Origin of the sequence: Amycolatopsis mediterranei, from assembly GCF_026017845.1 — a bacterium.
GTDB lineage: Bacteria > Actinomycetota > Actinomycetes > Mycobacteriales > Pseudonocardiaceae > Amycolatopsis > Amycolatopsis mediterranei.
This window is the reverse complement of the sequence record NZ_CP100416.1, coordinates 6102385-6159525: the sequence shown is the minus strand read 5'-3', so window position 1 is coordinate 6159525 and position 57141 is coordinate 6102385. Positions and strand designations below refer to the sequence as shown.

At 72.3% G+C, this 57141-nt stretch carries 51 protein-coding genes (2 of these 51 cut by a window edge); 27 read left to right on the top strand and 24 right to left on the bottom strand.

The features are described from left to right. On the top strand, positions 1-1973 hold the 3' portion of the coding sequence (locus ISP_RS27545; RefSeq protein WP_013227116.1) for a RelA/SpoT family protein. Its footprint begins 382 nt before the window's first position; the window shows 1973 of its 2355 coding nt (coding positions 383-2355); its start codon lies off the left edge, out of view; its stop codon occupies positions 1971-1973. Here the strand turns inward: ISP_RS27545 and ISP_RS27540 are convergent. Beyond that, the gene (locus ISP_RS27540) at positions 1949-3238 is read right to left on the bottom strand and encodes an amidohydrolase family protein (protein WP_013227115.1); all 1290 of its coding nucleotides are present in this window, start codon (positions 3236-3238) and stop codon (positions 1949-1951) included. The two genes, ISP_RS27545 and ISP_RS27540, sit on opposite strands and share 25 nt — an antisense overlap. 52 nt (positions 3239-3290) lie before the next feature. Between ISP_RS27540 and ISP_RS27535 the strand changes: the two genes are divergently transcribed. Beyond that, the gene (locus ISP_RS27535) at positions 3291-3728 is read left to right on the top strand and encodes a MarR family winged helix-turn-helix transcriptional regulator (RefSeq protein ID WP_014467233.1); all 438 of its coding nucleotides are present in this window, start codon (positions 3291-3293) and stop codon (positions 3726-3728) included. On the opposite strand, the gene ISP_RS27530 is transcribed toward ISP_RS27535, so the two are convergent. Next, a complete protein-coding gene (locus ISP_RS27530; protein ID WP_013227113.1) occupies positions 3725-4126 on the bottom strand; it encodes a DUF1304 domain-containing protein in 402 nt (133 codons plus the stop codon). The genes ISP_RS27535 and ISP_RS27530 overlap by 4 nt on opposite strands. Next, a complete protein-coding gene (locus tag ISP_RS27525; protein WP_014467232.1) occupies positions 4123-4536 on the bottom strand; it encodes a cupin domain-containing protein in 414 nt (137 codons plus the stop codon). Before ISP_RS27525 ends, ISP_RS27530 begins: the two co-directional genes overlap by 4 nt. A gap of 87 nt (positions 4537-4623) precedes the next feature. Between ISP_RS27525 and ISP_RS27520 the strand changes: the two genes are divergently transcribed. Next, the gene (locus ISP_RS27520) at positions 4624-5646 is read left to right on the top strand and encodes a response regulator transcription factor (RefSeq protein WP_013227111.1); all 1023 of its coding nucleotides are present in this window, start codon (positions 4624-4626) and stop codon (positions 5644-5646) included. A 10-nt stretch (positions 5647-5656) separates the two neighbouring features. Here the strand turns inward: ISP_RS27520 and ISP_RS27515 are convergent, their stop codons facing one another. After that, positions 5657-6490 (bottom strand): alpha/beta fold hydrolase, encoded by an 834-nt coding sequence (locus ISP_RS27515; RefSeq protein WP_013227110.1) that lies wholly within the window; start codon positions 6488-6490, stop codon positions 5657-5659. Between the two features lie 71 nt (positions 6491-6561). On the opposite strand from ISP_RS27515, the gene ISP_RS27510 reads away from it, so the two are divergent. Then, entirely contained in the window at positions 6562-7341 is a 780-nt protein-coding gene (locus tag ISP_RS27510) for an enoyl-CoA hydratase/isomerase family protein (protein ID WP_034284474.1), read from the top strand. Here the strand turns inward: ISP_RS27510 and ISP_RS27505 are convergent. From ISP_RS27505 to ISP_RS27495, 3 genes are all read right to left on the bottom strand, one after another. Next, positions 7328-7906: a DEAD/DEAH box helicase family protein gene (locus tag ISP_RS27505; protein WP_013227108.1), complete on the bottom strand. Its 579-nt coding sequence runs from the start codon at positions 7904-7906 to the stop codon at positions 7328-7330. The two genes, ISP_RS27510 and ISP_RS27505, sit on opposite strands and share 14 nt — an antisense overlap. Positions 7907-8001: 95 nt before the next feature. Next, entirely contained in the window at positions 8002-8829 is an 828-nt protein-coding gene (locus ISP_RS27500) for a LysM peptidoglycan-binding domain-containing protein (protein ID WP_013227107.1), read from the bottom strand. A 362-nt stretch (positions 8830-9191) separates the two neighbouring features. After that, entirely contained in the window at positions 9192-10067 is an 876-nt protein-coding gene (locus ISP_RS27495) for a peptidylprolyl isomerase (protein WP_013227106.1), read from the bottom strand. 148 nt (positions 10068-10215) lie between these two features. On the opposite strand from ISP_RS27495, the gene ISP_RS27490 reads away from it, so the two are divergent. Both ISP_RS27490 and ISP_RS27485 read left to right on the top strand, forming a co-directional pair. Further along, positions 10216-10788 (top strand): MBL fold metallo-hydrolase, encoded by a 573-nt coding sequence (locus tag ISP_RS27490; protein ID WP_013227105.1) that lies wholly within the window; start codon positions 10216-10218, stop codon positions 10786-10788. Continuing rightward, positions 10785-11414, top strand: a complete 630-nt coding sequence (locus ISP_RS27485; protein ID WP_013227104.1) for a hypothetical protein — start codon at positions 10785-10787, stop codon at positions 11412-11414. Before ISP_RS27490 ends, ISP_RS27485 begins: the two co-directional genes overlap by 4 nt. A 1-nt stretch (position 11415) precedes the next feature. Here ISP_RS27485 and ISP_RS27480 read toward each other — a convergent pair whose 3' ends face one another. Both ISP_RS27480 and ISP_RS27475 read right to left on the bottom strand, forming a co-directional pair. Then, positions 11416-13101 (bottom strand): YibE/F family protein, encoded by a 1686-nt coding sequence (locus ISP_RS27480; protein WP_013227103.1) that lies wholly within the window; start codon positions 13099-13101, stop codon positions 11416-11418. 171 nt (positions 13102-13272) lie between these two features. Beyond that, positions 13273-14250 (bottom strand): GlxA family transcriptional regulator, encoded by a 978-nt coding sequence (locus tag ISP_RS27475; RefSeq protein ID WP_013227102.1) that lies wholly within the window; start codon positions 14248-14250, stop codon positions 13273-13275. Between the two features lie 99 nt (positions 14251-14349). Between ISP_RS27475 and ISP_RS27470 the strand changes: the two genes are divergently transcribed. From ISP_RS27470 to ISP_RS27455, 4 genes are all read left to right on the top strand, one after another. Next, the gene (locus ISP_RS27470) at positions 14350-15069 is read left to right on the top strand and encodes a DJ-1/PfpI family protein (protein ID WP_176742079.1); all 720 of its coding nucleotides are present in this window, start codon (positions 14350-14352) and stop codon (positions 15067-15069) included. Positions 15070-15174: 105 nt separating this feature from the next. Beyond that, complete coding sequence (locus ISP_RS27465; RefSeq protein ID WP_013227100.1) at positions 15175-18129, top strand: AfsR/SARP family transcriptional regulator; 2955 nt, start codon at positions 15175-15177, stop codon at positions 18127-18129. 101 nt (positions 18130-18230) lie between these two features. Then, positions 18231-18740, top strand: a complete 510-nt coding sequence (locus tag ISP_RS27460) for a hypothetical protein (RefSeq protein WP_013227099.1) — start codon at positions 18231-18233, stop codon at positions 18738-18740. Positions 18741-18830: 90 nt separating this feature from the next. Beyond that, positions 18831-19211, top strand: coding sequence for an SPW repeat protein (locus tag ISP_RS27455; protein ID WP_013227098.1), 381 nt, complete (start codon positions 18831-18833; stop codon positions 19209-19211). On the opposite strand, the gene ISP_RS27450 is transcribed toward ISP_RS27455, so the two are convergent. The 4 genes from ISP_RS27450 to ISP_RS27435 form a co-directional block, all read right to left on the bottom strand. Continuing rightward, positions 19201-20268 (bottom strand): DNA polymerase ligase N-terminal domain-containing protein, encoded by a 1068-nt coding sequence (locus ISP_RS27450; RefSeq protein ID WP_013227097.1) that lies wholly within the window; start codon positions 20266-20268, stop codon positions 19201-19203. The genes ISP_RS27455 and ISP_RS27450 overlap by 11 nt on opposite strands. A 55-nt stretch (positions 20269-20323) precedes the next feature. Next, positions 20324-22336, bottom strand: a complete 2013-nt coding sequence (locus ISP_RS27445; RefSeq protein WP_013227096.1) for an ABC transporter ATP-binding protein — start codon at positions 22334-22336, stop codon at positions 20324-20326. Positions 22337-22409: 73 nt separating this feature from the next. Further along, the gene (locus ISP_RS27440; protein WP_013227095.1) at positions 22410-24143 is read right to left on the bottom strand and encodes an ABC transporter ATP-binding protein; all 1734 of its coding nucleotides are present in this window, start codon (positions 24141-24143) and stop codon (positions 22410-22412) included. After that, positions 24137-24799: a TetR/AcrR family transcriptional regulator gene (locus ISP_RS27435; protein ID WP_013227094.1), complete on the bottom strand. Its 663-nt coding sequence runs from the start codon at positions 24797-24799 to the stop codon at positions 24137-24139. The genes ISP_RS27440 and ISP_RS27435 overlap by 7 nt, the downstream gene beginning before the upstream one ends. Before the next feature lie 343 nt (positions 24800-25142). Here ISP_RS27435 and ISP_RS27430 point away from each other — a divergent pair, with 343 nt between their 5' ends. The 7 genes from ISP_RS27430 (at position 25143) to ISP_RS27400 (ending at position 30513) form a co-directional block, all read left to right on the top strand. Further along, positions 25143-26459 (top strand): ATP-binding protein, encoded by a 1317-nt coding sequence (locus ISP_RS27430; protein ID WP_013227093.1) that lies wholly within the window; start codon positions 25143-25145, stop codon positions 26457-26459. Next, positions 26456-26893 carry a roadblock/LC7 domain-containing protein gene (locus tag ISP_RS27425; RefSeq protein ID WP_013227092.1) on the top strand — a complete coding sequence of 146 codons (438 nt, stop codon included), beginning with the start codon at positions 26456-26458 and terminating at the stop codon, positions 26891-26893. Before ISP_RS27430 ends, ISP_RS27425 begins: the two co-directional genes overlap by 4 nt. A 206-nt stretch (positions 26894-27099) precedes the next feature. Beyond that, on the top strand, positions 27100-27483 hold the full coding sequence (locus ISP_RS27420; protein ID WP_176742078.1) for a DUF742 domain-containing protein: 384 nt from the start codon (positions 27100-27102) through the stop codon (positions 27481-27483). Further along, the gene (locus ISP_RS27415) at positions 27458-28084 is read left to right on the top strand and encodes a GTP-binding protein (RefSeq protein ID WP_013227090.1); all 627 of its coding nucleotides are present in this window, start codon (positions 27458-27460) and stop codon (positions 28082-28084) included. The genes ISP_RS27420 and ISP_RS27415 overlap by 26 nt, the downstream gene beginning before the upstream one ends. Positions 28085-28122: 38 nt before the next feature. Beyond that, positions 28123-29349 carry a styrene monooxygenase/indole monooxygenase family protein gene (locus ISP_RS27410; protein WP_013227089.1) on the top strand — a complete coding sequence of 409 codons (1227 nt, stop codon included), beginning with the start codon at positions 28123-28125 and terminating at the stop codon, positions 29347-29349. Positions 29350-29424: 75 nt separating this feature from the next. Then, on the top strand, positions 29425-30291 hold the full coding sequence (gene ku / locus ISP_RS27405; protein ID WP_013227088.1) for a non-homologous end joining protein Ku: 867 nt from the start codon (positions 29425-29427) through the stop codon (positions 30289-30291). 12 nt (positions 30292-30303) lie between these two features. Continuing rightward, positions 30304-30513: a hypothetical protein gene (locus ISP_RS27400; RefSeq protein WP_013227087.1), complete on the top strand. Its 210-nt coding sequence runs from the start codon at positions 30304-30306 to the stop codon at positions 30511-30513. Positions 30514-30964: 451 nt separating this feature from the next. Here the strand turns inward: ISP_RS27400 and ISP_RS27395 are convergent, their stop codons facing one another. The 4 genes from ISP_RS27395 to ISP_RS27380 all read right to left on the bottom strand — a co-directional run bounded on the left by ISP_RS27395 (position 30965) and on the right by ISP_RS27380 (position 34312). Beyond that, on the bottom strand, positions 30965-31105 hold the full coding sequence (locus ISP_RS27395) for a hypothetical protein (protein ID WP_162472556.1): 141 nt from the start codon (positions 31103-31105) through the stop codon (positions 30965-30967). A 136-nt stretch (positions 31106-31241) separates the two neighbouring features. Next, positions 31242-32702 (bottom strand): adenosylhomocysteinase, encoded by a 1461-nt coding sequence (gene ahcY, locus ISP_RS27390; RefSeq protein WP_013227086.1) that lies wholly within the window; start codon positions 32700-32702, stop codon positions 31242-31244. Between the two features lie 194 nt (positions 32703-32896). Further along, on the bottom strand, positions 32897-33379 hold the full coding sequence (locus tag ISP_RS27385; RefSeq protein WP_013227085.1) for a GNAT family N-acetyltransferase: 483 nt from the start codon (positions 33377-33379) through the stop codon (positions 32897-32899). A 42-nt stretch (positions 33380-33421) separates the two neighbouring features. Then, positions 33422-34312, bottom strand: a complete 891-nt coding sequence (locus tag ISP_RS27380) for an AurF N-oxygenase family protein (RefSeq protein ID WP_013227084.1) — start codon at positions 34310-34312, stop codon at positions 33422-33424. Between the two features lie 88 nt (positions 34313-34400). Here ISP_RS27380 and ISP_RS27375 point away from each other — a divergent pair, with 88 nt between their 5' ends. Beyond that, positions 34401-35060, top strand: a complete 660-nt coding sequence (locus ISP_RS27375; protein ID WP_013227083.1) for a TetR/AcrR family transcriptional regulator — start codon at positions 34401-34403, stop codon at positions 35058-35060. On the opposite strand, the gene ISP_RS27370 is transcribed toward ISP_RS27375, so the two are convergent. Then, the gene (locus tag ISP_RS27370; RefSeq protein WP_013227082.1) at positions 35057-36082 is read right to left on the bottom strand and encodes a DNA polymerase IV; all 1026 of its coding nucleotides are present in this window, start codon (positions 36080-36082) and stop codon (positions 35057-35059) included. The two genes, ISP_RS27375 and ISP_RS27370, sit on opposite strands and share 4 nt — an antisense overlap. A gap of 106 nt (positions 36083-36188) precedes the next feature. After that, a complete protein-coding gene (locus ISP_RS27365) occupies positions 36189-36452 on the bottom strand; it encodes a DUF3040 domain-containing protein (protein WP_013227081.1) in 264 nt (87 codons plus the stop codon). A 263-nt stretch (positions 36453-36715) separates the two neighbouring features. On the opposite strand from ISP_RS27365, the gene ISP_RS27360 reads away from it, so the two are divergent. Both ISP_RS27360 and ISP_RS27355 read left to right on the top strand, forming a co-directional pair. Next, on the top strand, positions 36716-37777 hold the full coding sequence (locus ISP_RS27360) for a cobalamin-independent methionine synthase II family protein (RefSeq protein WP_013227080.1): 1062 nt from the start codon (positions 36716-36718) through the stop codon (positions 37775-37777). A 195-nt stretch (positions 37778-37972) separates the two neighbouring features. Further along, positions 37973-38584, top strand: coding sequence for a GTP cyclohydrolase II (locus tag ISP_RS27355; protein ID WP_013227079.1), 612 nt, complete (start codon positions 37973-37975; stop codon positions 38582-38584). Positions 38585-38635: 51 nt separating this feature from the next. On the opposite strand, the gene ISP_RS27350 is transcribed toward ISP_RS27355, so the two are convergent. Continuing rightward, positions 38636-39166, bottom strand: a complete 531-nt coding sequence (locus tag ISP_RS27350) for a MarR family winged helix-turn-helix transcriptional regulator (RefSeq protein ID WP_013227078.1) — start codon at positions 39164-39166, stop codon at positions 38636-38638. Between the two features lie 95 nt (positions 39167-39261). Here ISP_RS27350 and ISP_RS27345 point away from each other — a divergent pair, with 95 nt between their 5' ends. After that, positions 39262-40224: an MBL fold metallo-hydrolase gene (locus ISP_RS27345; protein ID WP_013227077.1), complete on the top strand. Its 963-nt coding sequence runs from the start codon at positions 39262-39264 to the stop codon at positions 40222-40224. Beyond that, positions 40221-41756, top strand: coding sequence for an FAD-dependent monooxygenase (locus tag ISP_RS27340; protein WP_014467229.1), 1536 nt, complete (start codon positions 40221-40223; stop codon positions 41754-41756). Before ISP_RS27345 ends, ISP_RS27340 begins: the two co-directional genes overlap by 4 nt. Here the strand turns inward: ISP_RS27340 and ISP_RS27335 are convergent. After that, on the bottom strand, positions 41658-43871 hold the full coding sequence (locus ISP_RS27335; RefSeq protein WP_013227076.1) for a discoidin domain-containing protein: 2214 nt from the start codon (positions 43869-43871) through the stop codon (positions 41658-41660). The genes ISP_RS27340 and ISP_RS27335 overlap by 99 nt on opposite strands. A 478-nt stretch (positions 43872-44349) precedes the next feature. Here ISP_RS27335 and ISP_RS27330 point away from each other — a divergent pair, with 478 nt between their 5' ends. Together ISP_RS27330 and ISP_RS27325 are read left to right on the top strand one after the other, a co-directional pair. Next, positions 44350-46056: a discoidin domain-containing protein gene (locus ISP_RS27330; RefSeq protein ID WP_013227075.1), complete on the top strand. Its 1707-nt coding sequence runs from the start codon at positions 44350-44352 to the stop codon at positions 46054-46056. After that, the gene (locus ISP_RS27325; protein WP_013227074.1) at positions 46053-48986 is read left to right on the top strand and encodes a glycoside hydrolase family 3 C-terminal domain-containing protein; all 2934 of its coding nucleotides are present in this window, start codon (positions 46053-46055) and stop codon (positions 48984-48986) included. Before ISP_RS27330 ends, ISP_RS27325 begins: the two co-directional genes overlap by 4 nt. On the opposite strand, the gene ISP_RS27320 is transcribed toward ISP_RS27325, so the two are convergent. The 3 genes from ISP_RS27320 to ISP_RS27310 all read right to left on the bottom strand — a co-directional run bounded on the left by ISP_RS27320 (position 48929) and on the right by ISP_RS27310 (position 53793). Then, positions 48929-49975, bottom strand: coding sequence for a LacI family DNA-binding transcriptional regulator (locus ISP_RS27320; protein WP_013227073.1), 1047 nt, complete (start codon positions 49973-49975; stop codon positions 48929-48931). The two genes, ISP_RS27325 and ISP_RS27320, sit on opposite strands and share 58 nt — an antisense overlap. 82 nt (positions 49976-50057) lie before the next feature. Next, on the bottom strand, positions 50058-53087 hold the full coding sequence (locus tag ISP_RS27315; RefSeq protein ID WP_013227072.1) for a discoidin domain-containing protein: 3030 nt from the start codon (positions 53085-53087) through the stop codon (positions 50058-50060). A 121-nt stretch (positions 53088-53208) separates the two neighbouring features. After that, complete coding sequence (locus ISP_RS27310) at positions 53209-53793, bottom strand: dihydrofolate reductase family protein (RefSeq protein WP_013227071.1); 585 nt, start codon at positions 53791-53793, stop codon at positions 53209-53211. Between the two features lie 90 nt (positions 53794-53883). Between ISP_RS27310 and ISP_RS27305 the strand changes: the two genes are divergently transcribed. The 3 genes in view from ISP_RS27305 to ISP_RS27295 are tightly spaced (at most 29 nt apart) and all read left to right on the top strand, a layout consistent with a single transcriptional unit that may run on beyond the window. Next, complete coding sequence (locus ISP_RS27305; RefSeq protein ID WP_013227070.1) at positions 53884-54639, top strand: sulfite exporter TauE/SafE family protein; 756 nt, start codon at positions 53884-53886, stop codon at positions 54637-54639. A 29-nt stretch (positions 54640-54668) separates the two neighbouring features. Continuing rightward, entirely contained in the window at positions 54669-56933 is a 2265-nt protein-coding gene (locus ISP_RS27300; protein ID WP_013227069.1) for a xanthine dehydrogenase family protein molybdopterin-binding subunit, read from the top strand. Next, positions 56930-57141, top strand: the 5' portion of a protein-coding gene (locus ISP_RS27295; RefSeq protein ID WP_013227068.1) for a (2Fe-2S)-binding protein. Its footprint extends 259 nt past the window's final position; the window shows 212 of its 471 coding nt (coding positions 1-212); its start codon is at positions 56930-56932; its stop codon lies off the right edge, out of view. Before ISP_RS27300 ends, ISP_RS27295 begins: the two co-directional genes overlap by 4 nt.

Here is a 57141-nt window from a genome sequence, read left to right as displayed (position 1 = left end):
CCCTGCTGCACGACACGGTCGAGGACACCGGTTATGCCGTCGAGAGCCTGAAGGCCGACTTCGGCGACAAGGTCGCCGAGCTGGTCGACGGCGTCACGAAGCTGGACAAGGTGCAGCTCGGCTCGTCCGCCGAAGCCGAGACCATCCGCAAGATGGTCATCGCGATGGCCAAGGACCCCCGGGTGCTGGTCATCAAGCTCGCCGACCGGCTGCACAACATGCGCACCATGCGCTTCCTGCCGCCCGAGAAGCAGGCCCGCAAGGCCCGCGAGACCCTCGAGGTGCTCGCGCCGCTGGCCCACCGGCTGGGCATGGCCACGGTCAAGTGGGAGCTGGAGGACCTCGCGTTCGCGATCCTGCAGCCCAAGAAGTACGACGAGATCGTCCGCCTGGTCGCCGACCGCGCGCCCTCGCGCGACATCTACCTGCGGTCGGTCATCACGGACCTGACCAGCAACCTCGTCTCGTCGCGGATCACCGCGAAGGTCGAGGGCCGGCCGAAGCACTACTACTCGATCCACCAGAAGATGATCGTCCGCGGCCGCGACCTGGACGACATCCACGACCTGGTCGGCGTGCGGATCCTGGTCGAGGACGTCCGGGACTGCTACGCGGCGATGGGTGTCGTGCACGCGCTGTGGCAGCCGGTGCCCGGCCGGTTCAAGGACTACATCGCGCAGCCGCGCTTCGGTGTCTACCAGTCGCTGCACACGACGGTGATCGGCCCGGACGGCAAGCCCCTCGAGGTGCAGATCCGCACCTACGAGATGCACCGCACCGCCGAGTACGGCATCGCCGCGCACTGGCGGTACAAGGAGACCAAGGGCACCCACACCGGCAACGCGGTGGACGTCGACGAGATGGCGTGGATGCGCCAGCTCCTCGACTGGCAGCGGGAGGCGGCGGACCCGGGCGACTTCCTCGAGTCGCTGCGCTACGAGCTGGCCTCGCGCGAGATCTTCGTGTTCACGCCGAAGGGCGACGTGATCACGCTGCCGGTCGAGTCCACGCCGGTCGACTTCGCCTACGCCGTGCACACCGAGGTCGGCCACCGCTGCATCGGCGCCCGCGTCAACGGGCGCCTGGTCGCGCTCGAACGCAAGCTGGAAAACGGCGAAGTCGTCGAGATCTTCACGTCGAAGGCGGAGAACGCCGGGCCGTCGCGGGACTGGCTGCAGTTCGCCGGCTCGCCGAAGGCGCGCGCCAAGATCCGGCAGTGGTTCGCCAAGGAACGCCGCGACGAGGCGATCGAAGGCGGCAAGGAAGCCATCACCAAGGAGATCCGCAAGGTCGGCCTGCCGATCCAGCGGCTGGTCTCCGCGGAGTCCATGGGCGCGGTGGCCACCGAGCTGCGCCACGCCGACATCTCGTCGCTGTACGCGGCGGTCGGCGAGGGCCACACGAGCGCGAAGCACGTCGTCCAGCGGCTGGTGGCCCTCATCGGCGGTGTGGACGCGGCCGAGGAGGAGCTCGCCGAGCGCGCGACGCCGTCCACGGTGACCCGGCGCCGCGGCTCCAACGACGTCGGCGTGGTGGTCAAGGGCGCCAGCGACGTCTGGGCGAAGCTCGCCCGCTGCTGCACCCCGGTGCCGGGCGACGAGATCCTCGGCTTCGTGACCCGCGGCGGCGGCGTCTCGGTGCACCGCACCGACTGCACGAACGCCGGCGACCTGCAGTCGCAGCCCGAGCGGCTGGTCGAGGTCGAGTGGGCGCCCTCGGCGTCTTCGGTGTTCCTGGTGGCCATCCAGGTCGAGGCGCTCGACCGGCACCGCCTGCTCTCGGACGTCACCAAGGTGCTGGCCGACGAGAAGGTCAACATCCTGTCCGCGTCGGTGACCACGTCCCGCGACCGGGTCGCGGTCAGCCGCTTCTCGTTCGAGATGGGCGACCCGAAGCACCTCGGCCACGTCCTCAAGGTGGTCCGCGGCGTGGAAGGCGTCTACGACGTCTACCGCGTGACGTCGGCTTCCTGAGGCTGCCACGACCCGTCGACCGGGATGCCCGCGGCCGCGGCGATCCGGTCGCGCGACTCGAGCAGCCGCGCGCGCAGGGCCGGGAGGTCCGGGCCGAGCAGCTTGCCGTGGCGCTTGACCGCCTCCCCGGCGACGAAGACGCTGTCGACCAGGCCGGGGTGACCGGCGCTGACGATCGTGCCGATGGCGTCGCCCACCGGGAAGACCGCCGGGTCCTCGGCGTCGAGCAGGACCAGGTCGGCGTCCTTGCCGACGGTGATGCTGCCGGTCCGGGCGCCGAGCCCGCAGGTCGCGGCACCGTCCACGGTGGCGAACGCGAGGACGTCCCGGGTCGTGAGGGCGCCGCGCTCGGCGGCCAGCGCGGTGCGCATGGCGGAGAACAGGTCGCCGCCGGCGGACGGGCAGTCGTCGGCCGACAGCGACGGGCGGATCCCGGCCGCCAGCGCGCGGCCGGCGATGAGCGGTTCGAAGCCCATCTTCAGCTCGACGTCCGGGCTGACCGACACCGAGCCGCCCGCGTCGGCCAGCATGGCGAGCTGGTCGTCGGAGAGGCCGTTGCCGTGGACGACGGTCGTGCGGTCGTCGAGCAGGCCGCGCTCGTGCATTTCCGCGATCGGCCGGTCACCGTGCGGCCAGCCGCCGGTGCCGTGGACGTGCATGCTCACCCGCAGGCCGAGTTCCCGCGCCAGCGCGACATCCGCGGCGGTCTCGTCCATTGTGGACATCACCGGGCCGCGCAGGCCGAGTGCCATGTCTTCGCCCGGGAGCAGGGCCCGCACCCGCCGGATCTCCGGCGCGATGTCCGGACCCGCGGCGCCGTAGCAGAAGATCGAGCGGCCCGGCGCGTCACGCAGCGCCTGGATCGCGGCGTCGGCGTTTTCGGGCCGGTCGGCACGGTGGAACCAGTCGAGCAGGGTGGTGACACCCGAGTTCAGCGCCTCGATCCGGCCGAGCAGGTTGCCCAGGTACACGTCTTCCGGGCGGTAGTGCGGCCCGAGCGTGCCGTGCACGGCGACGCGGTACTGGCCGAACGTCCAGTCGGCACCGAGGCCGCGGAACGCGGTCTGCCAGGTGTGCCGGTGGGTGTCGACGAAGCCCGGAATGACGAGCTTGCCCCGCGCGTCGACGACTTCGGCCCCGGCCGCGTCCAGGTCCGGGCCGATCGCGGCGATCCGGCCGTCCTCGATCAGCACGTCCCCGCGGGCGAGCGTCCCGACCGCCGGATCCATGCTGACCACCACACCACCGCGTACGAGCTTGTCCATGGAATGTCCTTCCCCAAGAGTTGATACGTCAACTCTAGCCTAGACTGGGGTGATGGCGGACATGAGCCCCGAGGACTGGGCGTTCTGGGACACCTGGATGCGCGCGCAGCGGCTGCTCGTCCGCGAGCTCGACCGCGGCCTGCAGCGCGACTGCGGCATCTCGAAGGCCGAGTTCAGCGTGCTGGTGACGCTGCGGCGCCCGATGCGCGTCGGCGAGCTCGCCGACGCACTCGACTGGGAGAAGAGCCGGGTCGCGCACCTGTTGACGCGCATGGAGAAGCGCGGCCTGGTCGCGCGGACCGAGGACGGCGCCGGCGGCAGGCGCACCGGGATCGAGCTCACCGGGGAAGGCCGCCGCCTGGCCGGTAGCGCCACCCGGGTGCACGGCGCCAACATCCGCCACCACGTCCTCGACCGGCTCACCCCCGGCCAGGCGGCGGCCATCCGGTCCTGGAGCGAGCAGCTGATCGAGCGCATCGAGCCGGCCTAGAAGAGAGCGGCGATCAGCGCGCCCAGCGGGGGAAGCGCCTGGGCCAGCGCGCCACCGCGGCCCGCGCCGCGGGGACGGCTGAGCGCGAGCACGTCCGACACGCCGAGGGCGATCCCGGCCAGCAGCATGAACCCGCAGCAGTAGAGCACCAGCCACCGGCCGGCCTCGGCGTGCCCGGTGTGCAGCAGGAGCAGCCCGAGCACCGGGCCGGCGGCGAGGAACAGGTTGTAGCAGCCGACGTTGAACGACCACAGCCGGGTGGCGGGCAAGTTCGCCGACGGGATTTTGAAGATGCCCTCATGCACGCCCGGCCGCTCGAACAGCAGCACCTCCCAGGTGAACGCCAGCAGGTGGACCAGCACCGCCACCCCGGCGCAGACCTGCGCGACGGCGTTCACGGCACGAGCCCGATGCCGTGGTGCCCGGCGATCTCCGGGATCCGGTCCGGCGTCGCCCGGTCGACGGCGCGGAAGAACCGGCCCAGGCCGTCGGTCAGGCACAGCGCGAGGAACTGCGCCGACGGCGTGTGCACCGTGAAGGTGTTGACCGCGCCCGCAGGGATGCTGATCGACGCGCCGGGGCCGAGGTCGTGGAGTTCACCGTCGACGTAGACCGTGATGCGCCCGTGCAGCACGTAGAAGCTCTTCGCCCAGGGCTCGGTGTGCGGCGGGACGGACGGCCCGCGCGGCGCGTCGACCTCGAACACCTCGTACGCGCCGCCGGTGTGCTCCGCGCCGACCTTGACGGTGATCCGCGCGTCGGGGGAGCCGAGTTCCGGGCCTTCGCCCGGGGCACTGAAGTGGGTCATGACGTCGACGTTAGGAACGCCGGCCACGGGGGACCATCCCGGAAAGGTGGGATACCCGCGCCCGCGCGGGCGGCGCATACTGCGTCCATGTGGGACGGCCGGGCGCAGCGGGTGCGGCGCGACGTCGCCGCGCTCGCGACGGCGGGCCTCGGCGTCACCGAACTGCACGCCGCCGCCATCGAGCTGGTCGACCGCGTGGTGCCTGCCGAGCTGACGTGCTGGGCGTCGCTCGATCCGGACACCGCGGTGATCAGCTCGATGACCAGCGGCCGGGCCCGCATCCCCGGCGAGTACGAGCCGCTGCTGGCGACCTACGAGTACGACGGCGCCCAGCCCCACACCTTCGCCGAGCTGGCGCGGCGGCCGGTGCCGGTGGCGCGCCTGTCCGACCTGCCCCGGCGGGCCGCCGAGCGCAGCGGCCGGCTCACCGAGGTCTGGCGGCCGCTGGGACTCGGCCACGAACTGCGCGTCGTGTTCCGGGTCGGCGGCACGTCGTGGGGCGCGGCCGGGCTGGTGCGGCGCGGCGAGTTCGGCGACCGCGAGGTCGAGTTCCTGACGTCGGTCGCGCCGGCGCTGGCGGCGGCGACGCGGGTGGCCGCGCGCACCCGCGTGGCGGGGGAGCGGGCGGAGCAGGCGATCGTGGTGGTCGGCCCGGACGGCAGGCAGCGGGCAGCCACCGCGGCGGCCGCGGCGTGGCGCGCCGAGCTCGACGAGCTCGCCCCGGGCCGGTTCGCCGTCCTGCTGCGCGCGGTGGTGACCGGGGCCCGCGCGGCGACGGCGGGGACGTTCCGCGCCCGCGTCCGCGACGCCCGCGGCGGCTGGATCGTGGTGCGCGCCGGCCGGTTGCTGGCGGACGAGGACGACGGCGAGACGGTCGTGACGTTCGACCGTGCTTCGGGTGCCGAACTGCTGGATGTGCTGCTCGCCGCCTACGGCCTGACCACGCGGGAGCGCGACGTCTGCCGCGAGGTGCTGGCCGGACTGTCCACAACGGACATCGCGGCCCGGCTGGCGATCTCGGCGCACACGGTGCAGGACCACCTGAAGTCGGTGTTCGGCAAGGTCGGTGTCCGCAGCCGCGGGGAACTGACCGCGAAGCTGATGTCCTGACGATCCTCGGCTAAAGGAATTTCCGCAGCAGGGCGTTGACCTCGTCCGGCCGTTCCATCGACGGCAGGTGCCCGGTGTCGGCCAGTTCGACGAATTCCGCGTGGGGCAACGATTCCGCGAGGTGCGCCGACAGCTCCACCAGCCCCGGCGCGTCCGACGTCCCGATCACCACGAGCGCGGGCTGGGTGATCTCGGCGAGCCGGTGCCGGGTGTCCGGGATCCGCTCCGTCCACTGTGGAGCGGTCCAGTCGTGCCGGTAGACCTGTTCGCACATTTCCCGGACCAGCGCGACCATTTCGCCCGGCAGCACGGAGACCCTACGCGCCGGTCCGGCGACCAGGTACCGGATGTTGGCCTCCGCCACCGCTCGGACGTCCGCCGGGTCGACCTCCCCTTCGCCGGCCTGGTAGCGGGCGAACCGGTCTGCGGGGACGGCCTCGGCGGTCAGCCGCGCGATGTCGGCCAGCATGTGGTCCGGCCAGGTGTGCCCGGTGAGCCCCGAGCCGAGCAGCACCAGCCGGGTGATCCGCTCCGGCGCGGCGAGGGCGGCGTCCAGCGCGCACGCCCCGCCCATCGACGCCCCGACCAGCGCGGCCTGCTCGATCCCCCGGGCATCGAGCAGGGCCAGCAGGTCCTCGTAGTGGGCGTGTTCACCGGTTTCGCCGCGGGTCTCCCCGAACCCGCGGCGGTCGTAGCGGATCACCCGGTGGGTGGCGGCGAGCTCGGTGAACTGCGCGTCCCACATCCGGCGATCGCCGATCGCGGTGTGCAGCAGCACGACAGCGGGCCCCTCTCCTGCTTCGTCGTAGCCGAACGCCGTCCCGCCCACCTCGATCGCCGCCATGGCCCCAAACTAGCCACCGACCGCGTCACACACCGCCGGTTTCGCTGAGGGCGAGAGTTAAAGTGCGGCTCATGACCGACGGATTCGACCTGGCGCGCGACGGCGAAGTCGCCCGCCTGACGCTGACCCGGCCGGAGAAGATGAACGCCATCACCTACGGCATGTGGTCGGCGATCCCGGACGTCGTGGCCGAGGTGGAGGCCGATCCGGCGCTGAAGGTGCTGGTGATCGCCGGTGCGGGCGAGCACTTCTCCGCGGGCGCCGACATCAGCGAGTTCCGGGAGCTGCGCACCACGGCGGACGGCGCGGCGAGCTACGACAAGGCCGTCGAAGGCGCGGTGGCCGCCCTCACCGCGATGCGCAAGCCGTCGGTCGCGATGGTCCGGGGCAACTGCATCGGCGGCGGCTGCCAGGTCTCGGTCGCCTGCGACTTCCGGTTCGCCGCCGAGGGCGCGCGGTTCGGCATCACCCCGGCGAAGCTCGGCATCGTCTACCACTTCGAGTCGACGCGTCAGCTCGTCTCGCTCGTCGGCCCGGCCCACGCCAAGTACTTCCTCCTGTCCGGCGAGCTGATCACCGCCGTCCGCGCCCGCGAGATCGGCCTGCTCAACGACGTGTTCCCGGCCGACGACCTGGAAAGCTCGACGCTGGCGTTCGCGGAGACGTTGTGCGCGCGGTCCCAGGCGTCGATCCGCGGGATGAACCGGATCATCGAAAAGATCGTCGCCGGACAGGAAACCCCGGACGCCGAGGTCGAGGAGATCCGCTCGGAAGCCCTGCACGGCGAGGACTACGCCGAGGGCGTCGCCGCGTTCCTCGAGCGGCGGCCGCCGCGGTTCACCTTTCGCTGACCTCGAAGTCCAGGTAGGCGTGGAAGTGCTCGGCGACGACGTCGGTAACGCCGGCGGGGTCGAGCTTGCCGTCGATCTCGATGACGCGGATGCCGAGGTCCCGCGCCGCCCGCACGGCGTGGGCGGCGAGCATCCGGTCGCGCGTCAGCCGGGTGCGCTGCTCCGGGATCGCGGGTCCGTCCGGGCGGTGCCGGAGCTGGTGCTGGCGGAACAGCTCGGTCGGCACCAGCACCACCATGCGGCCGGGCGAGTCCACGAGCGGGGCGACGAGCTCCGGCCGCAGCCCCCGCCCTTCGGCGAGGATAGGCCGGGGCGAGGTCAGCGCGCGCAGGTCGTCGACGGCGCAGCGGAAGCGGTTCCCGAACTCGGCCATCATCACGGTCAGCTGGTCGCCGACCGGCAGGTCGTCCGGCAGCGGGTTGCCGGGCCGGGCCCGGTCGTCGTGGTGGTAGGTCGTCAGGCCGTGCCGCTCGGCCAGCAGCCGCGCGACGGTGGACTTCCCGGTCCACGGAGCGCCGCCGATCCACAGCGCCTGGTGCAGGGTGCCGAACGGATCCCAGGTCATGAGACGACTATCGCGGGCCCGGCGGTTCGATGGCCAGTGTTCCGGCACCGGTTGATCCGTTCAGCGCAGAGTGATTCGGCAGGCACCCCCCGGCGTCAGGGCCGGTCGCTTTCGCCGTCGACCACGAGCACGGTGGCGGAGTCCGCGAAGTCCGGCTGCGGGCCGATCCGGAAGTGGAACCGCGAGCCGGGCCGGACCGCGGCGATCACCTGCGTTTCGGCCGTGTCGAGCACGATGATCGCGAGCTCGGTGGTCTTCGGCTCCGGGCGCAGCACGACGTCCGGGCGCGGCTCGGGGACGACGATCGGGAGCGGCAGGGTGCCGCTGACGGAGCCGCTGCCGAAGTCGTCCTCTTCGCGCGCGGGCGGTTCGAACGGGGCCGGCGGGAGCAGCTGCGGGCGGCGCCGCCACCAGAGCCCGGCGAGCAGGCCGGTCAGCAGGCCGCCGGTGCCGCTGACGGCCGAAGCCAGGCCGACGCCGAGACCGGACGTCTCCTCGACCGGCGCGGGCTGGGCCACGGGAGCGGGCTTGGCCACCGGAGCGACGGGTGCCGGGGCCGGCAGCGGACCGAACTGCACGCCCGGCTTCTGGACGGCGTCGTCGGGCAGCTGGAGCACCTGACCGGGCTCGATCGCCGCGGGATCGGTGAACGGCGTGCCGTCCGGCCGCAGCCGGCCCTGGTTGAGCTGGAAGATCTCGGGGAAGCGGCGCCCGTCGCCGAGCGCGCGTTCGGCGATCTTGAACAGCGTGATGTCCGCGGGGTTGTCGGCGTGCGGCACGACGAAGTACTTGACCGGCGCCGGCGGGTCGGCTTGCGCGAGCGCGGGACCGCCGGCGAGCACGGCGAAGAGGACACCGGCGCAGCCGGCCTGACCGGCCCGCCCGAGGACGCGGCGAACCGCGGGAACCCGGTTTTCGACCATCGTCTCGGCACCTCTCCCCGGCGACCCGGCGGGCCTCCGGTGTTGCCTCCTTACACGGGGCGGGTGCGGACGCGGTTCAGATCTTGTCCCACGGCACGGTCTCGTAGGCTTCGGCGAGCAGGGGCCACGGCGGGGTCGGCGGGCGGCAGCACGAGGTTGTCGACGGACGCGACCACGCGCCCGGGCGTCTTCGGAGTTCGTCACGAACACGGCGTCGAAATCGCCGAGGTCGGCGGGAACGCGAGCCCGCGGACCCGCCCGTTCCGGACCTGCATCGCGGTGAAGTGGCCGTAGGAGACCATTCCCGCGAGTGCGGCGTCCGGGACGGGCGGATCCCCGTTCGGCTCGAACCGGGGCTGGAACTACTGGACGGTGACGCCCGTGAACTTGACCTGCTTGGTCGGCGCTCCGGTGCCGTCCTGCGGGTTCGGGTTCGCGATGCCGGCCTTCGCCACCGCGTCGAGCACCTTCAGGCCCTCGTCGCTGATGCTGCCGAACACCGAGTAGTCCGCCGGGAGGCCGTCGGCGCTGCCGTAGACCATGAAGAACTGGCTGCCGCCGGAGTTCGGGGCCTGCGTCTTCGCCATGGCGAGGATGCCGCGGCCGTACTTGATCTCCGGGAACGCCTCGTCCGGCATCGTGTAGCCCGGGCCGCCCTGGCCGTCCTGGGTCGGGTCGCCGGTGGCCGACGGGTCACCGCACTGCAGCATCTGCAGGCCTTCGGTGCCGAGCCGGTGGCACATGGTGTCGTTGTAGAAGTTCTGCTTGGCGAGGCTGATGAAGCTCTGCACCGCGCAGGGGGCGAGCGCCCGGTCGAGCGTCAGCGGGATGTCGCCCGCGGTGCTCTTCAGCGTCACGTTCACCGTGCCGGTCGACGGGACGTTCTTGCCGTCCGGCGCGTTCACCTTCTTCGGCGCCTTGCCCGTCGCGTCGGCCTTGAAGTCGCACGTCGTCGGGTTCGGCAACGGCGTCGCCCGCTTCGGCAGCGCGGTGCGCTGCGTCGGGATCTGGAGGTCGGTCGGCGGCGGAGCGGCCGAGGACGACGGCGCCGCGGCGTTGGTGCCGGTGCCGCTGTTCGCGCTCACGATCCACACCACGACACCGGCGACGACGAGGACGGCCACGCCGACTACACCAGCCCCGATCATCCGGCGTCGCTTCTGCTGCTCCAATCGGCGCTCGAGCTGCCGCTCGAGTTTGCGCTTCGCAGCTTCGCGGCGCTGCTGGTTGGTCGCCACCCCGTACCCTCCAGGTTTCCGCTCGTCTCACACGTTTGAGGTAGCGGCAGTGTATGGGCACAGCCTGTGAGGACCATGTACAGGGCCCGCTAGTCTCAACCCGATCGTGATCGGCGCCATCCGGCGCGGAAGTCCGGGGAGGCGTTCGGTGCTCGTCGTCGGGTTCGGCAGCGGCCCGCTGCAGGCCAACTGCTACCTGCTGGCGGCGGCCGCCGGCGGGCCGTGCGTGGTCGTGGATCCGGGCCAGGAGGTGGCCGCGCCGCTGGCCGCCGCGCTCGACGAGCACGGGCTGGTCCCGGCGGCCCTGCTGGCCACCCACGGGCACCCCGACCACGTCGCCTCGGCCGCCGCGCTGTCGGCCGAGCACGGCGTCCCGCTGCACCTGCACCCCGCCGACGCGCCGCTGTACGACGGCGACAGCGTGCCCCTTGCACCGGGCGCGTACGCGGGGCTGGAGGTCGACGTCCGGCCGGTGCCCGGCCACACCCCGGGATCGGTGGTGCTGGGCCTGGAGACGCCCGAGGGCGGCCGGCTCGCGCTGACCGGCGACACGCTGTTCGCCGGGTCGATCGGCCGCGGGGACGTGGCGGCGGCGCTGCGGGACCTGCTGGCGGCGTTCCCGGACGACACGGTGGTGCTGCCGGGCCACGGCCCGGCGACGACGATCGGCCGGGAACGCGCGGGCAACCCGTTCCTCGCCGGGACGGGGGCGCACGGATGACCGAGCGGATCGCGCTGTTCGAGGAGGACCCGCGCGGCCGCCGTCGCCGCGGCCTGTCGGGCCTGATCGGCGTGGTGATCGTCGCGGCGGCGTTCGGCGGGATCGCCGGCCTGATCGGCGGCACGCCGACCGGCCTGCTCGTCGCGCTGGTGATCGCCCTGCCGCTGCTGTACGTGATGGCGGTCAGCATCCGCCGCCGCGTCTGGCTGGAGGGTTCGACGCTGCTGGTGCGCACGTGGGGGCTGCGCCGTGTCGACTTGACGACCGCGACCCGCCTCGACCTCGTCGTCGGCGACGTCCGGGGCAGCCGCACGGTGAGCCTGCTCGTCAACGCCGGCCAGCGGGGCAAGGTGGCGAAGGTGGACCTCGCGGTGTTCTCCGGGACCGGCGGGCGCGAGCTGGGCATCCTGCAGCTGCGGAAGCTGGCGAACGCGCTGATGAACAACACCGAGGCGAACGGCCTCGTCTTCGGCGAGCTGCTGGTCGCCGAGCTGAAAGCGGAGGCCCGCGGCTCCGGCGTGGCGGAGCGCCCGCTCTACCGGCTGGCGTCGGTGGCGCCGTCGGGCAAGTACGTGCAGCGCTTCACGATGGAAGCCGTCAGCCGGTTCGTGGCGACGCTGGACTGAATCAGGCCACGGCCGCTTTCGCCGTGCTGAGGTGTCCGGCGGGCTCACGGGAGGCGATCAGCGCGGCCAGGACGGTGGTCACCGGGACGGCCGCGACGATGCCGACGCTGCCGGCGAGCGTCCGGATGATCTCCTGGGCGATTTCCTCGCTGCCGAGCAAGGCGCCGAGCCCGACGCCGGAAATCGACGAGTACAGCAGCACCGGCAGCGCGGCCCCGGCGTAGGCCATCACGAGGGTGTTGACCGCCGAGCCGACGTGGTCGCGGCCGATCCGCAGGCCGGAGCTGTAGAGCTCGCGCCAGGTCAGGTCCGGGTTGGCGCGGCGGAGCTCCCAGACCGCGCTGGTCTGGGTGACGGTGACGTCGTCGAGCACGCCGAGGGCGCCGATCACGACGCCGGCGAGCAGCAGCCCGCGCGCGTCGATGCCGTGGCCGAGCGAGCCGATGAGCGTCGACGTGCTGTCGTCGAGCCCGGTGAGCGAGGCCGCGGCGGAGAAGATCGCGGACAGGACGCCGATGAGCGCGAGGCTGACGAGGGTGCCGAGCACCGCGGCGGAGGTTCGCGCGGAGAGGCCGTGGGTCAGGTAGAGCGCGATGAACATGATCGCGCCGGCCCCGGCGATGGCCACGACCAGGGGGTTTTCCCCGGCGAGGATGGCCGGGAGGATGAACAGCGCGATGACGACGAAGGACAGCCCGAGCGCGACGAGCGCGGCGATGCCCTGCCACCGGCCGAGCACGAGCACGGCGACGGCGAAGAGGGCGGCCAGCACGAGCAGCGGGGTGCCGCGCTGGAAGTCGACCAGCTGGAAACTGGCGGGATCACCGGCGTTCCCGCCGTTGTAGGCGAGCACCACGGCGTCCCCGGTGGCGAAGCGCGGGGTGCTGGGCTCGATGGGCACGGTCAGCCGCAGCGGTTTCCCGGAGGCGGGGCCGTCGGTCATGGTGAGCTCGACGGTCAGGCAGGGTTTCGCGTTCGGGTCCGTCTGGTCACCGACCTGGACCTGGCCCTGGGCGAGGCAGGGGCCGGTGGCGGTGGTGCGGATGTCGGCGTGCACGGGCGTGCCCTGCGGGACGACGCTGGTGGGGGCGGCCTTGCTCCAGGGGTAGAGGACGATCATGCCGACGACGGTGGCGAGGGCGAGCGGGGCGAGCAGCCAGATCAGGAGCAGCCGCACGCGCCGGGAGGCCGGGGCGGCGGGTCCGTGGCCGTGTCCATGGCCGTGCCCGTGTCCGGTTTCGGGGGTGGCGACGACGGCTTTGCGCCGGGGCCGGGCGGCGGTCTCGGTGACCGGCTGCGGCCCGGTGTCCCCGCGGCGGGCGGCGGGGCGGTCGCTGTCGGCGGGGATCGGCTGCGGGCCGGTGTCCCCGCGACGCGTGCGCGGTGCGGCTGGGTCGGCCGGAACCGGCTGTGGCCCGGTGTCCCCGCGCCGGCGCGGGGTGGCGGCGCGGCCGGGCTCGGCCGGGATCCGCAGCGATCCGGAGTGGGCGGCGCGCTGGGGGCCGGTGTCGGCCCGGCGGCGGTCGGGCTCGCCCGTGCGGCGGGTGCCCTCGGCCGGGGCGCGGCGGGCGGGTTTCCGGGACGTACCCGGCGTTCCGGACGCTCCGTGGCCCGGCGAAAGGGACACCTCGTCCGTGATCCGGCGGATCGGGCCGGTTTCGTCGTCGTCGAGGTCGGGGCGGTCCACCCGCACATCCTGACAGCGGGATTTCGCCGCGCCCGCAACGGGTCGCCGCGCCGCCCGGTTCCTCCCGCCTTCGCCGTGTCGTCCATTCATGTACGCGTGTCGTCCGGTACGGCAACGGACGACACGCGTACTCAGGTGGACGACACGCGTACCCCGATGGACGACACGGGGTCAGCCGTAGGCCTGGCGGACGTGGACGCGGCGGTACGCCGACGGTGGTGTGTCGAAGTGGTCGAGGAAGGCCTGGCGCAGGGTCTCCGTCGAGCCGAAGCCGCAGCGGCGGGCGATCGTCGCCAGCGGGAGGTCCGTGCCCGAGAGCAGGCGGGCAGCGTGCTCCGTGCGGATCGTGCGGACGTAGCGGCCCGGGGTCGTGCCGAGGTGGGCGTCGAACAGGCGGGTGAGCTGGCGGGTGCTGATGCCCGCGCGGGCCGCCAGCGCCGGGGTGCCCAGGTCGGCGTCGAGGTGTTCGGCGATGTAGGCGGTGAGGTCGCGGACCTCGCGGTGCTCCGGCGGCGGCCCGGTCAGGAACAGGCTGACCTGGGCCTGGTTGCCCGGCCGCTGCAGGTACGTGACCAGCGCGCGGGCCGCCTCGCGGGCCAGCGACGGGCCGTGGTCGGCCTCCACCAGCGACAGGGTCAGGTCGAGCCCGCTCGTCACGCCCGCCGCCGTGTAGACGTTGCCGTGGCGGATGTACAGCGGCACCGGGTCCACCGTCACCGACGGGTAGTCCCGCGCCAGGCGCGCGGCGTAGCGCCAGTGCGTCGTCGCGCGGCGGCCGTTGAGCAGCCCGGCCGCCGCGAGCACCTCCGCGCCCGTGCACACCGACGCCACCCGGCGGCTGGTGCGGGCGAGCCGACGGACGTGGGCCAGGACGCGCTCGTCGGCCGCCGCGGCCGTGCTGCCCCAGCCGCCCGCGACGACCAGCGTGTCGAGGTCGCCGGCGACCTGGTCGAGCCGCAGGTGCGGCTGCAGCGTCAGGCCGGAGGCGGTGCGGATGCCGTGGCCGTCGACCGAGGCCAGCTGCAGCTCGTACGGCGGCCGCGCGCCGAGCCGGTTGGCGGCGTCGAACACGTCGGCGGGGCAGGCGATGTCCAGCAGCTCGGCGTCGGCGTAACCGACGATCGCGACCCGTCTGGGTGAGCCTGGCATGATCGGACGCTAGCAGCCGGGACCGGCGCTCGGACGTGGTTCGCAGGAATCCGGACATCCGTGCCGCCGCCCGCGCGCGGTTTCCCCAAGCTCGACGGTATGACCGATGAGCAGAAGACCGATGAGCGGAAGACCATCGCCTTCGTCGTGTACCCCGGCCTGACGCCACTGGACCTCGTGGGCCCGCTGCAGGTCCTGACTGCGTTGGGGCAGCTGGACCCGCGCTACCGGACCGTCGTCGTCGGCGCCACGAAGGACACCGTCGGCACCGACACCCCGCTGCGGATCGCCCCCAGCCACACGTTCGACGAGGTGCCGTCCCCCTTCGCCGTGCTGGTGCCCGGCGGCACCGTCCCGACGCTGCACGCGATGGCCGACGAGCGCCTCCTCGCCTGGCTGCGCACCGCGGCCGAAGGCGCCGAGCTCGTGACGTCGGTCTGCGCCGGCTCCCTCGTCCTCGGCGCGGCCGGGCTGCTGGACGGCAGGCAGGCGACGACGCACTGGATGTTCCGCGACCTGCTGACCGGGCTGGGCGCGACCCCGGTCGCCCGGCGGTGGGTCGAGGACGGCCCGGTGATCACCGCGGCGGGCGTGTCGGCCGGCATCGACCTGGCGCTGCACCTGGCGGAACGGCTGGCCGGGCGGCCGGTCGCGACGGCCATCCAGTTCGTCATCGAGTACGACCCCGAACCGCCGCAGGGTGCCCTGGACTGGGCGAACCAGCCCTACGGCGACCTGAAGCCGCTGCGGGAGCACACGTTGCGCGAAGGACTGGCGGCGAACCCGGCGCTGCTGGCGAAGCTGCTCGCCCACGCCTGAGGCGAACGTCTTCGGCCATCCGGGTGAGCGGGGTTCCGCCGGGGCTCCGGAAGGTTAGATTCAGCTCGCTCGATCAGGTGATCTCGCGGGTGGGGTGTTGTAGCCGTGCGGTTCCAGGTCCTCGGCCCGTTGACGGCCTCCGTCCCGCTGCCCTCGGCAGCCCAGCCGCGACGGCTGCTCGCCGTCCTCCTCGCCCGCGCCGGCCGGTTCGTCGGCCGGGACACCCTGGTCGACGAGCTGTGGCCGGACGGCGCGCCGTCGAGCGCCGCGGCGATCGTGCAGGTCACCGTGTCGAAACTGCGCAAGACGCTCTCACCCGGCCTCGGTGCCGCCGAGGCCGGGCAGCGGCTGCGGTCCGGCCCCCGGGGCTACGCGCTGGCCGTCGAGCCGGGGGAGCTGGACGCGGACGAGTTCCTGGCGCTGCTCGTCTCGGGTGCCGACGACCGGGCCCAGCGCCGCCGCGCGCTCGAACGGGCCCTGGCGTGCTGGCGGGGTGACGCGTTCGCCGACATCGCGGGCGGGCCGCTGCTGGAAGCGCACAAGCTGTGGCTGCAGGACCGGCGTTCGGCCGCGCTGCTGCAGCTGGTGGAGCTGGAGCTCGCCGACGGCGACGGCCGGTCCGTCGTCGAGCGGCTCGATCCGGTGGTCGCGGCCCGGCCCGCGGACGAGGTGCTCGCCGCCCGCCTCGCCGCCGCGCTCGGGGCCGTCGGCCGCCGCGAATCGGCGCTGGAGGTGCTTCGCCGGACCCGGCGGGCACTGTGGGACGAAGCGGGCGTGTGGCCGGGCGCCGACCTCGTCGCCGTGTACCGCCGGATCGCCGGTACCGAATGGACGACGCCGGGGCCGCCCGCCCAGCTCCCGCCCGCGGTGCCCGACTTCACCGGCCGCGTGGCCGAACTCGCCGACGTCGCCCGGGCGCTGCGGGGCCCGGCCCCGGTCGTGCTGCACGGCGCCGCCGGGGCGGGCAAGTCCGCGCTGGCGGTCCAGGCCGCCTGGCGAGCCCGCCGCCGGTTCCCCGACGGCCAGCTGACCGCCTCGCTGCGTGCCCCGGACGGGACACCGGCCGAACCGGCGGCCGTGCTGGCGGGCTTCCTGCGCCGGCTCGGCGCGACCCCGGCGGAACTGGCCGACCGCGCCGGGCTGGCCGGGCTCTGGCGCGGCTACACCGCCGACCGGCGGCTGCTGGTGCTGTTCGAGGACGCCGCGTCGGAGGCCCAGGTGCGTGCCCTGCTGCCGAGCGGGCCCGGCTGCGCCACCTTGGTCACCACGCGCCGCCGGCTGCCGGGCCTGTGCGGGGCGCGGGCGATCCCGGTGCCGTCACTGTCCACAGAGGACGCCTGGGCACTGCTGGCGGCGATCGCGGGCGAGGCGCGGCTGCGGGCGGAACCCGAAGCGGCGCAACGGCTTCTCGAGCACTGCGCCGGGCTCGCGCTCGCCGTCCGGATCGCCGGCGTCAAACTCGCGACGCGGCCGGACCGGCGCGTCGGCGACCTCGCGGCGCGGCTCGCCGACGACCGCCGCCGGCTCGACGAGCTGACCGCCGGCGACCTCGGCGTCCGCGCCGCGGTGACGTCGGCGCTGCGGGAGCGGTCCGCCGCCGACGTGGCGCTGCTGCGGCAGCTCGCCGCCTTCGGCGCCGCCGTCCCGGATTGGTGTGCCGCGGCCCTGCTCGACCGGTCCGTCGACGAAGCCCGTGACCGCCTCGACGACCTGGCCGCCGCGCACCTGGCCTGCCCGGCCGGGCCGCGGTGGGCGGTGGCCCCGTTCGTGCGCCTGGTGCTGGCCGAACGGCAGGCGGACACCGATCAGGCCGCGGTGCGCCGGGCGTGCGAGGTCGCGCTGGCCTACGCCGAGCACGCCCGTGGCCGTCCGGCACCCGGCCTGCCGAAGCCGGATCCGGCGATCGCCCGCCGGATCGCCGCCGACCCGGCGGCCTGGGCGGCCGAGGAGACCGGCCACCTCGCCGCCGCCGTCCGGCTGGCGGGCGCCCACGGCTGGCACGAGCTGACCGAACGGCTCGCCGACGCCTGCACCGCGCTGGCGGGCACCCCGTGGCTCGGCCACGCCGCCCACGCGGTGTCCGTGCTCGGGCTGGCCGCGGCCCGCCGCCGCCGCGACCCGCGCGCGGAGGCGGAGAAGCTCCACAACCTCGGCACGGTCCACTGGCAGCACGGTCACTGGCACCGGGCCCGGACCTACTTCGTCATGGCCGAGCAGCGCTACCGGGCCCTGGCCGACCCGCAGGGCACCGGCGCGGTGCTGGCCGCGCTCGCCGACGTCCACCTCGACGGCGGTGACCCGCGCGCCGCCGAGGCCGAGCTGCGGGAAGCACTGGGGCTGCTGCGCGAGTGCGGGGACCGCCGCGGGCAGGCGGCCGCGGCGGCGCAGCTGGGCTCGCTGGCCGAGGACGTCGGCGACGTGCGGCGCGCGGTCGAAAGCTTCGAGGTGAGCATGCTGCTGGCGCAGGACTGCGACGACGGCCGCGGGCACGACCACGCCGCCAAGCGCTACGCCGACGTCCTGCGCCGGCACGGCGGCCAGGCCCAGGCGGCCGACCTGCTCACCGGCGCGCTCGGCGGCGCCGTCCGCACCCGCGAACGGCACTGGGAGGCGCACGTCCTGCGCAGCCTCGGCGACCTGCACACCGACGCCGGGGAAGTGGCCGACGGACACGGCTTCCTGACCCGGTCGCTGGCACTGTTCGAGCAGATCGGGCACCGGCACGCCGCCGCTTACACCCACCGCAGCCTCGCCGAGGCCCGCCGCCGCGCGGGCGACCCGGCGGGCGCGCGACGGCACCTGCTGCTCGCGCTGGAGGTGTTCCGGGAGCTGCGCGACCGCCGCGGCGCCGGGTACGCCCTGCTCAGCCTGGGGCGGACGCAGGCCGAGGACGGTGCCGGCGGCGAAGCGGAGCGGCTGCTGCGCACCTCGGCCGGCCTGTTCCGGGAGCTCGGGTTCCCGCTGTGGGAACTGCGCGCGCTGCGCGATCTCAACGCCGTCACCAGCGCATCCCCGGACCGCGACCGGACTCGTGAAGTCTTGGCGAAGATCAGGACCTGAGCCCGGCCGCACCCGGCGCGCGTCCGCGGCGTTTGGCGAAGTTATGGCCGGCCCGATTTGGCTCACCGGCGTTCGGATCGTCACAGGCGAGGAGACAAGTCATGCCGGGACAACGGATGCTGGCGCGGGTGGCACTGGGACTGGCCGCCGCCGCGGCGACGGCGGTGTTCGCGACCATCGGCACCGCGTCGGCGAGCGTCGAGGTCACCAAGCTCACCCAGGCGCAGGCCGCGTCGCAGCTGTCCGCGGCCGGGGTGACGCACTCCTCGAGCGGCGGCTGCACCGACCGCAACAACTCGACGTGCACGTCGTATGAGCAGATCAACCAGAGCACGGTCAGCGGGGTCATCACCCTGAAGCGGGCCAGCGGCTGTGCCATCAACATCACCGGCGGCACCGAGACCGGGCACGCGTCCGGCACCTACAGCCACTGGAACGGCTACAAGGTGGACATCGCGCACAACAGCTGCATCGACGCCTACGTCAAGAACAGCTTCAGCTACGCGGGCGTGCGCGGCGACGGCTACCCGCAGTGGAAGGCGGCGTCCGGCAACCTCTACTGCGACGAGGGCAACCACTGGGACATCACGTACTACACCTGCGGTTGCTGACCGCGCCGGGGCCTGCCGGCACGAGGGCGGCGGGCAGGCCCCGGTTACCGCGTGCGACGGCCGGGTACCTCTCCGGGTGGAGGTGAGGAGATGACATCCCATCGCACCCCGGCCGCGCCGCGCCGCACGGCGGTGATCGGCGCGGCCGCCGGACTGGTCCTGCTGGCCGGGCTCTACCTGGTCATGGCGCCGTGGCTCACCGGCTTCGGTGGCGCGGGCGTCCTGGCGCTGAGCGACACCCTCGTCGGCCTGGTCCTCATCGCGCTGGCGATCGCGCGCACGGCCACCCGCAGGCTCGCACTGATCGGCTGGGTGGTCCCGGTCCTCGGCGCGTGGGCCGCCGTCTCGCCGTGGTTGCTCCGGCACGCCGGGGAAACCACGCCGTCGACCGGCGCGCTGATCGGCAACGTCGTCGCCGGCCTCGTGGTCGTCGTGGCCGGTGTCGCGCTGGTGCGCCGGGTCAGTTCCTGATCAGCAGCCAGTCGCCAGGGCCGCCACCCGGCTGGTACGGGCTGTCGGCCCGTTTCGCGACGACGCCGGGCAGGCCGTGCTGGCGGCTGGCGCCCGCGACGGCCTCGCCGCCGCCCAGGTAGTACCGCGGGACCTGCCAGTGCCGGTCCTCGATCGGCAAGCCGTCGAGCAGCTCCCGGCGCTTCGTGTACGGCAGCTCGAGCGTCGCCCGGCCCTCGAGGTGCAGGACGTCGGAAGCGAAGTAGAAGACCGGGCAGCTGGCCTTGAGCCGCTTGGCGGCGGCACCGTCGGCCCGGCGGCGCTCGTCGAGGCCGTCCGGGTCGGGCTTGCCGTCCTTGACCACGACGACTTCGCCGTCCAGCAGCACTTCCGTGGACCCGAGCTGCTCGCCCAGCTTGTGCAGCTCGGGATAGCGCGCCGTGACGTCGGCGCCGGTTTCGTCGTGCGCGGTGACGCGGCCGCCGCACACCAGCAGCATCGTGCGCAGGCCGCCCCAGGCGAATTCGTAGGCCCACTCGTCGTCGTCCGCGGGCAGCTCGCCCGGGACCGCCGTCATCGGCTCGACGAACTCGGGCGCGTCTTCGTGGCCGGGTTCGGCGGGGTCGAGGCGCCGCAGGGTCCAGTCGCGGTCGTCTTCGTCGTGCCGGTTGGTGAACAGGTACTTGCCGCGCGCGCGTTCGCCGTGGAAGACCACCTCGACCTTGTGGTCGTTCCAGTGCAGGGTTTCGTACTTCCCGGTGTCCCACACGGTCATCCGGCCGCCGCCGTACTCGCCCGCGGGGATCTCGCCGGAGAAGGTCAGGTACTCCATGGGGTGGTCTTCGGTGTGCACGGCGAGCCGCGGCACGCCGGGGGAGAGCGGCAGGCCCTTCGGCACCGCCCACGACACGAGCACCCCGTCGCGTTCCAGCCGGAAGTCCCAGTGCAGCCGGGTGGCGTGGTGCTCCTGGATGACGAAGAGGTCGTTGTCCCCGGGGGCGGGCGGGCCGTCCGGCCAGGGCTCGGAGGTGCGGTCGCGAGCGCGCTTGCCGCGGTATTCCTCGAGTTTGTCGGCCATGGCCGCCCCGGTACCCCTTCCGCTCGAAGAGCTTCCAGGGTACCGGGGCGACGGCTCAGTCGGTTTCCGCCATGGCTTCGGCGAACTGCGCCGCGTACAGCCGCGCGTAGGCACCCCCGCTGTGCAGCAGCGTTTCGTGATCGCCCTGCTCGACGATGCGGCCCTGCTCCATCACCAGGATCACGTCCGCGTCGCGGATCGTCGAGAGGCGGTGCGCGATGACGAAGCTCGTGCGCCCGCTGCGCAGCGAGTTCATCGCCCGCTGGATCAGCACCTCGGTGCGGGTGTCGACCGAGCTGGTCGCCTCGTCGAGGATGAGGATCACCGGCTTGGCCAGGAACGCCCGCGCCACCGTGATCAGCTGCTTCTCACCCGCGCTGACCGTGCCGCCCTCGTCGTCGAGCACCGTCTCGTAGCCGTCCGGCAGTGTCCGGACGAAGCGGTCCACGTACGTCGCCTGTGCCGCCTCGATGATCTCCTCACGGGTCGGGTCGTCCGCGCCGTAGGCGATGTTCTCCGCGATCGTGCCGCCGAACAGCCACGCGTCCTGCAGCACCATGCCGGTCTGGTCGCGCAGCTCTTCGCGGTTCATCTTCGCGATGTCGACGCCGTCGAGCGTGATGCGCCCGCTGTCGAGCTCGTAGAAACGCATCAGCAGGTTGACCAGCGTCGTCTTCCCCGCACCGGTCGGGCCGACGATCGCCACCGTCTGACCGGGTTCGACGGTCAGCGAGAGGTCTTCGATCAGCGGCTTCTCCGGCAGGTAGCGGAACGAGACGTCCTGGAACTCGACGCGCCCGCGGATCTCGGACGGCCGCTCCGGGTGCGCCGGCTCCGGGGCCTGCTCCTCGGCGTCGAGCAGCGCGAACACCCGCTCGGCCGACGCGACCCCGGACTGCAGCAGGTTCGCCATGCTGGCGATCTGCGTCACCGGCTGGCTGAACTGGCGCGAGTACTGGATGAACGCCTGCACCTCGCCCAGCGTCAGGTTGCCCGACGCGACGCGCAGCGCGCCGATCACCGCCACCAGCACGTAGCTCAGGTTGCCGATGAACATCATCGCCGGCTGGATCATCCCGGAGATGAACTGCGCCTTGAAGCTCGCCTGGTACAGCGTTTCGTTCTGCTTGTCGAAGATCGCCGCGGACTCGTCGCGGCGGCCGAACACCTTGACCAGCGAGTGCCCGGTGTACATCTCCTCGACGTGGGCGTTCAGCTTCCCGGTCGTCGACCACTGCTTGATGAAGTTCGGCTGCGCCCGCTTCCCGACCTTCGCCGCCACGACCGCCGACAGCGGGACCGTGAGCAGCGCGATCAGCGCCAGCAGCGGCGAGATCAGGAACATCATGATCAGCACGCCGAGCACCGTCAGCAGCGACGAGACGATCTGCGACAGCGTCTGCTGCAGCGACTGCGCCAGGTTGTCGATGTCGTTGGTGACGCGGGAAAGCACCTCGCCGCGCGGCTGGCGGTCGAAGTACTTCAGCGGCAGGCGGGCGAACTTGTCCTCGATCTCCTGGCGCAGCCGGTAGACCGCCTGCTGCACCAGGGTCGTCGTCAGCCGGGCCTGGACGAGCCCGAAGAACGACGAGATGACGAACAGCGCCAGCACGGTCAGCAGGATCTGGCCGACCTTGTCGAAGTCGATGCCGACGCCGGGCACGAGGTCGACCCGGCTGTAGATGTCGGCGAGCGTGCCGTCGCCGCGGGCCCGCAGCCCGGCGACGATCTGCTCCTTGGTGACCCCCGGCGGCACCTGCTTGCCGAGCACGCCGGCGAGGATGGCGTCGGTGGCCTGGCCGAGGATCTTCGGCCCGATCACGGTCAGCGTGACGCTGGCCGCGCCGAGCGCCAGGACGGCGATCAGGATGGCCCGCTGCGGTCGCAGCAGCTGCAGCAGCCGTTTGAGGGAACCCTTGAAGTCCAGGGCCTTTTCCGCCGGCGCGCCGCCGCTCATCCAGCGGGCCGCCGGTCCGCCGGCCGCGGCACCGGTGTTCTTGTGCCGTTGCGCGGTCGGCCGTTCCCCGGCGTCGGTGACGGCGGCTTCGGGCGATTCGGTGGTACTCACGCCGCCTCCTCGCTGGCGCTCGGCGGCGCCGCGAGCGGCACTGCTGTGTCTATTGCGGACCTCGCAGGCTCGGTCACGCGGCCTCCTGTTCGGTGAGCTGGGACAGCACGATCTCCCGGTAGGTTTCGTTGCCGTCCATGAGTTCGTGGTGGGTGCCGGTGCCGACGACGCGGCCCTCGTCGAGGACGATGATCCGGTCGGCGCCCCGGATCGTGCTGACCCGCTGGGCCACGATGACCACCGTCGCGTCCGCGGTTTCGGACACCAGTGCCCGGCGCAGGGCCGCGTCGGTCGCGTAGTCGAGCGCCGAGAACGAGTCGTCGAACAGGTAGATCTCCGGTTTGTGCACCAGCATCCGGGCGATCGCGAGCCGCTGCCGCTGGCCGCCCGAGACGTTCGTGCCGCCCTGGGCGATCGGCGCGTCGAGGCCACCGGCCATCGCTTCGACGAAGTCCTTGCCCTGGGCCACTTCCAGCGCGTGCCACAGCTCTTCGTCCGTCGCGTCCGGGTTGCCGTAGCGCAGGTTGCTCGCGACCGTCCCGCCGAACAGGTACGGCTTCTGCGGCACCAGCCCGACCGCGCGGGCGAGCACCGCCGGGTCGAGGTCGCGCACGTCGACGCCGTCGACCTTCACCGTGCCGCGGGTGGCGTCCATCAGCCGCGGGATCAGGTTCAGCAGCGTGGTCTTGCCCGTGCCGGTCGACCCGATCACGGCGGTGGTCTCGCCCGGCCGCCCGATCAGCGAAATGTCGCACAGCACCGGCTTTTCCGCGCCGGGGTAGCGGAACTCCACGCCGGAGAGCTCCAGGTGCCCGTGCACCGCGCCCGGGCGGATCGGCGACACCGGCGGGCGGACGCTCGACTCGGTGTCGAGCACCTCGCTGATCCGCTCGGCGCTGACCTCCGCGCGCGGCACCATCATGAACATGAACGTGGCCATCATGACGGCCATCAGGATCTGCAGCAGGTAGGACAGGAACGCCGTCATGGCGCCGATCTGCATGCTGCCGGAATCGATCCGCTGGCCGCCGAACCACAGCACGGCGACGCTGGACACGTTCATCACCAGCATCACGATCGGGAACATCAGCGCCATCAGCCGCCCGACCCGCAGCGACACGGTGAGCAGCTCGTCGTTCGCGACGTCGAAGCGCTGCCGTTCGTGCTTGTCCCGAACGAACGCGCGAATGACCCGGATGCCCATGATCTGCTCGCGCAGGATCTGGTTGATCCGGTCGATCCGGACCTGCATCAGCCGGAACGCGGGGCGCATCTTGGCGATGATGACCCCGACCGAAACCGCGAGCACGGGCACGATCACCAGCAGCAGCGAGGACAGCGGCACGTCGAGGTTGAGCGCCAGGATGATGCCGCCGACGCACATGATCGGCGCGGACACCATCAGCGTCAGCGTCATCAGGACCAGCATCTGGACCTGCTGGACGTCGTTGGTGGTGCGGGTGATCAGCGATGGCGTGCCGAACTGGCCGACCTCGCGGGCCGAGAAGTCCTGCACCCGGTGGAAGACGCCGGCGCGGATGTCCCGGCCGATCGCCATCGCCGTGCGGGCACCGAAGTACACCGCGCCGATCGAGCCGGCGATCTGGGCCACCGTGACGGCGAGCATCATCGCGCCGACCCGCAGGATGTAGGGCATGTCGCCCTTGATCAGGCCGTTGTCGACGATGTCGGCGTTCAGCGTCGGCAGGTAGAGCATGGCGATCGTCTGCACGAGCTGCAGCAGGACGATCACCCAGAGCGTGCCCCGGTACGGGCGCAGATGGCTGCGCAGGAGCTTGACTAGCACAACGATTCCCCCAGTGGAGTGGTGGTGTTCGGTTCGGGTTGCCGGGCAAGACCGCCGGTGAGGGTCGGCATCCCGGCGGCCAGCTCGTCCAGCAGCCGCTCCAGGGTCGGCAGGAGCGGTTCGCCTTCGGTGAACCAGTTGACGAAGGCGACGCGGACGGCGCTTTCCACCGAGGAGGCCATGAGCCGGCACAGCAGGTGGTCCACACCGCCCACCCGTTTCGCGATCGTTTCGGCGAGGACCCGCTCGACCGCCGCGTGGGCGTTGAGGAACTCACCACGCAGCATGAGCTGGCCCATCAGCTCCCGGATACGCGCAACATACGCGCGATCCGGCTCGCCATCACGTGAATATTGCTCCAGCACCGCCTGTTTGACGGACTCCCAGAGCGGCTCGCCCTCCGGCCGGTCGAGCAGGGCTTCGCGCATCCCCTCGTGGCGGTCGACGACCAGCGAGCAGACCGCCTGCTCCTTGCTGGAAAAGTAGTTGTTGAACGTGCGGGGGGAGACGCCCACCTCGGTGGCGATGTCCTCCACCCGGACGTTCTCCAGCCCCCGCTCCAGCGTGAGCCGCAGCGCGGCCTGCGCGAGCGCCCGGCGGGCTTCGCGCTTCTTGCGCTCCCGGAGGGTCAGCTTCGGTGGTTCTTCCGGCGGCATGAACGGAGTGTAGCGAAAAACTTGCGTGCCCCGCAAAAAACTGCGTGGCCCGCAAATTTGGGACGAATCGGGCACGACCTGGGATTTCGGGGTCAGGGCCCGCCTCAGCTGCGCGTTCGACGATCGTGTGCGCTCTGTTGCGACCCGCAATTTGCAAAATTGCACCGAATGGCCTAATTCGCTGCGCTCACCAGCGGCGACGCTCCGAATTCGTGATCACGCAGGGCGATCGCGCGGGGACCGGCTGTGGACATCCCACGAACCTTTCTGCTTGCATGTCCCGCGTCGCCGCCGCGTGGGCCGGCGCAGCATCCGCACCTCAGCACGGAAGAAGTGGGACCACATGGCGAGCCGGGCCCGGGAACTCCTGGATCGATCACGCGTCCTGCTGGACCGCTCGCGGGTCGCCGCCGCGCAGTTCCTCACCGCGCCGCCGAAGCACCCCGGGTACGCGCCGCCCGCGGCCGGGCCGGCGATCACCGAGCTGCCGCGGCCGGAGCCGGTGGCAGCGCCGTCCGGCGAAGGGGTGCTGGCCGAGATCTGCGCCAGCGTCGCCCTGCGTGATCTCAACCTGCTCGACCAGCTCCTCGCGCGGCTGGAGGAGCTGGAAGCGGGGGAGGAGGACCACCACCGCCTCGCCGAGCTCTACCAGCTCGACCACCTCGCCACGCGGTTGCGGCGCAACGCCGAGAACCTGCGGGTGCTCGCCGGGCAGGACACCGCCGACGACGCCGCCCGCGCGACCTCGGTGCTCGACCTCATGCGCGAGGCGATGTCGTCGATCAACCACTACGCCCGGATCACCATCGGCCGCGTGGTCAACCTCGGCGTCGTCGGCTTCGCCGCGGAAGACCTGGGCCGGGTGCTGGCCGAGCTGTTCGACAACGCCGCCAACCAGTCCTCGCCGAGTTCGCCGGTGCACGTCAGCGCGCACCTGACCGAGCAGGGGAGCGTGCTCGTCCGGATCGAGGACGAGGGCATCGGCATCCCGGCCGACCGCGTCGGGGACCTCAACGCGCGCCTGGCCGCGGGCGGCGACCTCGACGACGCCGCGGCGCGGCACATGGGGCTCGCCGTGGTCGCGCGCCTGGCCGCCCGGCACGGTGTCACCGTGCGGCTGGACCGGCGCAGCCCGCACGGAACGGTCGCTACCGTGCTGCTGCCCACCGGGGTTGTCACCGAGCTCGCCGAGCACGCGTGGTCGGGCACCCGGACCGTGTTCAGTTCGGGGGTTCGGGTGGCGGAGCCCCCGAAGCGGGGCGGAGCCCCGGATAGCACCGTCAGCGCCGAACCGGCCGAGGCCGGGGCCGGTCGCGAGCCGGCCACCGTCGGCGGGTTGCCGCGCCGCCGGGCCGGCACCTTCTCCCGGGAGACGCCGGAGCCGGTGGCACCGCGCAAGCCCAGCCCGCGGCCCCGCCCGATCGCCGCGGGGACCGTCGGCGGGACCACGGCGAACGGCCTGCCGCGCCGCGTGCCCGGCAGCATCCGCGGGGCCGCCCCGGAACCACCACCGCCGCCGCCACCCCCGCCCGGCGAGACCACCGCGACCGGGCACGAGCGGCTGCTCGCCGACCTCGGTGCGTTCGCCGACGGCGAGCAGGCGGCGCTCGCGGAGAACCGCACCCGGCAGGACGAGACGCCCGGAGGAACCGCCCGGTGAGCGCCCCCCACCCGGCCACGGCGAACTTCGCCTGGCTGCTCGACGACTTCGTGCGCAAGGTCCACGGCGTCAGCCACGCGCTCATCATGAGCGTGGACGGCTTCCCGCTCACCGCTTCGGACTCGGTCGGCGAGGCCGAGGCCGAACAGCTCGCCGCGATCGCCAGCGGCCTGCTCTCGCTGGCCGGCAACAGCGCGGCGCTGTTCGGGAAGGGCGCCTGCGAGCAGATCATCATCCGGCTGACCCACGGCTACTTCCTGTTCATGGGCATCGGGTCCGGTGCCGGGCTCGCGGTGCTGACCTCGGGCGAGGCGGACATGAAGGTGGTCGCCTACGAGATGACCCAGTTCATCACCAACGCCGGCCACGCGCTCACCCCCGAGGTGCGCGCGGAGCTGCGTCAGGTGCTGACCGCCCGCCGGCCCCGGATGTGACGCCCGTGCCTGACGAATCTTTTGGGGGTCCGGGTGGCGGAGCCCCCGGCCCGGGGCGGAGCCCCGGTTCGTCCCAGTCTTTCGGGGGTCCGGGTGGCGGAACCCCCGGCCCGGGGCGGAGCCCCGGTTCGTCCCAGTCTTCCTGGGGTCCGCGCGGCGGAGCTCCCGGCCCGGGGCGAAGTCCCGGATCGCCCGACGAGGATGTGATGCCCGTGCCTGCAGTGTCCACGTCGGACACCCCGTTGCCGCGCCGGAGCCGCCGGATCCGCGCGTACGCGCTCACCGGCGGTCGCACCGGCACGCGCCACCAGCTGCTGGTGGAGACGCTGATCTCGGTACCGCGCTACGACCCCGCGCTGAGCGACACGCTCATGCCGGAGTCGCGCGCGCTCTACGAACGCGCCCGGTCACGGTGCTCGGTCGCCGAGCTGTCGGTCGGGCTGGACCTGCCGCTGGGTGTGGTGCGGGTGCTGCTCGGCGACCTCGCCACCCAGGGCGCGGTGTTCGTGCACCCCACCGCACACGCCTACCACCACGACACCAACGTGCTCGAGAGGATCCTTGATGGGCTCAAGCGGCTCCCCGCCTGAGGGCGATCTGCTGACGATCTCCGCGAAGATCGTCGTCGCCGGGGGCTTCGGTGTCGGCAAGACCACGTTCGTCGGCGCGGTGTCGGAAGTGCCGCCGATGAGCAACGAGGCGTGGATGACCGAGGCCGGGGAAGGCATCGACGAGATCCCGCCGGGCGGCAAGTCGACCACGACCGTCGCCATGGACTTCGGCCGGATCACCCTGCGCCCGGACCTGCTGCTGTACCTGTTCGGCACGCCGGGGCAGGCGCGGTTCTGGTTCCTGTGGGACGACCTGAGCCGCGGCGCGCTCGGCGCGGTCGTGCTGGTCGACACCAGCCGGATCGACGAGTCGTTCGCGGCGATCAACTACTTCGAGAACGACTCGGAGCTGCCGTTCGTCGTGGCGGTCAACCAGTTCGAGGGCAAGCCGGTGCACGACCTCGACGAGGTGCGCGACGCCCTCGCCCTCGACGCGAGCGTCCCGCTGGTCACCTGCGACGCCCGCGACCGCGCGTCGACGATCGCCACCCTGACCGAACTGGTCGGTCACACGCTGTCGCTGGCGGTGCTCTCCGGTCCGGTGGGCCGCGAGCTCGCCGGCAGCGCCCCGCACGCCTGAATCCCTGCACGTCTCAGCCCCGGAAGGTGAAGAGCTCAATGCGCAAGGTCCTGGTCGTGGGCGCCGGGCAGTCCGGCCTGCAGCTGGCCCTCGGGCTGCAGGCGCAGGACTACGACGTCACCGTGATGTCCGCGCGGACGCCGGAGGAGATCCGGTCCGGGCGGGTGATGTCGACGCAGTGCATGTTCCACGACGCGCTGGAGCACGAGCGCGACCTCGGGATCAACCTGTGGGAGGCCGAGACGGTCGACGTCGAAGGCATCGGTATCTCGGTGGCCGCGCCGGACGGCGGCCGCGCGCTCGACTGGTTCGCCGAACTCGACCAGCCCGCCCAGTCGGTCGACCAGCGGGTCAAGATGGCCGGCTGGCTGGAGCTGTTCGAAGACCGCGGCGGCAAGCTCGTCATCCACGGCGTGATGACCTCCGAGCTGGACGCGCTGTCCCGGCTGTACGACCTGGTGATCATCTCGGCCGGCAAGGGCGAGCTGGTCCAGCTGTTCGACCGCGTGCCCGAACGCTCGCCGTTCACGCGGCCGATGCGCGCGCTTTCGCTGGTCTACGCCCATGGCGTCGGCCGGCGCCCGGAGCACCCGGACAAGATGGGGGTGCGGTTCAACATCGTGCCCGGCGTCGGCGAGCTGTTCATGATCCCGGCGTACACGCTGAGCGGGAACTGCGACATCCTCTTCTTCGAAGGCGTGCCCGGCGGCCCGCTGGACTGCTTCGACGACCACCCGGGCCCGGACGAGCACTTCCGGCGCGTGCTGGACCTGATGCGGCAGTTCGTGCCGTGGGAGTACGACCGCTGCCGCGACGCGGAGCTGACCGACGCCAAGGCGACGCTGGCCGGCGGCTACCCGCCGGTGGTCCGCCACCCGGTCGGCACCCTGCCGGGCGGGGCGATCGTGCTGGGCATGGCCGACGTCGTGGTGGCGAACGACCCGATCACCGGGCAGGGCTCGAACAACGCGAGCCACTGCGCGGCGACCTACCTCGACGCGATCGTCTCCCACGGTGACCGGCCGTTCGACGCGGCGTGGATGGAAGCGACGTTCGAGCGCTACTGGGCGTACGCCCGGCACGTGACCGAATGGACCAATGCGCTCCTCCTGCCGCCGCCCCCGCACGTGCTCCAGATCCTCGGCGTGGCCGGGCAGAATCCCGCGGTGGCCCGGCGGTTCGTGAACGGATTCACCGATCCGGCCGACTTCCAGCACTGGTTCATGGATCCGGCGCTTTGGGAGAAATACCTGGCAGAGGTCTAGATCAGACTGTCGTCGAGGGACGATTCGGGTTACGGTTGTCACGTAGCGTGAAGGCGGACCTCGGAGGTACTGGGCATGCGGGCGATGTGGAAGGGCTCGGTGTCCTTCGGGCTGGTCAGCATTCCGATCCAGATGTACGCGGCCACCGAGAACAAGAACGTCTCCCTGCGCCAGGTGCACGAGGCCGACGGCGGCCGCATCCAGTACAAGCGGTTCTGCACGATCGACGGCCAGGAAGTGCCCTACGCCGAGATCGCCAAGGGCTACGAGCTGCCCGACGGCGAGATGGTGGTGATCACCGACGCGGAGATGGCGGAGCTGCCGCTGTCCACCCAGCGCACGATCGACGTGCTGGAGTTCGTGCCGCTCGAGTCGATCGACCCGATCCAGTACGACCGGACCTACTACCTGGAGCCGCAGAAGAACGCGGTCAAGCCGTACGTCGTGCTGCGGGACGCGCTGCACAAGTCGAGCCAGGTGGCCATCGCGAAGGTCGCGGTCCGGCAGCGGGAGAGCATGGCGGTGCTGCGCGTGCACGCCGACGTGCTGGTGATGACGACGATCCTGTGGCCGGACGAGGTCCGCGAGCCCGACTTCCCGTTCCTGCGCGACGACCCGCCGCAGATCCGGCCCCAGGAGCTCACCATGGCCGGATCGCTGATCGACTCGCTGGCCGAGCCGGTGTTCGAGCCGGAGAAGTACCACGACCACTACCGCGAGGCCCTGGAAGAGATGATCGAGGCCAAGGTCGCCGGCGACGAGACGACCAAGCCCGCGGCGGTCACCGCCAAGGCCGACGTCGTCGACCTGATGGCGGCCCTGCAGGCCAGTGTGGACGCCGCGAAGAAGTCTCGTCAGTCCTCTTCGGAGGCGTCCGAAGAGGACGCCGAACCGGCGAAGAAGAAGCCGGCGGCCCGCAAGCGGGCGCCGAAGCCCGCCTGAGCCGCGCCGGTCATGGAGTGTGCTTCCTGTGACGCCGGGATCGATCACTGCCACGGCACGCTGGTGGTGCACCCGGACGGTGGATTCGCCGAGTGCACCGATCCGGCCTGTGAGGACGGTGACCGCGTCCGCCACGGGCTGATCGTCGACTGCCGGGGTGTCGGCGGCGGGTGCGGCTGTACCGCCGCGCCGCGGAAAACCCTGCTGCGCCAAGCTTCCTGAGCCTCCCGCCAGGATCCGGGCAGGCCTTCCCGGCCGGGTGCCACGCCCGCCGGGGAGGTTTGCACGGCGTTCGATCGGCGTCAAGGCGATCACACGATCGTGTATGCAGCTGTGTACAGGGGCTTGGCGATGTGCTAACACTAACGGGGTCCTTCGGCTCTCCCTCCCCCTCGGAGCCGGAGGACCCTTTTTTTCCAGGCGCACGAGCCGGTGCCGGCCCGCATCGGACCCGACGTGGTGGCGGGCGGTGCGGGCGATCGCGATTTCCTTTTTCGCGCTCGCGATTTACGTGACCGAGGAGGCCCTCAGTTTGTTTTTAACCGAATTCGCGGCGGGTTTTGCAGTGCGCTTACCTTTCCGCGGTCCGGGGGTGGCGGCCGAAGACGGCCGAACGGCCTGGCGCGAGCCAGCATTGCTGCTGACGCGCACCAGGCCGCGGCAAGTCTCGGGATCAGTACCAGTGCGCCCGGCCACCGATCCGGCGGCCGGTGCCGCCCAGGATGGCCAGTGCCACGCCGGCCACCGCGAGAATAATACCGATGGTGTACAGCACCGGGATGCCCACGATGAACCCGATGACAAGGAGAATCACACCGAGAATGATCACTTGACACACTCCTTCGCATGAGACCCGGCCCGGCTCCGTGCCGTCCGGGCGGATGCGCTCTCGACGGGAGGATGGCCAGTTTCCGGATAAACCAAACTACGGCGAATGGAGCAATCTCGGATCAGTACCGATAGTGATCGAGCTTGTACGGACCTGCGACGTCCACGCCGATGTAGTCGGCCTGCGCCTTCGTGAGCTTGGTGAGCTTCACCCCGAGGGCGTCGAGGTGCAGGTGGGCCACCTTTTCGTCGAGGTGCTTCGGCAGCCGGTGGACGTCCGTGGCGTACTCGCCGGGCTTGGTGAACAGCTCGATCTGCGCGATCGCCTGGTTGGTGAACGAGTTCGACATCACGAAGGACGGGTGCCCGGTTGCATTGCCGAGGTTCATCAGGCGCCCCTCGGACAGCACGATGATCGCGTGGCCGTCCGGGAAGGTCCACTCGTGCACCTGCGGCTTGATCTCCTTCTTCACGACGCCCGGCAGCTTCGCCAGCCCGGCCATGTCGATCTCGTTGTCGAAGTGCCCGACGTTCGCGACGATGGCGTTGTGCTTCATCCGGCTCATCTGCTCCGCCGAGATGATGCCGAAGTTGCCGGTCGTGGTGATGAAGATGTCGGCCGTCTCGACGACGTCGTCCAGCTCCACCACGTCGAGCCCGTCCATCGCCGCCTGCAGCGCGCAGATCGGGTCGATCTCGGTGACCGAGACCCGCCCGCCCTGGCCGCGCAGCGCCTCGACCGCGCCCTTGCCGACGTCGCCGTAGCCGCAGACGAGCACGCGCTTGCCGCCGATCATGACGTCGGTGGCCCGGTTCAGGCCGTCCACAAGGGAGTGCCGGATGCCGTACTTGTTGTCGAACTTGGACTTCGTCACCGAGTCGTTGACGTTCATCGCCGGGAAGAGCAGCTCGCCGTCCTTGGCGAGCTTGTAGAGCCGCTTGACGCCGTTGGTCGTCTCCTCGGTGACGCCGCGGATCTCCTTGGCCATCCGGGTGAAGCGGTCACCGTCGGCCGCCAGGCTCGCGCGGAGGGTTTCGAGGACGATCCGGTACTCCTCCGGGTCCTCTTCGGACGGCTGCGGGACCGCGCCCGCCGCCTCGAACTCGACTCCCTTGTGGACGAGCAGGGTGGCGTCGCCGCCGTCGTCGAGGATCATGTTCGGGGCCTGCCCGCCGGGGAAGGCGAAGAGCAGGTCGGTGCACCACCAGTACTCTTCGAGGGTCTCGCCCTTCCACGCGAACACCGAGGTGCCCGCCGGGGCGTCGACGGTGCCCTCCGGGCCGACGACGACCGCCGCGGCGGCCTCGTCCTGGGTGGAGAAGATGTTGCAGGACACCCAGCGCACCTGCGCGCCGAGCGCCACCAGGGTCTCGATGAGCACGGCGGTCTGGACGGTCATGTGCAGCGACCCGGCGATGCGGGCGCCCTTCAGCGGCTGCGCGGTGGCGTACTCGCGGCGGATCGCCATCAGGCCGGGCATCTCGTGCTCGGCCAGCCGCAGCTGGGTGCGGCCGGCGTCGGCCAGCGAGAGGTCGGCCACGGCGAAGTCGAGGCCGTTCGAGTTCTGCAGTTTGTCACTCATGCTTCGATGCACTCCGGGGTTCGTCGGCGAACCGCTCGGGAGGCAGCACGGAAGTCCGTGCGGACAACGGAAAAGGCACCTCCCTCGCGGGAGGCGCCCTTGGAGTCGTGATCGGCGGGCCGAGCGTGGCGGAAAGGATTCCGTCGCAGCGCCTCTCGGCCCCCGCCCAGGATGGCAAAGCCGCCGCGAGGCTGTCAAGCGAGCGAACGGGCCATGAGAATGTCGTCGACGTCCTGGCCGTCGATGCGGAATTCGCCCCGCAGCACGCCTTCCACGACGAACCCGCACCGCTCGTAGACCCGCCGGGCACCGGTGTTGTGACCCAGTACGCGCAGCGTCACCTTGCGCGCGCCGCGCTGCCGCGCTTCGGCCACGGCGGCGTCGACGAGCCGCCGCGCGATGCCGAGCCGCTGCCGCTCCGGGTCGACGGCGAGCCCGCCGATCACCGCCACGTGCCGGTGGGCGGGGATGCCGAACCCTTCGCCGAGCCGGACGTACCCGGCGACGGCGCCGCCGTGCTCGGCGACGAGGACGTCTTCGGGCCGGGTGCCGTCGTCGAAGAACGGCGTGCCGGGCGGCGGCGCGGGAGCGGGGGAGACGGCCGGGGTCCACGTGCGTTCGTCGAGCCTCGCGAGTGCGGCCTCGTCGTCGGCGCGGGCGGTCCGGATCGTGATCACCCGGGCATCCTGGCGGAAGCCGGCGCCGGGGGCGAGGGGAATTCAGAGCAGGTGCGCCCGCCGCCAGATGCCTTCCGAGCGGCCGCCGATCAGGCCCGCCTCGCGCAGGAACGGCACGATCTTCTCGGCCATCCAGCGCCGCGTCCGGTGGAAGTGCGGGTTCGCCAGCGCTGCGGCGCGGCCCTCCCTCGGGTCGATGCCGACGCTGCGGTAGATCCGCGCGTCGACCATGCTGTCGATCACGCCGAACGCCACCAGTGCGGTCCGGAGGCGGTGCCGCTGCAGGGCCGCCTTCGACAGCTTCGGCGTCTCGCGCAGCACCTCCTCCTTCGCGAAGCGGACGTGCCGGGCCTCTTCGACCACGTGGATGCGGTTGACCGAGCGGATCAGCGGCTGGATGCCGTCGTCGTCCATCATCGACCGCTGGAGCCGGTCGGTGGTCTCCTCCGCGACCAGCACGCTGGCGAACATCGACGGGCCGGCGGCGGTCGCGCCGAACACCTTCGCGGCGCGGTGGACCACCTTCGGGACGCCGTAGCGCGGGACGCCGAGCCGCTGCGCGGTGCGGGCGAACATCACCGAGTGCCGCGTCTCGTCGCCGATCTCGGTCATCGCGTACTGCGCGTGCTCGGTGCGCGCGTCCAGGTCGAAGACGTACCGGGCGAGCAGCTGCATCAGGACGATCTCGAACCACAGGCCGACGCTCATGATGCTGGCGATCTCGTGCTTGGACAGCTCGATCCGCTGCTCCGGCGTCAGCTTCGCCCACAGGTCCGTGCCGTAGAGGGAGACGCGCTCGAGCGGCATGTACGCCTTGCCTTCGGCGAGCGGCGCGTCCCAGTCGACGTCGACGTACGGGTCGTAGGAGTTCTTCGCGGAGCTCTTGAGCAGGCGAGCCGCGGTGACGTCCCGGTCCTGGGCCTCGACGCCCATGGCGGCCTCCGAAAAGTATGGGGTACGCGATGTACTAGCTACTTCGCCGAGTGTACACCGGCCGGTGGGTGCCGAGTAGGCTTTCGCCGTGACCAAGGTCGACGGGCGGGCGACACGCTGGGCGGGCCAGCAGGAACGGCGGCGCGCGGAGTTCGTCGACGCCGCACTGGCCGCCATCGCCGAGCACGGCCCGGACGTGTCCACCGAGCAGATCGCCGAACGCGCCGGCGTCGCGCGCACGCGCCTGTACCGGCACTTCGACGGCGCGGAAGACCTCCGGCGGGCGATCGCCCAGCGGGCGGCCGAGCTGGTGACGGCCGACCTGGCGCCGCTCTGGCACCCCGAGGGCTCGCCGAACGAGATGATCTCCACGGTGATTTCGACCCACCTGCGCTGGCTGACCGAGCACGCCCACCTGCACCGCTACCTCGCCCGCGCGCAGCCGGCCGCCGCGGACGACCGCCCGGACGTCCGCGGCGCGATCGCCCGCCACCTCAGCCGGCTGTTCACCGGCTACCTGACGGCGCTCGGGCTGGACCCGGCCCCGGCGGACACGATCGCGTTCGGCCTGGTCGGCTACGTCGAATCGGCGACGACCCGCTGGCTCGACCACCCGGGCACGCTCAGCCTGCCCCAGCTGACCGCCCAGCTCACGGGCACGATCTGGGCGATGCTGGACCACACGTTGCGGGCGGGCGGGGTGGAGCTGGACCCGGACCGGCCACTGCCGCTGCCGGAAGGGCTCTAATCCTCGCGCGGGAACTCGGCCCGCACGCCCAGCAGTCGCACCGCGCGGGTCAGCTCGAACATCCCGAGCACCTCCCGCGCCGCGCGGTCGAGCTCGTCCGCGTCCGACGTCGGCTCCGGCAGCGTGATGCTGTGCGTGTGGGTCAGGAACGGCACGAACCGCACCTTGACCGCGACCCGCGCCGCCGGGCGGCCCTCGTCGAGGACGTCCTGGGCGACACGCTTGGCCAGCGCCGTCACCTCGGCCGCCATCTCCGCGGGGTCGGTCAGGTCGCGCTGGAACGTCGTTTCGCGGCTGCGGGAGCGGGCCACCCACGGTGTCGCGCTCACCTCGGCGTCGCTGATGCCGCCGCCGAGCAGCCGCAGCCACGGGCCGGTCTTCGGGCCGAACCGCGCCGCGAGCTCCGCCGGGTCGGCTCCCGCCAGGTCGAGGACGGTGGTGATGCCCAGCTCGGCGAGCTTCTTCGCCGTCTTGCCGCCGATGCCCCACAGCGCGTCGGTCGGGCGGGCCGCCATCACCTCCCACCAGTTCTCCTGCGTCAGCCGGTAGATCCCGCCCGGCTTGCCGAACCCGGTGGCGAGCTTCGCCCGCAGCTTGTTGTCGCCGATCCCGACCGCGCACGACAGGCCCGTCTCGCGCGCCACCGCCTCCTTGATCGCGGCGGCCAGCGCCTCGGGGTCGGCCGTCTCCGCCCCGACGAACGCCTCGTCCCAGCCCAGCACCTCGACCACGACCGGCAGCTCCCGGACCGCGGCCATCACCCGCGCCGACACCTCGAGGTAGGCGTCCGGGTCACTGGGCAGGAAGACCGCGTCCGGGCAGCGCTTGGCGGCGATCCGCAGCGGCATGCCGGACTGGACGCCGAATTCGCGGGCCTCGTACGACGCCGTCGCGACGACCGCGCGTTCGGCGGGGTCGCCGTTGCCGCCGACCACGACCGGCTTCCCGCGCAGTTCCGGGTGGCGGGCGATCTCGACCGCGGCGATGAACTGGTCGAGGTCGACGTGCAGGACCCACTTCACGCCGCCCAGTCTGCCTCAGAACCTTGTTCAGCCGTCGGCCGGCGCGAGTGTCACCACAGGTGGGCGGCCTGCGGCCCGTAGCGCCGTCCTGACCAGAACAAGGTTCTCAGATCCGGTGCCGCGCCACGTGGGTCCAGACGGTGGCGGTGAGCGCGATGATCCCGCACAGCGTCACGCCCGGGTCGGGCAGCACCAGGCCCAGGACCAGCAGCGTCACGGCGGCGATGTCGAAGAAGATCAGGAGGGCGTTGCGGAGCCCGCGCGACTTCGGGCGCCGTCCGTCGCGCAATGCGGCAGCCAGCTCCGGGTCGCTGAGCTCCAGGCTGCGCTCGATCTTCTCGAGCTCGGTGCGATCGTGGTGACTGAGCATCGGGCCTCCTTCGGCGCCGAACCCGCCGTATCGCCGTAGCGAATACCCAATCGTCCTCCTCGCGAACCGCCGAACGCCTTCTGATTTCGTGCTTTTCTTTGGTCCGACCGGGTGATCCGCGCTCCGTGACCGGCCGCGGCCACGCTAAGTTGCCCCGAGAACGTGGCCGATCACGGCCGGACGGCGGGTGGGGGCGGCCGGGTGGCCACGTCCTGTCGTGGTGCCGGTGACCGGTCAAGCCCTTCCATCAGCCGGAGGACTTCATGACCCTGCCCACCGAACCGATCGGCAGCATCCCGCGTCCCGCCGCCCTCGTCGAAGGCCTCGGCGAGTTCGCCGCGGGCCGGATCGACGCCGCCGCGCTCGCCGAACTCGAGAGCCGGGCGCTGGCCGACACCATCCGCCGGTTCGAGGAGACCGGCTCGCCGGTGCTGACCGACGGGGAACAGGGCAAGCCGAGTTTCGCGACGTACCCGCTGGCCGGGCTCGAAGCCCTGGCGCCCGACGGCGTCGTCATCCCGTTCGCCGACGGGCACACCCGGCAGCTGCCGCGGCTCACCGCCGGACCGTTCCGCTACGCGACGCACGCCGGCTCGTACCTGGCCCGCGCGAAAACGCTTACCGACCGGCCCGTCAAGCAGGCGGTGATCGCCGCGTCCGCGCTGTCGCTGATCTACCCGGGCGACGGCATCGAGGGGTACTCGCAGGAGCAGTTCGTCGCCGACCTGGTGAACGAGGCCGAGGCGGACATCCGGGGCAGTCTCGACGCGGGCGCGGACAGCGTGCAGATCGACTTCACCGAAGGGCGGCTGTCGCTGAAGCTCGACCCGTCCGGCGGGCTGCTGCGCCAGTTCGTCGAGCTCAACAACGCCGTGCTCGACCGGTTCACCGCGCAGGAGCGCGCGAAGATCGGCGTCCACACGTGTCCGGGCGGCGACCAGGATTCCGTGCACAGCCTCGACGTCGACTACGCGGGCCTGCTGCCGGCGTTGTTCGACCTCAAGGCCGGCCGCTTCTTCGTCCAGCTGGCCAGCGAAGCCGACCCGGAGCGCGCGCTGCGGGTGATCGCCGAGCACCTCAAGGCCGACCAACGGGTCTTCGTCGGTGTCATCGACCCGATCGACCCGCGGGTGGAGACCGCGGAGGAGGTCCGGGACCGGGTGCTCACCGCGGCGAAGTACCTCCCGGCCGAGCGGCTCGGCACCTGCGACGACTGCGGGTTCTCGCCGTTCGCCGACGACACGTCGACCTCGCGCGACATCGCGTTCGCGAAGATCGCCGCGCGGGTCGAGGGCACGCGGCTGGCGTCGGAGAAGCTCGGCTGAGCGCGGCGGCGTGAGCCCGGCCCGGGCTCACGCCGTCTCGGCGGCGACCAGCACGACGACCAGCAGGAACGAGGCGGCGGTGGCACCGGGGATCATGGGCAGGCGAGTCGACCCGGCGCCACTCCATTTCCCTGGGAAGTTCGAATTTGAACCTCGTGTAGGGTCGATCTTGTGGGTGACTCCAGGGGCGAGGGCATGACGGCCGAGGTGCGGACGCGGGTGCGGATCCCGCTGCGGCTCGACGGCGGCGTCGCGGTCGACGCCGAAGCCGTCACCTTCCGCGGCCTGGCCGACGACGGTGAGCACCTGGCGTTCGTCCTGGGCACGCCCGGCGCGGTGCCGCTGGTACGCCCGCACTCGGAATGCCTGACCGGCGACGTCTTCGGGTCGGCGCGCTGCGACTGCGGCCCGCAGCTGGCCGAGGCGGTCGCCCGGATCTCCGAGACCGGCGGGTACCTGCTGTACCTGCGCCAGGAGGGCCGGGGGATCGGGCTGTACAACAAGCTCGACGCGTACGCCCTGCAGGACGGCGGCCTCGACACCTACGCCGCGAACGCCGCGCTCGGCCTGCCCGAAGACGCCCGCGACTACACCGTCGCCGCGCAGATGCTGGGTGCGCTCGGGGTGGACCGGGTCGACCTGCTGTCGAACAACCCGGACAAAGCCGCGCAGCTGCGAGCGGCCGGGATCGCGGTGCGCGACCGGGTTCCGACGGGGGTGTTCGCGACCGAGAACAACGTCCGGTACCTGCGGGCGAAGGCCGAGCAAACCGGGCACACGCTCAGCCTGCCCGGGCTGGCCAGCTGAGCCGCGCCTTCGCGTACTTGGACGGTCGGGTTGCGTACCCGGAGGGTCGGCTCAGGTGAGGCGCTGGGCCGCCGCGGCCGCGGGGCTCGTGGTGAGTTTCTCCAGGAGGCCGATCAGGGTGGTCTGTTCCGACGGGGTCAACGCCGCCACCCAGGCCTGCTCGCGCTCGTTGTGCTCCTGGTAGGCGTCGGTCACCGCGGTGTGGCCCGCTTCGGTGAGCGCCAGCTGCACCGCCCGGCGGTCGTGGGGCACCGTCGTGCGCGTCGCCAGGCCGTCCCGCTCCAGGGTTTTGACCAGCGCCGACACCGCCGCGCGGCTCATCCCGGCGAGCCGGGCCACGTGGCGGGACTCCAGCGGGCCGGCCAGCCACAGGACGAACAGCACCCGGAAGCCGCCCCAGCTCCAGCCGCGCGGGCGGTGGACCGTCGATTCCCAGTCGTACACGAGCGCGCCGGCCAGCCGGTGCAGCGTCAGGCCGAGGCGCATCGCCACCGGGTCGGTCATGGGCAGTTCGGCCTGCGTCTTCCCGATCGCGTAGTCGACGAACGAGAGGTAGTCGAGGTCGGCCGGTCGGTCGGTCATGCCGCACAGGTTAGGGGAAGGAGGGTTCCCTGCTGCGGTCCGGCGGGCTAGCCTGACCGGATAGTCAATCCTTTGACGATCAAGGAGGGTGCGCCGTGACGAAGAAAGCCTTCGCCTCTTCGGCCGACCTGGCGGAGAAAGCGCAGACCCTCGAGAACCTCGCGGACGGCGTCTGGGCGCTGACCGCCGAGGGCGACCCGAACATCGGCGCGATCGAGGGCGAGGACTTCCTCGTCTGTTTCGAAGCACTGGCCACGCCCGTCGCGGCCGGGGAGTGGCTCGCGAAACTGCGGGAGCACACCGACAAGCCGGTGCGCTACCTGGTGCTGAGCCACTACCACGCCGTGCGCGTGCTGGGCGCGTCCGCCTTCGACGCCGACGTGATCGTCGCGCACGAGAACACCCGGGCGCTGGTGGCCGAGCGCGGCAAGGAGGACTGGGAGAGCGAGTTCGGCCGGATGCCGCGGCTGGCCAAGGGCGCGGAGTCGGTGCCCGGCCTGACCTGGCCGACGCTCACCTTCTCCGACCGGCTCACGATCGACCTCGGCGGCGACCGCGGCGACCTCGTCCTGCAGTACTGCGGGCGCGGCCACACCGAAGGCGACATCGTGGCGTGGCTGCCCCGGCAGAGGATCCTCTACGCCGGCGACCTGGTGGAAGCGGAAGCCGCGCTGTACACCGGCGACGCCTTCCACCGCGACTGGGCGTCATCCACTTTGGACCGGGTGGCCGCCTTCGGTGCGGAGACCCTGATCGGCGGCCGCGGCGGGGTCAGCCGCGGGACCGAGGCGGTCGCCGCCGCCATCGCGCAGACCCGGCACTTCCTGGACACGATGCTGCGCGAGGTCGGCGCCGTCCACGACGCCGGTGGCACGCTCAAGGAGGCCTTCGAGCGCACGCACGCGGCGCTGAACGACCAGTACGGGCACTGGCCGATCTTCGAGCACTGCCTGCCCTTCGACGTCTCGCGGCTGTGGGACGAGCTGTCCGGCGTCGAGCGGCCGGTGATCTGGACCGCCGAGCGCGACCGCGAAGTCTGGGACCAGCTCCAAGGATGACGGTCGCCGTCCTCGGCAGCGGCCCGGTCGGCCAGACGGCCGCGCTGCTGCTCGCGCGCCGGGGCGTGCCGGTCGTGCTCGTCGACGAGCACGAGGCGCGCGATCCCGTGGGCTCCAAGGCCATCTGCCACCAACGGGACACTTTGGACGTCTGGGCGTGGCTCGGCGCCGGGTGCCTCGCCCGGGAAGGCCTGACCTGGACGACCGCGCGGACGTTCCACCGCGACCGGGAGCTGTTCTCGCTGACGTTGCCGGACGCGGGGTCCGCGCTGCCGCCGTTCGTCAACCTGTCGCAAGCCCGGGTCGAGGAGGTCCTGGACGAGCTGATCGCGCGGCAGCCGCTGATCGACGTCCGCCGCGGTCACCGCGTCACCGGCCTGACCCAGCCCGGCTGCGTCGAGATCGACTGCGAGACCGAAGTCGGGCCGCGCCGGATCGAGGCCGACTACGCGATCGCCTGTGCGGGCGCGCGCGGCGACGCCGTGCGCCGCGCCCTCGGGCAGCACCTCGGAGGAGTGTCGTTCCGGGACCTATTCCTGATCTGCGACATCCGCGCCGATCTGCCGGGCTGGGCGGCCGAGCGCCGCTTCTGGTTCGACCCGCCGTGGAACCCGGGCCGCCAGGTGCTCATCCACCCGTGCCCGGGCTCGGAGTTCCGCATCGACTGGCAGGTCCCCGAGGACTACGACCTCGCCGCCGAAGAGTCGGGCGGAGCCCTCGACCACCGGATCGGCGCGATCCTCGGCGACCGGCCGTACGAGGTGGTCTGGCGCTCGGTGTACCGCTTCCACACGCGCCTCGTCGACCGGATGCGCGTCGGCCGCGTGCTGCTGGCCGGGGACTGCGCGCACCTCGTCGCGCCGTTCGGGGCGCGCGGCCTCAACTCCGGCGTGGCCGACGCGGAGAACGCGGCCTGGAAGCTGGCCGCCGTCCTGCGCGGTGAGGCGGGGGAGGAGCTGCTGGAGAGCTACCACACCGAGCGGCACGCGGCGGCGGTGGAGAACGCGGCCGTCACCACCGCGACGATGGACTTCCTGGTGCCCCAGGACGACGAGCGGCGCCGTCGCCGGCTCGACGTCCTCACGCGGGCGGCGCACGACCCGGCTGCCGGCGAGCAGGTCGACTCGGGCCGGCTGGCCGAACCGTTCTGGTACGTCGACTCGCCGCTGACCACGCCCGATCCGGACCGGCCGTTCACGGGACGGCCGCCGCGGGGTGCGTTGCCACCGCCGGGACCGGGCGTGTTGCTCCCGGACGTCACCGTCGCGAGCGGACGGTTGCGCGACCTGGCCCGGCAAGGGTTTCTCGTCCTGACGACCCCGGGGGTGCGGGTGCCGGGGCTGCGGTCGGTGGAGATCCGGCTGGGCGGGGCGCTGGGTGCGCGTCCGGGCGAAGCCTGGCTGGTCCGCCCGGACGCGTACGTCGCCGCGGTGTTACGGGTAGGAGACGAGCGGGCTCACCTGGTGCCCGGAGTTCGCGGCGTCACCCGTGTCGTTGACGACGTGGGCGATCGTGCCGACGCCGCCGAGTGACACCGACACCAGGTTGTGCAGCCGGACGCCGCCGTTGTTCGGCACCTCGAACGAGTGACTGGCCACAATGGACGGATTCGTGTTGAAGAAGCAGTAGCTGCCCAGGCCCCAGCCTTCGTGGCTGGTCACCGAATCCGCGACCTTGTACGCCGCCCAGCCCTGCCGGCCGCCGCCGCTGGACCAGGACGCCTGGTCCGGCGGGTCGTACGGCATTTCGTTCTGGAAGAAGTACGTCCGCCCGCCGTTGCCGTTCCAGAGCACCTCGTACTGCTGGTAGTGCTCGACGAACAGGCCGTACATCGTCACGTTGGCGCCGTTGACGACCAGGCCGTTCGCCGCGGTGTTGACGTTCCAGCCGACGCCGTTCGAATGGTCGCCGCGCCACAGCCACATGTGGTCGCCGATGACGTTGTTCGAATTGACCACCAGCGTCTGCGTGGCCTTCCCGACGGCCGCGCCGCCGATCCGGAAGAACACGTCGTGCAGTGACGTCGGGTCGGCCGCGTGGTTGGCGCTCGAGCCCGGCTGTCCGACCTGCACGAGCACCGGCGAGTTCACCGCGCCCGCGTCGATCAGCAGCCCGGCGATCTTCACACCGTCCACATCGGACGTCGTGATCGCCGCGGTCCCGTTGGTCGGCATCAGCGTCGCCAGGCCGAGGCCGAGCACCACGGTGTCCGGGCGGGTGACGTTCAGCGCCTGGTCGAGGTGGTAGACGCCGGGCGTCACGAGCAGGTTCTTGCCCGCCGCCAGCGCGGCGTTGAGCGTCGCGGCCGAGTCGGACGGGTGCGCGACGTAGAACTCGCTGAGCGAGATCGACTGCCCGGTCGGGGCGCCGTGGCCCCAGCTCGTCCCGGAGGAGTTCTGCCGCAGGCCCGGGACGAACACGTTGTAGCTGCCCGAGCCGTCGAAGTAGAGGAACGGCTTCTCGCGGATCACCGGCGTCTGGCCGACGACCGTCTCCGGCGGGTTCGGGAACGACGCCGGCGGCGTGCCGGTCGAACCGACGAACACCATGTTCCAGACGCCGCCCTGCCAGCCGCCGAGTTCGCTGTTGCGGGTCAGGAACTGCTGCTGCGAACCGGAAACGGCGACGCCGTCGATCTTGCTGTCGGCGATCAGGCCGCCGCTGGCCCAGCCGTCGCCGCCGTTCCACAGCTGGATCTGGCTGCCCTTGAGGTGCATCCGGCGGTAGGGCGCGGCCTGCGCGACGGCCCAGCGCTCGACCTGCCCGGCCGGCAGCGTCACCGACAGGTTTTCGGCCGACCGCCAGAAGTTCTGCGTCGCGTTGCCCTTGTTGGCCGGGTTGTCGCCCTGCTGCAGCCAGTCCGCCTCGACGCGCACGTGGCCGTTGAGGTTGACGTCGTCGGGGGAGAGGCCGAGCCCGGCGACCTGTTCGTAGAAGCCGAGGTTGACGTCGGCGTTGTAACTGCCCGGCTTGAACAGCACCGCGTAGCGCTCGTTGCCGAACTGGTTGGTGTGCTGCTGGTCCGCGATCTGCGTCAGCCGGTTCTGGATCGTCGCGGTCGGGGTCGACGGGTCGAACACCGACACGTTCGGCCCGAGGTCCGGGTTGCGCGGGTCGGTCGGCGGGATGGTCGTCCCGCCGCCGGTGCCGTGCACAGCGACTTCCCAGAGGGAGTAGCCGTAGCCGGTCGCCCGCTGGGTGCCGTAGACCCGCAGGTAGCGCGCGGTGCCGGTGAGGGGCACGGTCTGCGTGCCGCCCGCGCCGGTGGTGGTCGAGTACGCGGTCGTCCAGCTGTTCGCGTCCGAGGACAGCTGGACGCTGAACGACTTCGCGTACGCGGCTTCCCAGGTGAGTGCCACGTCGCAGAGCTGCTGCGTCGAGCCCAGGTCGACCTGCAGCCATTGCGGGTCGCTGAACGCGCTGGACCAGCGCGTGCCGGTGTTGCCGTCGACCGCGGCGGACGCGGGTGTCCCGCCGTTCTCGGTCGAGGACGCGGTCGCGGGGTGGCCCTGCGCGAGGTTCGTGGTGCCGCACGCGGCGGCCTGCGCGGGGGCGGAGCCGACCACCGCCGCGGTGGTGACCGCGGTGACGAAGGTGGTGGCGACGACGAGGAGGCGGTGTACGGGGGAGAACGTCGTTGATCTCATGAGCCTGCCTGCTGGATCGGGAGGACGGTCGGAACAGCAGCGGGCCGGGCGAGCCCCACAGCTCGCGCCGGCGTCGGGTGGTGCGGCGGGTTCGCGCTCCGGGGCACCCGCCCGGTGCCGTGAGCCGGAGGAGCGGTACCGGGTGGTGCCAGGAGCGCGGACCAGTCAGCCCGAAAGGTGCTTGTCGGCGGAGCTGTCCCGGGTGGCGGTCACGGAACCGGTTCCGTCGGTGAGCTCGCAGTTAACAGCGCGGGGTTCGGCGGAGTCAAGGACCCGACGCGGATTCTCCTCGCCCGGACCAGTCTTCGGCGTGGTCCGCGACCGTCCGGCGCAGGAACGTTGACATTTTACGGTCCTTTATTTATATCCTGAACTAAGAGCGTGCCGACGGCGGGACCCACACCCGCGCCGAGGACCACGTGAGCCGATCCGCGCCGGGGCAAGGCCGCCCCGGCGCCGGTTCGCCGTGGAGGTGCCCATGCAACGCCGCATGCCGAGGACCCGGGTTCTCGCCGTCCTCGCCCTGATCCTGGCCGCCCTGCTCACCGCGCCGGTGGCGCAGGCCGCGCCCGTCCTGCTCTCCCAAGGCCGTCCGGTGACGGCGTCCTCGACCGAGTCCGCCGCGTTCCCCGCCTCGGCCGCGGTCGACGGTGATCCCGGGACGCGCTGGTCCAGCGCGTTCAGCGACCCGCAGTACCTCCAGGTCGACCTGGGCTCGACCCAGCAGCTCTCGCAGGTCGTGCTGACCTGGGAAGCCGCCTACGCGAAGGCCTTCACGATCCAGGCGTCCGCCGACGGCAACACCTGGACGTCGCTGTACTCGACCACCACCGCGACCGGGGGCACCCAGACCCTGAACGTCACCGGCAGCGGCCGGTACGTCCGGCTGACCGGCACCCAGCGCGCCACGCAGTACGGCTACTCGCTCTGGGAGTTCCAGGTCTACGGCGGGGGCGGCACGACCCAGCCCGGCGACGTCCTGCTGTCCTACGGCAAGCCCGGCACCGCGTCCTCCTACCAGGACGACGGTGCCTGCCCCGGCTGTCTCCCGGCCAAGGCGTTCGACCACGACCCGGCCACGCGCTGGGCGACGAGCGCGACCACCGGCTGGGTCGACCCCGGCTGGATCACCGTCGACCTCGGCGCGCCCGCGGCGGTCCACCAGGTCGTCCTGCAGTGGGACCCGGCCTACGCCGTCGCCTACCAGCTCCAGGTGTCGAACGACAACGCGAACTGGACCTCGATCTACTCGACCACGACCGGCAAGGGCTTCAAGGAGACGCTGACCGTCAACGGTTCCGGCCGGTACGTCCGGATGTACGGCACCGCCCGCTCGAACGGCTACGGCTACTCGCTGTGGGGCTTCGACGTCTACGGCACCGGCGGCAACCCGACGCCGCCCCCGGCCGCCCCGCCGGCCCCGCACTTCCCGGGCACCCTGGTCTGGAGCGACGAGTTCAACGGCGCCGCGGGCGCGGCCCCGGACGCGAGCAAGTGGACCGCCGAAACCGGCCCCGGCGTCAACAACGAACTCGAGTACTACACGAACAACAACAACGCCAAGCAGGACGGCCGCGGCAACCTCGTCATCCAGGTCCGCCGTGAAGCCACCCCGGGCAGCGCGTGCCCGGTCGACCCGATCAGCGGCAGTGGCACCTGTCAGTACACCTCGGGCCGGATCAACACCGCGGGCAAGTTCAGCTTCACCTACGGCCACGTCGAGGCGAACATCAAGGTGTCCGGCACCCAGGGGCTGTGGCCCGCGTTCTGGCTGCTGGGCGCCAACTTCTTCAGCGGCACGCCGTGGCCGAACTGCGGCGAGATCGACATCATGGAGCACGTCGGGAAGGCGCCGAACCTGGCCTACTCGACGATCCACGCCCCGGCCTACAACGGCGCCGGCGGCATCGGCGCGCCTTACGACCTCGGCCAGGACGTGTCGGCGGGCTTCCACAAGTTCGGCCTCGACTGGGACGCCTCGCACATGACGTTTTACGTCGACGGCAACGCGTTCGAGACGATCAACCGCGACACCGTGGAGAGCACGCGCGGGCCGTGGGTGTACGACCACCCGTTCTTCCTCATCCTCAACAACGCCATCGGCGGCGACTTCCCCGGCCCGCCGGGGGCGGGGACCGTCCTGCCGCAGGACATGGTGATCGACTACGTGCGGGTCTACCAGTGAGGCGTCGGCTCGCGCTCGTCCTGGGCGCCGCGGTGACGGCGGGGCTGCTCACGGCCCCGCTGTTCACCGCCCAGGCGGCGCCCACCCTGCTCTCACAGGGGCACGCCGTGACCGCGTCGTCGACCGAGAACGCCGCCTTCCCGGCCTCGGCCGCGGTCGACGGCGACCCCGGCACCCGCTGGTCCAGCCTGGCGGCGGACCCGCAGACGCTGCAGGTCGACCTCGGCGCGTCGCACAGCCTGAACCAGGTCGTGCTCCAGTGGGAGGCGGCCTACGCGAAGGCGTTCACCATCCAGGCGTCCGCCGACGGCAGCCAATGGTCCACTGTGTACTCGACGACGACGGGCACCGGCGGCACGCAGATGCTGCCGGTGGCCGGCACCGGCCGGTACGTCCGCCTGACGACCACCCAGCGCGCGACCCAGTGGGGCGTGTCGCTGTGGGAGTTCCAGGTCTACGGTGACGGCTCGGCGCAGGCGTGCGGCAGTGCGAACGCAGGCCTGCGGCAACCGGCGACGGCCTCCAGCGTCCAATCCGACGCCTTCCCGGCGTCGGCGGCGTTCGACGGCGACCTCGGCACGCGGTGGTCGAGCCTGGCCGCCGACCCGCAGTCGATCCAGGTCGACCTCGGCAGCGCACGGCCCGTGTGCGGCGTCGACCTGACGTGGGAGGCGGCGTACGCGAGCGCGTACACGATCCAGCTGTCCACCGACGGCTCGACGTGGATCACCGCGGCGACGGTGCTCACCGGTGCGGGCGGCACCGAACACCCGGCCGTGGCGGGCACCGCCCGGTACGTCCGGCTGAACGCGACCGCCCGGGCCACGCAGTGGGGCGTCTCGCTGTGGGAGTTCGCCGTCCACACGTCCGACAGTGCCCCGCCGACGACCACGCCCACCAACCCGGGTGGCTGCCCGTGGGTGGGGTCCACCGCACCGGTCGCCGACCGCGTCACCCAGCTGATGGCGGCGATGACGGCTCAGCAGAAGGTGAAGGTGCTGCACGGCAACGGCGCGACCGGGCCGTACATCGGCAACACCGACGCCGTGCCCGAGCTGTGCATCCCGGCGCTCGGCCTGCAGGACGGCCCGGCCGGGGTCGGCGACGGCCTCGACGGGGTCACCCAGTTCCCGGCGCCGGTGTCGGCCGCCGCGACCTGGGACACCGGCCTGATGAACCGGTACGGCAGCGCCATGGGCGCCGAGTTCGCGGGCAAGGGCGTCGACATCGCGCTCGGCCCGACGATCAACCTGGTCCGCGACCCGCGCTGGGGCCGGAACTTCGAGACCTACAGCGAGGACCCGTACCTCGCCGGCGCGGCCGGGACCTCGACGACCCAGGGCATCCAGAGCCTGGGCGTCATGGCGCAGGCCAAGCACGCGGCCGCGTACAACGTCGAGGCCGGGGCATCGCGCGGCACGCCGTCGGACAACGTGATCATCGACGACCGGACGCTGCACGAGCTGTACCTGCCCGCCTTCCAGCAGGTGGCGAGCCAGGGCCAGGTCGCGTCGATGATGTGCGCATACAACCAGATCAACGGGGTCCCGGCGTGCCAGAGCGCCGGGGTCCTCACCCAAGCGATCAAGCAGGACGCCGGCTGGGGCGGGTTCGTCGGCTCGGACTGGGGCTCGGCCACCGGCGGCGCCCGGCAGCTGGCCAACGGCGGGCTGGACATGGAGATGCCCGGCGGCGCGTTCTTCGGCCAGGGCCTGCTCGACGCCGTCTCGCGCGGCGAAGTGACGCAGGCCCGGGTCGACGACATGGTCCGGCGGGTGCTGACCCAGATGTTCCGGTTCGGCCTCTTCGACCGGGCCCGCCGGGGCACCCCGCAGTCGGTCGTGACGAACGCGGCGAACGTCGCCACCGCGCGGGACGTCGCCGCGGCCGGTTCGGTGCTGCTGAAGAACACCGGCGTGCTGCCGCTGGGTTCGTCGGTCAAGTCGATCGCGCTCTCCGGCGGCGACGCCATCGACCCGCAGAACATCGGCGGCGGCAGTGCGAAGGTCAACCCGTCACCGGCGTCGGTCAACCCGATCAACGGCATCAAGGCGCGGGCGGGCTCCGGCGTTACCGTGTCCTATGTGGACGGCGCCGGGGAGCACGTGCAGACGCCGAACATCCCGGCGGCGGTCGCGGCGGCTCGCACCGCGGACGTCGCGATCGTGTTCGCCAGCTACGGCGAGTCCGAGACCCAGGACCTCGACACGATCGACCTGCAGAACCAGCAGAACGACCTGATCGACGCGGTCGCCTCGGCCAACCCGCGCACGGTCGTCGTGCTCAACACCGGGTCGGCGGTGACGATGCCGTGGCTGGGCAAGGTCGCGGCGGTGATCGAAGGCTGGTACCCGGGCCAGGAGAACGGCAACGCGCTGGCGTCGCTGCTCTACGGCGACGTCAACCCGTCGGGCAAGTTGCCGATCAGCTTCCCGAAGCAGCTTGCCGACCTGCCGACGGCGAGCGTCCAGCAGTTCCCGGGCTCAGGAGACCGGATCGAGTACTCGGAGGGGCTGAATGTCGGCTACCGCTGGTACGACAGCCGCAACCTCGAGCCGCTGTTCCCGTTCGGCTTCGGGCTGTCGTACACGACGTTCGGGTACTCGAACCTGGTCGTCACGCCCCAGGGTACAAACGGTACGGCGACCGTGACGGCCACGGTGACCAACACCGGCACGCGCGCGGGCGCCGACGTCGTCCAGCTGTACGTCGGCCAGCCGGCCGGGAACGGCGAGCCGCCCAAACAGCTCAAGGGGTTCAAGAAGGTGCCGCTGAACCCCGGGCAGAGCGCTCAGGTGTCGTTCCCGCTGACCCCGCGGGACCTCGCGCACTGGACGGGCTCGTGGACGGCGAACGCGGGCCAGTACCGCGTCTACGTCGGTGATTCCTCGCGCAACGTCCCGCTGTCGGGGGCGCTGACCGTCTCCTGAGTCGACTCGCGGACCACCAGCGCGGTCGGGACGATCAGCGGGGCGTCCGGGGACGGCGCGCCGGCCAGGCGGTCGAGCAGGAGCCCGGCCGCCGTCTCGCCCATCTGCCGCAGCGGCTGGCGGATCGTGGTGAGCGGCGGCTGGGTGTGCGCGGCCAGGGGGATGTCGTCGAAACCGACCACGGCGACGTCCCCCGGCACCGCGCGGCCGGACTTGCGCAGTCCCGCCAGCACGCCCGCTGCCGTGAGGTCGTTGTGCGCGAAGACCGCGTCGAACGGCGGGCCCGTTTCGAGGAGCTGGAGGATCGCCGCCTCACCGCTTTCGCTCGTGAAGTCGCCTTCGATGATCAACCGCGGGTCGAGGGTCAGGCCGGCGTCGAGGACCACCTCGTTGAAGCCGTTGAGGCGGTCGGCGGTGCAGCCGAAGTCGCGGGGGCCGGTCACCGTGGCCAGCCGGGTGCGGCCGGTGTCCAGGAGGTGGCGGGCCGCGGACGCGCCGCCCTGCCGGTTGTCCGTGCCCACCGACGGGAACGCCGGACGGCGGCCGCGGTCGTCGATCACCACCACCGGCAGCCCGGAGTCGTGCAGCACACGCAGGTGCCGCACCGCGTCCGGCGGTTCCACCAGCAGGAGGCCGTCGAACGCCTTCGCCGACACCTGCCGCGAGAACTCGCCGAGGGAGTCCGCGCCGCGGTTGGCGGTGGACAGCAGCAGGCCGTAGCCCTTCGACTCGACGACGTCGGCGACGCCCTGCAGCACTTCGCCCATCCACGGCCAGGTCAGTCCCGGCACCAGCATCCCGACCGTGCGCGTCACCCCGCGCGCCAGCCCGACCGCGCCGGCGCTGGGGATGTACCCGGTCGCGGCGATCACCTCGCGCACCCGGATCGCGGTCGCCGCGTCCACGTCGGCCTTGTTGTTGAGCACCCGCGACACGGTCGTCTTGCTCACCCGCGCGCGGCGGGCGACTTCGGCGATCGTGACGCGCATCCGTCCTCCCGATCGGGCGGGTGGAAAGCTCCGTGTGTCAAGGTACTCGCCCGCGGGCCCGGCGCGAGGTGTCCGAGATCGATCAAGTGCGGACGGACAACCGGGTGAGGCTCGCGTCGCCGGGCCGCCAGTCCGTGCGGACGGCGACGTACCGGGCCGGCCCGGTGTCCGCCGTCGCGTAGGTGACCCCGTCGACGCTGGTTTCGACGGTGGCGACGGGGACGCGGCCGCGGGTCCAGGCCAGTTCGACCGCGGAAACCTCCGTCACCGCCCCGAGATCGACGACCATCCGGCCGTCCGGGCCCGGCCGCCACGCCGTCGCCGGGTCGTCGTCGACGGCCGCGGCCGGGCTGGACATGCCCGGCGGCCGGGGCTCGGCGGGGAAGGTGGTCCCGCCGAGGGCGCGGTCGGTCAGCGGGTACGGGCGGAGTTCGCCGAAGACGACCGGCACGGTCCGCCGCGGCGGCAGCAGCACCGGCCGCGCGCGGCCACCGTCCGGCGTCACGGTGACGAGCACCGGCAGCCACCCGGCCGGGGCGGTGAGCTCGACCCGGCTCGCGTCGCGGACAACGGCCTTCAGCCCGGCCGGGCCCCGCACGGTGAACCGCGGCGGTTCGATGCGGCCTTCCGCGGGAGCCAGCGCGTAGGAGAGTTCGGTGCCCGTCCGGGTGACGGTCTGCTCGCCGCGGTACAGCCGGGTTTCCCCCGGCAGGGTCACGGTGCCGTGCACCGGGGCGTCGCCGAGGTTGACCAGCACCAGGAAGCCGTCGGTGACGCTCGCCTGCACCGCGGGCGCGGTGGTGGTGCGGCGCCCGGACGGCCGCGCCCCGGCCGGCTCGGGGTACAGCTCGGCGAGCAGCGGCGTGGCCGGGCCGTCCGAGAGCGTGACGCGGTTGCCGGCGACGGTGATCGGATTCGGTCCTGAGACGACGATCCCGGCGCGGCCGTCGACGTCCAGCCGGCCGCGGGTGGTCCGCAGGTCGGGAACCGGGTAGGTCGCCACCGACGTCCAGGTCAGGCCGTCCGGTGAGGTTTCGACCCGGTACTTCCGGCCGGCGGCCGCCTCCCAGCTCAGCCGCACGCGGTCGAACGTCGCGGGTGCGCCGAGGTCGGCCGCCAGCCAGCTGTCCGCCCGTGTTCGGTCCGATGTGGACACTGCCCACCGCGTCGTCGCGTCGCCGTCGATGGCGTACTTCGCCTCCTTGCCCGGCGACGCCGAAGAAGCCGACGCGGTTGCGGCCCGCGCGAGATCCGGTCCGGCGCCGTCGCGGACCTCGAACGCCCAGAGCGAGTAGCCGTACTGCGGGTCCGGCTCGATGCCGAGCATGCGGACGTGCCGCGCGGTGACCGGGGCGAAGGTCAGCTCGTCGGTCCGGGCGCCGGCCGGTGCGGTGCCCGCTTTCACCGTCACGGTCCCGTCGGCGGCGGTGTAGCTGCGGTCGCCGTCGAGGCCGGGCACGCCGGGCATCGCGAGGTTGTGGACGTCCAGCACGCCTTCGCCCGCGGCGACGCCGCTGCTCGCGTAGACGGCGGCTCCGGTGGGCAGGGTGGCCAGCGCGGCGTAGCCGGTGTCGAAACGCAGGACGCCGACCGTGCCGTCGAAGCCGTCGCGGACCTTCGTCCAGGTCCTGGCGTGCCGTTCCAGCACCGCGAAGTTCGTCGCGGGGAGCAGCATCGGGTTGGCGCCGCCGAGCACGAACAGCCAGTCGTCGTGGTGCGGCTGCCAGGCGAACTTGACGAAGCCCGGCTTGCTGACCGTGCCGGCCCAGGCGGCGGGGGAGCGGTGGGCGAGCAGGCCCGGGCCGGGACCGAAATCGGCGACTCCGGCGGCGTGGGCGGCGAACTCGCGCTCGTCCACCGGGACGACCGGGCCGCCGTGCGCGGCGCGCCACTCGTGCAGCAGGTAACTGATGGCGAGTTCGGCGCGGGCCTCCGGTTCGTACTTCGGTTCGCCGGAGAACTTCGTGATCCGGTCGGCGGGCGGGTAGGCCTGGTAGGGCTCGAGGCGGGCGGCGAGGTCGGCTTCGGCGCGGGCGGCGTGGCGGTCGCCGAGCACCTGGGCGCGGAAGGTCAGCGGGATGACGTCGCGGCCGTAGAGGTGCTCGCGGTCGGCGACCATCGGCATCAGCGGCTCGCCGGCGTCGCTGGTCATCAGCAGCATGGTCCGCCAGAGCAGTTCGCCGTTCGGCTGCGCGGTGAGCACCTCCGGCAGCGGCGTGCCGGCGGCGAGGAAGTGCATCGCGTTGCGGCCGGAGGTGCGCCAGAGCTCTTCCTGGTAGTGCGGGCCGAACGAACCGTGGTTCTCGACGACGAAGGTGTCGTAGAGGTTCGTGGCGGTGTTCGCGCTGATCGGACGGCCGTCGACGAGCCGCGGGTTGGCCAGGTCGGCGGCGGGCAGCCCGGCCTCGTTGCGGCTCCACGCGCCGAAGGCCGCCCGCCACTCGGCCGCCCGCGGGTCGGTGGGTGCCCAGGCGAGCGCGGGCGCGAGGGACTGGGCGTAGACGCCCATCTCTTCGAGCTTCGTGTCGCCGACGTGGCCGCCGAGCAGGCCGTGCGGGGTCCAGCTGCCCGAGTCCGGGTCGTCGCCGGTGCCGAGCGCGGTGGTGTAGGCGGCCTGTTCGGCGGTGATGCGTTCGACGTTCTGCCGCGTCGGATCGTCGAGGTCCGTCCACAAGAGACGGGCGGCGAGCACGAAGTACGACTGGAAAGTGGTGTCGAAGAACAGCTTCCGGCCCCACTCGGACCCGCCGGCCAGCCGGTTCGACGCGGCGAAGCGCCGGATCGTGGCCAGGGTGTGCGCGCGGAGGGTCTCCCGGCCGACGCCGGCGATCGTGGCGTCGTAGCCGTCGCGGGTGAGCAGGACGGCGTTGCCGAGCACGACGGCGAAGGTGAAGTCCCGGGCCGGGTAGGTCCCGGCTGCCGGGTCGAACTGCTGCTCGGCCCAGCGCGTGTGCCGCAGCAGGACGCGCAGGTACGTCGCGGCGACCGGATCGGGCGGGCCGCCGCCCGCCGCCGCCCGCGCCAAGCCCGGGAGCAGGCCCGTCGCCAGTGCGGCCGCCGCCCCGCCTGCGCCCAGCAGGCGGAGCGCTCGCCGCCGGTCCAGCTCGCCCATGCCCGCCTCCGCTCGTTGACAACCTTGTCAGCGCGGATTCTGGGACGCCGTCCTCCTGCCGGGCAAGCCCGGCGCCGCATCCCGTCCGGTTTCGGACACCGGAAGTCGTTCGTATAACGGTCTATACCCGGCGGTCGTACTGCGCGATCACGACGCCCTTGGTCGTCGGGACACAGCTGGTGAGGGCGAACTCCGTGAGCGAGCCGTCGCCGAAGAGCCGGGCGCCCGTGCCGAGGGTCAGCGGGTGGATCAGGAGGGTGTAGCGGTCGATCAGCCCGGCGGCGTGCAGGTCCCGGACCAGCGACGCACTGCCGATGACCGACAGGTCCCGGCCGGGGCGGGCCTTCAGTTCGGCCACCGTTTCGATCGCCTCTCCCCGCAGCAGGATCGAGTTCTCCCAGGCGTCGGCGTCGTCGAGCGTGGTCGAGGTGACGTACTTGGCGGCGGCGTTCATGTGTGTGGTGAACGGGTTCCCGTCGGTGCGCCGGCCCCACGCGGTGGTGAAGTCCTGCCAGGTGCGGCGGCCGAACAGCATGTCGCCGGGCCGGCTCATGCCTTTGCTCATTTCCCGGGCCAGGACGTCGTCCTGGTAGCGCGTGCCCCAGCCGCCGTGGGCGAAGCCGCCGCGGGTGTCCTCGTCGGGACGGCCGAGGCCCTGCACGACGCCGTCGAGGGTGACGCTCATGGTGACGGTGATCGAACGCATCGAGGATGTCCTTCCTGGGTGGGGTTCACCTCCGAGACGAACGGTGGCGTCCCGGATCGACAGCCGCGACCGGCGTGGTGAGATGACAACGTGATCATCGACCCGTGGGTGCTGCTCCTGCTCGTGCTGGCCGGCGTCGGAGCCGGCCTGACCGGGGCGACCGCCGGGCTCGCGTCGCTGGTGTCCTATCCGGCCCTGCTCGCCGCCGGCCTGGCGCCGGTGACCGCCAACGTCACCAACACCGTCGCCATGCTGGGCACCACGGTGGGCGCCGCGGCCGGCGCGCGCCCCGAACTGGCCGGGCAGCGCCGCCGGCTCGTCCCGCTCTGCGCCATCACCACCGTCGGCGGCGCCTGCGGCGGCTTGGTCCTGCTGTTGACGCCGTCCGACGCGTTCACCCGCATCGTGCCGTGGCTGATCGGCGGGGCGTCGCTGGTGCTGATGGCGGGGCCGCGGCTGCGCCGGCTGGCCGAGGGCACCGAGCACCACGGCCTCAGCCCGGCGACCGGCGTGGTCGCGTTCCTGATCGGCATCTACGGCGGCTACTTCGGCGCCGCCGCCGGTGTGCTCATGCTCGCGCTGCTGGTCACGGTCTGGAGCCAGCCGCTGGCCCGCACCAACGCGGCGAAGAACCTGATCACCGGCTCGGCGAACCTCCTCGCCGCGATCGTCTTCGCGGTCACCGGCAAGGTCGTCTGGCCGGCCGCGCTCGCCGTCTGCCTCGGCTCGCTCGGCGGGGCGTGGCTGGGATCCGCGCTCGTGCGCCGGCTGCCGGCGACGCCGTTGCGCATCGGGATCGGGATCGGCGGACTGGGCCTGGCGGTCGTCCTCGCCATGCGGGCATGATCGGCGGATATCGGCGAGCAGGAGACCAGATGAGCATTGTCGGGACCAGGGTGGTCCGCCGGGAGGACCGGGATCTGATCACCGCGGGCGGCACCTATGTGGACGATCTGCGGGTGGAAGCGCTTTCCGGAGCCGCGCACGCGGTCTTCGTGCGAAGTCCGATCGCGCACGCGCGGATCGGCGGCATCGACGTGAGCGCGGCGAAGGAGGCACCGGGTGTGCTCGGCGTGTTCACCGCCGCGGACCTCGGGCTTGCCCCGCACCCTTCGGGGCCGCTGCTGGAGCCGTGGCTGGCCGGGGACGTGGTGCGCTACGTCGGCGAACCGGTCGCGCTCGTCGTCACCGAAGAGCGCTACCAGCTGGCTGACGCGGCCGAGCTGGTCGACGTCGACTACGAGCCGCTGCAAGCCGTCGCGACGATCGAGGCGGCCCTGGCGGGCGAGACGCTGCTGTTTCCGGACCACGGCAGCAACGTCGTGCAGGTCAACGGCGCGAAGGAGTTCGACGACGGGATCTTCGGCGACTGCGAGGTCGTCGTCACCCAGACCATCCTCAACCAGCGCGTCGCGCCCGCGCCGCTCGAAGTGCGCGGCGCGGCCTGCGTGTGGGGCGAGGACGGCCGGCTGACGGCCTGGCTGTCCACGCAGAACGCCCAGATGGCCCGCGGCCAGCTGGCCGCGGGCCTCGGCGTCGGCGAAGAGTCGGTGCGGGTGATCGCGCCGGACGTCGGCGGCGGGTTCGGCGCGAAGATCGGCGCGGACCCGGAGGCAACCGTGCTCGGCTGGGCCGCCCGGCAGCTCGGGCGGGGCGTGCGCTGGGTCGAGTCGCGCAGCGAGAACCTCACGGCCATGACGCACGGCCGCGCGCAGCGGAACACCGTGACCATCGGCGGAAAGCGCGACGGCACGGTGCTGGCGTACCGCCTCGACGTCGTCCAGGACGCCGGCGCGTACCCGCGGATGCTGCTGCTGCCGATGCTGACCGAGCTGATGGCCGTCGGCGTCTACCGGTTCCCCAAGGTCGAGACCCGCAGCCGCGCGGTCGTCACCACCACCACGCCGATCGCGGCCTACCGCGGCGCGGGCCGCCCCGAGGCGACGGCCGCCGTCGAACGCGCGATGGACCGCTTCGCCGCCGAGATCGGGCTGGACCCGGCCGAGGTCCGCCGGGGCAACTTCATCCGGCCGGAGGAGTTCCCGTACCAGTCGCCGACCGGCGCGTCCTACGACACCGGCGAGTACGCGGCGGCGCTGGACAAAGCCCTGGACGCCGCCGGGTATGCGGAACTGCGGGCCGAGCAGCAGCGGCGGCGGGCGGCGGGCGACCCGGTCGAACTGGGTCTGGGCATCGCGGCCTACGTCGAGATCACCGGCGGCGACGGCGGCGGCGAGAGCGGCCGCGTCGACATCCACCCGGACGGCTCGGTCGTCGCGTGGACCGGCAGTTCGCCGCACGGGCAGGGGCTCGGCACGTCGCTGGCGATGCTGCTGTCCGACCAGCTCGGCGTCCCGCTGGAGAAGATCACCGTCCGGCACGGCGACACCGACGAGGTGCCGAACGCGGTCGGCACGTTCGGCTCGCGGTCGCTGCAGCTGGGCGGCTCGGCGATCCGGCAGGCGGCCGAAGAGGTGATCGCGCAGGCCCGCGAGCTGGCGGCCGACCTGCTGGAAGCGGCACCGGACGACCTCGAGCTGGACGCGGAACGCGGCGTCTGGCAGGTCCGCGGCGCACCGTCGAGCACCGTGCTCAGCTGGGCGCAGGTCGCCGAGGCGGCCGGCGGGGGCAAGCTCTCGGCCGACGTCTGGTTCGGCGGCGGTGCGCCGACGTTCCCGTTCGGCGCGCACCTCGCCGTCGTCGAGGTCGACACCGAGACCGGCAAGGTCGAGCTGCGCCGGATCGTCGCCGTCGACGACGCCGGGCCGATCGTCAACCCGCTCACCTTCCGCGGCCAGCGCCACGGCGGGCTCGGGCAGGGCGCGGCGCAGGCGCTCATGGAGGTCGTCACCTACGACGAGGACGGCAACCCGACGACCGCGACGCTCGCGGACTACTCGTTCGTCACCGCCGCCGAGCTGCCCGACTTCGAGCTCGTCGACATGGCCACCCCGACCGACCGGAACCTGCTGGGCGTCAAGGGGATCGGCGAGGCGGCGACGATCGGTTCGACGCCGGCGGTGCACAACGCCGTGGTGGACGCGCTTTCGGGCCGCGGCGTCACGCACCTGGACATGCCCACGACCCCGATCCGGGTCTGGGCCGCTCTTGAGGAAGCTCGGAAGGGAAGCGCGCAGTGAAGGTCTCGATCGAGGTCAACGGGCGGTCGCTGACCGAGGAGGTGCCGGACCGGACGCTCCTGGTGCACTTCCTGCGTGACACCGCCGGCCTGACCGCCACGAACATCGGCTGCGACACGACGTCCTGCGGCGCCTGCACGGTGCTGCTCGACGGCGAGTCGGTCAAATCGTGCACGGTGCTGGCCGCGCAGGCCGACGGCCACGCCGT

Bases quoted from the DNA above. Each gene is read 5' to 3' on its own strand.
- ISP_RS27540 (WP_013227115.1), bottom strand. From the start codon at position 3,238: ATGGACAAGCTCGTACGCGGTGGTGTGGTGGTCAGCATGGATCCGGCG.
- ISP_RS27535 (WP_014467233.1), top strand. From the start codon at position 3,291: ATGGCGGACATGAGCCCCGAGGACTGGGCGTTCTGGGACACCTGGATG.
- ISP_RS27525 (WP_014467232.1), bottom strand. From the start codon at position 4,536: ATGACCCACTTCAGTGCCCCGGGCGAAGGCCCGGAACTCGGCTCCCCC.
- ISP_RS27520 (WP_013227111.1), top strand. From the start codon at position 4,624: ATGTGGGACGGCCGGGCGCAGCGGGTGCGGCGCGACGTCGCCGCGCTC.
- ISP_RS27515 (WP_013227110.1), bottom strand. From the start codon at position 6,490: ATGGCGGCGATCGAGGTGGGCGGGACGGCGTTCGGCTACGACGAAGCA.
- ISP_RS27510 (WP_034284474.1), top strand. From the start codon at position 6,562: ATGACCGACGGATTCGACCTGGCGCGCGACGGCGAAGTCGCCCGCCTG.
- ISP_RS27505 (WP_013227108.1), bottom strand. From the start codon at position 7,906: ATGACCTGGGATCCGTTCGGCACCCTGCACCAGGCGCTGTGGATCGGC.
- ISP_RS27500 (WP_013227107.1), bottom strand. From the start codon at position 8,829: ATGGTCGAAAACCGGGTTCCCGCGGTTCGCCGCGTCCTCGGGCGGGCC.
- ISP_RS27485 (WP_013227104.1), top strand. From the start codon at position 10,785: ATGACCGAGCGGATCGCGCTGTTCGAGGAGGACCCGCGCGGCCGCCGT.
- ISP_RS27475 (WP_013227102.1), bottom strand. From the start codon at position 14,250: ATGCCAGGCTCACCCAGACGGGTCGCGATCGTCGGTTACGCCGACGCC.
- ISP_RS27470 (WP_176742079.1), top strand. From the start codon at position 14,350: ATGACCGATGAGCAGAAGACCGATGAGCGGAAGACCATCGCCTTCGTC.
- ISP_RS27460 (WP_013227099.1), top strand. From the start codon at position 18,231: ATGCCGGGACAACGGATGCTGGCGCGGGTGGCACTGGGACTGGCCGCC.
- ISP_RS27455 (WP_013227098.1), top strand. From the start codon at position 18,831: ATGACATCCCATCGCACCCCGGCCGCGCCGCGCCGCACGGCGGTGATC.
- ISP_RS27450 (WP_013227097.1), bottom strand. From the start codon at position 20,268: ATGGCCGACAAACTCGAGGAATACCGCGGCAAGCGCGCTCGCGACCGC.
- ISP_RS27435 (WP_013227094.1), bottom strand. From the start codon at position 24,799: ATGCCGCCGGAAGAACCACCGAAGCTGACCCTCCGGGAGCGCAAGAAG.
- ISP_RS27430 (WP_013227093.1), top strand. From the start codon at position 25,143: ATGGCGAGCCGGGCCCGGGAACTCCTGGATCGATCACGCGTCCTGCTG.
- ISP_RS27420 (WP_176742078.1), top strand. From the start codon at position 27,100: ATGCCCGTGCCTGCAGTGTCCACGTCGGACACCCCGTTGCCGCGCCGG.
- ISP_RS27415 (WP_013227090.1), top strand. From the start codon at position 27,458: ATGGGCTCAAGCGGCTCCCCGCCTGAGGGCGATCTGCTGACGATCTCC.
- ISP_RS27410 (WP_013227089.1), top strand. From the start codon at position 28,123: ATGCGCAAGGTCCTGGTCGTGGGCGCCGGGCAGTCCGGCCTGCAGCTG.
- ku (WP_013227088.1), top strand. From the start codon at position 29,425: ATGCGGGCGATGTGGAAGGGCTCGGTGTCCTTCGGGCTGGTCAGCATT.
- ISP_RS27400 (WP_013227087.1), top strand. From the start codon at position 30,304: ATGGAGTGTGCTTCCTGTGACGCCGGGATCGATCACTGCCACGGCACG.
- ahcY (WP_013227086.1), bottom strand. From the start codon at position 32,702: ATGAGTGACAAACTGCAGAACTCGAACGGCCTCGACTTCGCCGTGGCC.
- ISP_RS27380 (WP_013227084.1), bottom strand. From the start codon at position 34,312: ATGGGCGTCGAGGCCCAGGACCGGGACGTCACCGCGGCTCGCCTGCTC.
- ISP_RS27365 (WP_013227081.1), bottom strand. From the start codon at position 36,452: ATGCTCAGTCACCACGATCGCACCGAGCTCGAGAAGATCGAGCGCAGC.
- ISP_RS27360 (WP_013227080.1), top strand. From the start codon at position 36,716: ATGACCCTGCCCACCGAACCGATCGGCAGCATCCCGCGTCCCGCCGCC.
- ISP_RS27355 (WP_013227079.1), top strand. From the start codon at position 37,973: ATGACGGCCGAGGTGCGGACGCGGGTGCGGATCCCGCTGCGGCTCGAC.
- ISP_RS27350 (WP_013227078.1), bottom strand. From the start codon at position 39,166: ATGACCGACCGACCGGCCGACCTCGACTACCTCTCGTTCGTCGACTAC.
- ISP_RS27340 (WP_014467229.1), top strand. From the start codon at position 40,221: ATGACGGTCGCCGTCCTCGGCAGCGGCCCGGTCGGCCAGACGGCCGCG.
- ISP_RS27335 (WP_013227076.1), bottom strand. From the start codon at position 43,871: ATGAGATCAACGACGTTCTCCCCCGTACACCGCCTCCTCGTCGTCGCC.
- ISP_RS27330 (WP_013227075.1), top strand. From the start codon at position 44,350: ATGCAACGCCGCATGCCGAGGACCCGGGTTCTCGCCGTCCTCGCCCTG.
- ISP_RS27320 (WP_013227073.1), bottom strand. From the start codon at position 49,975: ATGCGCGTCACGATCGCCGAAGTCGCCCGCCGCGCGCGGGTGAGCAAG.
- ISP_RS27315 (WP_013227072.1), bottom strand. From the start codon at position 53,087: ATGGGCGAGCTGGACCGGCGGCGAGCGCTCCGCCTGCTGGGCGCAGGC.
- ISP_RS27310 (WP_013227071.1), bottom strand. From the start codon at position 53,793: ATGCGTTCGATCACCGTCACCATGAGCGTCACCCTCGACGGCGTCGTG.
- ISP_RS27300 (WP_013227069.1), top strand. From the start codon at position 54,669: ATGAGCATTGTCGGGACCAGGGTGGTCCGCCGGGAGGACCGGGATCTG.